Source organism: Streptomyces glomeratus (assembly GCF_021462825.1).
Classification (GTDB): domain Bacteria; phylum Actinomycetota; class Actinomycetes; order Streptomycetales; family Streptomycetaceae; genus Streptomyces; species Streptomyces glomeratus.
Map to the genome: position 1 here is coordinate 1 of NZ_JAKEEB010000041.1, position 50,069 is coordinate 50,069.

Sequence of the window (50,069 nt, forward strand, 5' to 3'; positions counted from 1 at the left end):
GGGGGGGCCGGTGACCCCGGGCGGGGGCCGGGGGGGGGGGGGGGGCCCCCCCCCGGGGGGGGGGGGGGCGGGGCCCCCCCGGGGGGGGGCCCCCCCCCGGGGGGGGGGGGGGGGGGGGCCCGTCCGCGGTGCGTACGCTCAGCCCACGGTCGTCACCGTGCCCGCGCCGACGGTGCGGCCGCCCTCGCGGATCGCGAAGCCGAGGCCGGGCTCCAGCGGGACCTCGCGGCCCAGTTCCACCGTCATGGTGACCGTGTCGCCGGGCCGGGCGACCGCCGTCTCGCCGAGGTCGATGTCGCCGACCACGTCCGCGGTGCGGATGTAGAACTGCGGCCGGTATCCGGTCGACACCGCGGTGGTGCGACCGCCCTCGCGTGCCGACAGGACGTACACCCGCGCCGAGAAACGACGGCTCGGCACGACACTTCCGGGTGCCGAGACGATGTGCCCACGCCGCACCGCGTCGCGCGGCACCCCGCGCAGCAGCAGCGCCACATTGTCCCCGGCCTGCGCCTCCTCCATGGGCTTGCCGAAGGTCTCCAGACCGGTGACCACCGTCTCCACACCGGCGCCGAGCACCTCGACCCGGTCGCCGACCCGCACCGTGCCGCGCTCGACCGCGCCGGTGACGACCGTGCCGCGCCCGGTGATGGTGAGCACGTTCTCCACCGGCAGCAGGAACGGTGCGTCCAGATACCGCTCGGGCATGGGCACATAGGTGTCCACCGCGTCGAGCAGCGCCTCGATCGCCGCGGTCCAACGCGGGTCGCCCTCCAGGGCCTTGAGCCCGGAGACCCGGACCACCGGGACGGAGTCGCCCGGATAGCCCTGTGCGCTCAGCAGCTCTCGGACCTCCAGCTCGACGAGGTCGGTGAGTTCCTCGTCGCCCGCGTCGGCCTTGTTGATCGCCACGACGATGTGGTCCACGCCCACCTGCCGGGCCAGCAGTACGTGTTCGGCGGTCTGCGGCATGATCCCGTCGAGCGCCGAGACCACGAGGATCGCCCCGTCGAGCTGGGCGGCCCCGGTGACCATGTTCTTGACGTAGTCGGCGTGGCCAGGCATGTCCACATGCGCGTAGTGCCGGGTATCCGTCTCGTACTCGACATGCGCGATGTTGATGGTGATGCCCCGCGCCGCCTCCTCCGGGGCCCGGTCGATCCGGTCGAACGGGACGAAGGTGCCGCTGCCGCGGTCGGCCAGGACCTTGGTGATCGCGGCGGTCAGGGTGGTCTTGCCGTGGTCGACGTGCCCCATCGTGCCGATGTTCAGATGCGGTTTGGTGCGCACGTATGCCGTCTTGGGCATGGCTGTTCCTCGAAGCCTCTTCGGTGGTGCTGAGCGACGGCCCCGGCGTCGGACGATCCGGCCGGGACGGGGACCCCAAGGACTTGCCGACCCTCCCCCTGCGGGGTCCGCCGGACGATCCGGGAAGGGTCAGCTTCGGGCGCCGTCGACGGCTGCCAGGAAGAGCGGGACGGCAGCCTTCGGCGCATCCGCGGCGGCGGATGCTGCGAGGACGAAGGCGTACCGGAACATGTGCTAGAGCATGGTCGACGCGTGCGGCCACGTCGAATGGTTTTTCCGGCAGGGCCCGTTCACGAGCCGGTCAGAGGTTCTTGAGTGCTTCCCGCACCGACAGCGGGGAGAGTCGTGCCCCCTCCCGGGCCACGAACTCCCGTACGGCCTCCGGATCCGTCTTGGCGTACTCCCTCAGGGCCCACCCGATCGCCTTTCCGATGAAGAAGTCGGGGTGGCCGGAGCGGCGTACGCAGTAGGAGAAGAGGCGGCTCGTGTCGGTCGCCTCCTTGTGGCGCAGCTGGTGGAGCAGGGCGGTCCGGGCGATCCACAGGTGGTCGTCCTCGATCCACGCGTCCATGGCGTCCCGCAGCCCGGGATCGGCGGTGACGAGTCCTCCCACGACATGGGAGGCGAGCGCGTCGACGGTGTCCCACCAGGGGACGGTGGAGACCAGATGGCGCGTCACGGGAAGGAAACCGGACGAGAGTTGCCTCACATGGCGGCGCAGGTAGTCGACGGCGAAATAGTGGTACTCGCGCTCCGGCAGCGCCCAGCAGCGCAGGGCGATCGCCGTGCAGTCGGCCTCGTCCGGGCGGGGCGTGCCGGCCAGGACGGTGCGGGACAGGGCCCGTCGGACGGGCGTGGTCAGGCCCAGGAAGGGCGCGACGTCCTTCATGTAGGCGCGCATCGCCACGGCACGCTCCGGATCGGCCGCGGCGGCGTACGCGAGGGTGAGCCGCTCCATCACGGCGTCCGCGAGGCCGCTGGGCGGCGGCACGAACGGCGCGGCTGTTGTTCCGGAGCCTGTGGCCTCCATGAGAGGAACCATACGGCGATCACACACATCGGTCGGTTAGTGTCGCCGGATGCCCGATGCCACCACCCGCTCTGGGGGCACCGCCACGGCCTCTCCCCGGGCCGCCGCCACGAAGCTCACCGCCACGGCCTCCCCCTGCGCCGGCAGGGAGTTCACCGCCGCGCCGGCCGCCGCCGTCGTCGTACCGCTCGGTTTCACCGCCCGCTGCACGCGGGCACTGATGTCGCCTTGGTCCCGTCTGTCCCTGCTCGTGCTGCTGCTCGCGGCCGCGGCGTCCTGCGTGCTCGCGTTCGAGCCGCAGAGGCTGCTGACGCGCGGCTGGCCGCCGCAGCTCGGGGGTGTCACGGCGGCCGTCGTCTTCGCGGTGGCGTACGGACTGTGCACGGTCGCGTTCGTGCCGCGCCCGCTGCTCAACCTCGCGGCAGGCGCGCTGTTCGGCTCGCAGCTGGGCACGGGCACGGCGCTCGCGGGCACGGTGCTCGGCGCCGGGGTCGCCTTCGGGCTCGGCCGGATGCTGGGGCAGGACGCGCTGCGTCCGCTGCTGCGGGGCCGCTGGCTGAAGGCGGCGGACGGGCAGCTCAGCAGGCACGGCTTCCGTTCCATGATGGCGGCCCGGCTGTTCCCCGGGGTGCCGTTCTGGGCGGCCAACTACTGCGCCGCGGTCTCCCGGATGCGCTGGGCCCCGTTCCTGATCGCGACGACGCTCGGTTCGGTCCCCAACACCGCCGCGTATGTGGTCGCCGGTGCCCGGGCCTCGCGGCCGACCTCACCGGCCTTCCTGATCGCGATGGCCTTCATCGCGGTGCCGGCACTGGCCGGCGCGGTGGTGGCCTGGCGCAAGCGCCACCACCTCAGGGACCACGGCCGGGCCGGCCGGGCCGCCGCGAGGACCGGGCGGGGCGGCTAGACCGCTTCGAGGATCATCGCGTTGGCGAGTCCGCCCGCCTCGCACATCGTCTGCAGTCCGTACCTGGCCCCACGCGCCCGCAGCGCGTGCACCAGGGTGGTCGTCAGCCGTGTGCCGCTCGCGCCCAGCGGGTGGCCGATGGCGATGGCCCCACCGTGGACGTTGACCTTGGCCAGGTCGGCGCCGGTCTCCTGCTGCCAGGCCAGGACGACGCTGGAGAAGGCCTCGTTCACCTCGAAGAGGTCGATGTCACTCAGCGTCAGACCCGCCTTGTGCAGCACCTTTTCCGTGGCGGGGATGACTCCTGTGAGCATGAGCAGGGGGTCGGAGCCCGTCACGGCGAAGCTGTGCAGCCGGGCGAGCGGGCGCAGACCCAGACGGGCGGCGGTCTCGCTGGTGGTGATGAGGACCGCCGAGGCGCCGTCGTTGATCGGGCTCGCGTTGCCGGCGGTGATGTTCCACTCGATCTGCGGGAACCGCTCGGCGAAGCCCGGGTCCTGATAGGCGGGCTTGAGCCCGCCGAGCACCTCGGCGGTGGTGGACGGACGCAGGGACTCGTCGCGCGCAAGGCCTTCCAGGGGCGCCGTCTCGGCGTCGAACAGGCCGGCGTCCCACGCGGCCGCGGCCTTCTGGTGGGAGGACACGGCGAAGGCGTCCATCCGCTCGCGGGTGATCGACCACTTCGCGGCGATCAGCTCGGCGCTGATGCCCTGGGGGACGAGGCCCTCCGGGTAGCGCGCGGCGACGCCCGGTCCGAAGGGGTCCTTTCCGGCGGGCACGTTCGACCACATCGGCACGCGGCTCATGGACTCCACGCCGCAGGCCACGACGATGTCGTACGCGCCCGACAGCACGCCCTGGGCGGCGAAGTGCACGGCCTGCTGGGAGGAGCCGCACTGGCGGTCCACGGTGGTCGCGGGCACCGTCTCCGGGAAGCCCGCGGACAGCACGGCGTACCGGGTGGTGTTCATGGCCTGCTCGCCGACCTGGTCGACGGTGCCGCCGATGACGTCGTCGATCAGCGCCGGGTCGATGCCGGAGCGTTCGACGAGGGTGCGCAGGGTGTGCGCGAGAAGTTCCACGGGGTGGACGTGGGCGAGGGCGCCGTTGGGCTTGCCCTTGCCCACCGGAGTTCGTACGGCTTCCACGATCACAGCGTCACGCATGGTGTGGGCCTCCTTGCCCAAGGCGCCGGTGCGGCGATTACCGGTGAGTAGGAAATCTGGACCCACCATAACGGGTAGAGTTTGGAAATCAAACCCTCGCCTAGACTGGGCGTATGTCCGCCACCAGAGATCCGCGCCCCTGCTCCATCGCCGACACCCTGGCCCTCGTCGGTGAGAAGTACTCCCTGCTCGTGCTGCGCGAGGTCTATCTCGGCAACGGGCGCTTCGATCAGCTCGTACGCAACATCGGCGCCCCGCGCGACGTCCTGGCCGCGCGTCTGAAGCGCCTGGTGGACGGCGGGATCCTGACCAAGGCGCGCTACAGCGAGCGCCCCCAGCGCTTCGAGTACCGGGCCACCACGGCGGGCCTGGAGCTGGAGGGCGCCCTGATGACCCTCATGGCGTGGGGCGACCGCCATCTCCGCGGAGACGACGATCGCCCCATGGTGATCGAGCACAACTGCGGCCACGAGCTGCTTGCGCTCGTCACCTGCTCCGCCTGCGGCCGAGAGGTCCGTCACGAGGACCTGACGGCACACCCCCAGGCACCGGGCTGGACAAGGTCGGGACCGGCCGCAGTCCAGGCCGACGCACACGGCCCCTCACGGGCAGGACACACTGCCTCGGGTGAGGGCTAGGGGCGCACGTAGGGGCGGGTCATGATCTCCATGTTGTGGCCGTCCGGGTCGTCGAAGTACGCACCCCGGCCGCCGAACAGGCGGTTCGTCCTGCCCGGCTCGGTGTGCCGGGGGTCGGCGTAGTACGTGACCCCCAGCGCCTCCAGCCGGGCCACCATGGTGGTGAACTGTTCGTCGGGCACGAGGAACGCATAGTGCTGCGACTGGATCGGCTCGTCGCGCTTCTCGTAGTAGTCGAGGGTCACACCGTTGCCGAGGTCGACGGGCAGGAAGGGCCCCACGGGGGCACCCACCTCCAGGCCCAGAACCGCAGCGATGAACTCGGCCGACCGGTGCGGGTCCCTGGCGTAGACGGCCGTGTGGTTCAACTGGACGGCGCCGGCCGGCGATTCGGGCGCGTTCCGGTCCTGCTGCTCGGATCCGTTCCGGTCCTGCTGCTCGGATCCTTTTCGGTGTTGCTGCTCGGATCCGTTTCGGTCCTGCTGCTCGGATCCTATTCGGTGTTGCTGCTCGGACGGCATGAGTGTGGTCTCTCCGGGTCGTGGGATGCGCTGGACGAGGGCGCCACGCGCGGGCGCCGGTAGCGAGGACACGGAGAAGGGGGGCGGGGCTCTGGCCCGCCTCGCGCTCACGCCGAGGCCGGGCGCCTCACTCGTGTATGGCCCACGGCCGACCCGGCAGTCACCCGGCCGACTGTAGCGTCCGCCGCAGACCGGAGCGACGCCGATTTCGGCCGCCTCCGGCGCACGCGTGCCGGCCATGCGAAGGGCCGGACCCCGAGGCGAGGTGCCCCTGCCTCCCCAAGCGCAGGTAAAGCCCCGGTGATGGGATCGTCATCCCGGAGCGCTACGCTGCCGTCCAGCACTTGATCACCGGCCGCCGCACGGCATGCCGCGGCTCGGTGTGCCCGTCGTCGCCTCCACGATCAGCTGTTGGACCCGATCACCCATGTCTTGGCTTGAATCCCTCATCCTCGGACTCGTCCAGGGGCTGACCGAATTCCTCCCCGTCTCCTCCAGTGCCCATCTGCGGCTCACCGCGGCCTTCGCGGGCTGGGCGGACCCGGGAGCGGCCTTCACCGCGATCACGCAGATCGGCACGGAGTCCGCGGTGCTGATCTATTTCCGCAAGGACATCGCCAACATCCTCTCGGCCTGGTTCCGTTCGCTGTTCGACAAGCAGATGCGGCAGGACCACGACGCGCGGATGGGCTGGCTGGTGATCGTCGGCTCCATACCCATCGGGGTGCTCGGTGTGACCCTGAAGGACCAGATCGAGGGCCCCTTCCGGGATCTGCGGGTCACGGCGACCATGCTGATCGTCATGGGTGTGATCCTCGGCGTCGCGGACCGGCTGGCGGCGCGTGACGAGGCCGGCGGCCGGCACCGGCTGCCGAAGCAGCGCAAGACCCTGAGGGATCTCGACGTCAGGGACGGCCTGGTCTTCGGCGCCTGCCAGGCGATGGCCCTGATCCCCGGCGTCTCCCGGTCCGGCGCGACGATCAGCGGCGGCCTGTTCCTCGGCTACCGGCGTGAGGCCGCTGCCCGCTACTCCTTCCTGCTCGCCATTCCGGCCGTCCTGGCGTCGGGTGCCTTCGAGCTCAAGGACGCAGCGGAGACGGGCCATGTGCGCTGGGGGCCCACACTGTTCGCAACGGTCGTCGCGTTCGCGTCCGGGTACGCCGTCATCGCATGGTTCATGAAGTTCATCTCGAGCAAAAGCTTCATGCCGTTCGTCTGGTACCGCATCGCGCTCGGCATCGCCATCGTCGCGCTGGTCGCGGCGGGCGTGCTCAGCCCGCACGCGGCCGAGTCGGCGGGCTGACCTGCCCGATCCTGACGGAACCTCCACCCGCCACGCACGGAACCGACCGTGACCAAACACATACGGTGTGCGCAGTGGCGCGGTGGCGCGCTGTCACCGCTTACCCCTAGGCTTGCCCGCATGTCCCCCGATTCCCAGAGCCCTGGTTCCGTGCGGTCTGCCGACGACTTAAACGAGCGGATCCGCGCGCTGTGGCTGCGCTCGGGCGGCTCTCTGTCGGCTCAGGAGCGCGCGGAGTACGAGCTGTTGGTCGTGGAGTGGGCCGCGGCGATGCGCGGCGAGGTCATCGAAGCGGCCTGAAGGCGGCCTGAAGGCGCACCGCCACGCCGCGGTGAGGACATCGGCGGCCGCCGCGTCCGGGATGCGGCCAAAGGCCGCCCGCCGGACACCCGTCGACACGCCACGCCGGACATACGTCCGATCGGCCCTGTGACATCACACCGGGAACATGTCCGATATGACAGGTATGAGCGGCTGTCAGTACTTTCATCGCAGTTCGGCTGCCCGGCCGGCGCCTCTGCGACAGAGAGAAGTGACATGCCCACGCGTACCTTCGCCGTGACCGCCGCCGTAGTGAGCACAGCGGTCCTCGCCACCACCGGCATCACCTACGCCTCGACCGTCGGATCCACCGAGGCGGCCCCGTCCGTGAAGCACGCGGCCCGCAAAGCCGCTCACGCCGCCGCGCACGCCGCCCCGCCTGCCAAGCCGGCCGCGCACGCCAAGCCCGCCGCCCCCACTCCTGCTGCACGCGAAGGCGCGGCACAGCCCAGGAGCGGCGAGCGCGAGGAGGGCGGCGGGCGGAGCCACGACCACGGCGGCGACCACAAGGGACCCGGGTGGATCCACTTCAACGAACGGACGTACTCCGCCGCCACGGAAGGCTGCATCACCGCGGCCAGCGGGCTGGGCTCCAGCAGCTTCAGCATCGACAACGACAGCAAGAAGATCGTTGAGGTCTATCGGGGCTTCACCTGCGACAACGGCTCCCCGGTCGCCACCGTCGGTCCCCACGGCAGCACCTTCGGCGTCGTCACCAGCACCCGCCAGGGAGACTCCTCCCGCGGAGAAGACCTTTTCCGGCTCGACTTGCGGGGTGACGACGGCATCGTGGGCAGCTTCCGGGTGCTCGACCACGAAGACGAGTGGTGACGCGGCACCACCCGGCAACTCGCCACCACCCGGTGCCACGGGCCGGCGCGCGAACCGGGTTCTCCCCTCCTGCGGCCCGACGGCGTCGCACCCAGGCCCCACCCGCGCCGGCCGCGCGTGCCCCGGGCATCTGCCCGGAACCCTCGAAACCCCGCGCACGCCCCTTGGCTGCGGCGGCCGCGTCCCCAACACTGAGCCGATGACCCAGCGCGTGGAGCTCGCGACGGTGATGGACCGTCTGGCCGTCGACGGACTCGTCACCGAGTACGCGGCGACCGTGGACGACGGTGACTGGGAGGCGTACCGAAAACTGTTCACCCGGGACGGGCGGGCCGACTACCGCTCGGCCGGCGGCATCGAGGGCGACGCCGGTCAGGTTGCCGGATGGCTGGAGAAGGCGATGCGGCTGTTCCCGGTGCGCCAGCACCTGATCGTCAACCGGCGCCTGCGCTTCGGCGCCCTGGCGCACGACGTCGGCGACACCGCCGGGGTCCGGGCCGACTACGTCAATCCGATGCGTCGCGCGGGAGCGGAGGACGGCCCGTCCGTACCGGACTTCGTCTGCGGCGGCCGCTACGCGTTCGCGTTCCTGCGGACGCAGGACGGGTGGCGGCTGCGCGAGGTGGTCGTCCAGGAGAAGTGGCGCACCGTTCCCGGGCAGGTGCAAGAGGACCCTGCCGGCTGAGTCGCCCCGCGCCGCCACGCGCCCTCATGCCCTCTGTCGGAGATCTTCCCCGGCGCGCACACTGGAGACATGCTCCGGGGAGGGATGCGCCGCATGAGATTGCCCGACGACTGGCTCGTCTCCCGCTGGTGGCGCGGTACCGCGGCCGTGCTCGCGGGTGCGCTGCCGGTGTTCGCCTTCCCCGCGCCGTCCTGGTGGTGGTTCGCCTACGTCGCACTGGTCCCGTGGATCCTGCTCGTCCGGTCCGCGCCGACCCCCAGGCGGGCCGCCTGTGACGGCTGGCTCGGCGGCTTCGGCTTCATGACCGCCGTGCACCACTGGCTGATACCGAGTCTCAACGTCTTCACATTCGTCATCGCGGCCCTGCTGGGCGCGCTGTGGGCGCCCTGGGGCCTGCTGGTGCGGCGGTTCCTGGGCGGGGTGCCCTCAGCGGGACGGCTCGGCGCCGCCCTCCTCGTTCTGCCCTCCGGCTGGCTGATGGTCGAACTCGTCCGCTCCTGGCAGGGGCTCGGCGGTCCCTGGGGGCTGCTCGGCTCAAGCCAGTGGCAGGTGGAGCCCGCGCTGCGGCTGGCCTCGATCGGCGGGGTATGGCTGCTGAGCTTCCTGGTCGTCGGTGTCAACATCGCCCTGGCGATGCTCGTGGCGGTGCGCGCCTCGCGCGTCCCGGCCGTGGCCGGGCTCGTGGTGACGGCCGCGGCGGCGTCGGCGGCATGGGCCTGGTCGCCGCGCCCGGACCCGGACGGGCGGGTGCGGATAGCCGTCGTCCAGCCGGGGGTCATAGACGGCACGGACAGCGGCACCAGACGGTTCGAGCGCGAGGAGCAGCTGACCCGGCGGCTCGCCGGGCGGAACGTGGACCTGGTCGTGTGGGGCGAGAGCAGCGTCGGTTTCGACCTCGCGCGGCGGCCCGATCTGGCGGACCGGATCGCAGCGCTGTCCCGGCTGGTGAAGGCCGACATCCTGGTCAACGTCGACGCCCGCCGCTCCGACCGCGCCGGCATCTACAAGAGCTCCGTGCTCGTCGGCCCGCACGGCCCGACGGGCGACCGCTACGACAAGATGCGGCTCGTCCCGTTCGGCGAGTACATACCGGCGCGGTCCGTCCTCGGCTGGGCCACCTCCGTCGGCAAGGCGGCCGGCGAGGACCGCGGGCGCGGCACCGAACAGGTGGTCATGAGCGCCGGTCACGGACTGCGCGTGGGGCCCATGGTCTGCTTCGAGTCCGCTTTCCCGGACATGAGCCGCCATCTCGCCGAGGACGGCGCCGAGCTGCTGCTCGCCCAGTCCTCCACGTCGACGTTCCAGTACAGCTGGGCGCCGGAGCAGCACGCCTCGCTGGCCGCGCTGCGCGCCGCGGAGACCGGCCGCCCGATGGTGCATGCCACCCTGACCGGCGTCTCCGCCGTCTACGGGCCGGGCGGCCAGAGCGTCGGCCCCTGGCTCGGAACGAGCAGGAGCGCGTCGGAGGTCTATGACGTGCCGCTCGCCCACGGCATCACGCCGTTCGTACGCTACGGCGACTGGCCGGTGCTCGGGGCCCTGCTGGTGATCGCCGCGCTGTGCGCCACGGAGAGCGTCCGGGCCCTCAGAGGACGGCGGGGCGTTCCTGCACCGCACCTACCACCCGCTCGCACAGTTCATGGGTCGCCAGTGCGTCACGGGCGCTAAGCACCTTGCCGGCCCGGACCGCGTCGAGGAAGGCGAGCGCAACCTGCTCGATCCCGCGCTGCCGGGCCACCGGCACCCAGTCCCCGCGCCGCCGCACGGTCGGCTGGCCCTTGTGGTCGATGATCTCGGCGAGGTTGACGACCTGGCGCTTGGTGTCCTGCCCGGAGACCTCCAGGATCTCCTCGGCGGAACCGCTGAGCCGGTTCATCACACCCAGCGCGGTGAACCCCTCGCCGGCCAGCTGGAGCACCACATGGTGCAGCAGACCGTCCTCGAGGCGGGCCCGAACCGTCACATCGTCCACCGGTCCCGGGACCAGGAACCGCAGCGTGTCGACGACGTGGATGAAGTCGTCGAGGATCATGGTGCGGGGCTCCTCGGGCAGTCCGATGCGGTTCTTCTGCATGAGGATCAGCTCGCGCGGGTGATCGGCGCACTGCGCGTACGCGGGTGCGTAACGCCGGTTGAAGCCCACCGCGAGGCTGACGTTCCGGTCCTCGGCGAGCGCCACCAGCCGTTCGGAGTCGGCGAGTTCGTAGGCGAGGGGCTTGTCGACGTAGGTGGGCACGCCCGCCTCCAGGAGCCGGGCGACGATCTCCGGGTGGGCGACGGTGGGCGCGTGGACGAACGCCGCGTCGAGGTTCTGGTCGAGGAGTGTGTCCAGATCGACGTGCCGCTGCTGCCGGGACAGATGCAGACCGTCGGCGACGCGGTGCAGGGTCGCGGGGGTCCGGGTCTGGAGGTGCAGTTCGATTCCCGGCTGCACCCCGAGCACCGGCAGGTACGCCTTCTGCGCGATGTCACCGAGTCCGATGCAGCCGACCTTCACGGGGCGTCTCCTGGGGTTGCCTACGGGTGCCTCGTGGGAAGCATACGGCCGCGTACGGGACGGGACGTCCAGCGCAGTTCGCCGGTGACGACGGATCGACGGGCCACCGGGGGCCGAGGTCACCCGTGCGGGGCATCCTGCGCCCGTCCACTCCCCAAAACCTCCCGGAGCCAGCAGAGTTGCGCGGGTGCATCGAACGACGACGACTGCAACGCTCCTGTTCACCGCGGCCGTGTCGGCGGTCACCGGCTGTGTGACCGTCCAGCGGCCGCCCGCTCCGCTTCCGCCGCGGGCGCCGTCCCAGTCCTCGGCACCGCAGGCGGACGGCAGCTCGGAGCCCCGCGTGGTGCAGGCCCCGGCGCGGGTGGCACTGGAGGTGGTGGGGCCCTCCCGTCCTCCGTCGGCACCGGACAGCGCCCGGCACGCCACCTCCCGGCCCGCCCCCGTGCGGACGGCCGTCCCACGGCGTCGGTCGGCGCCCGCACACCCGAGGCGTGACCTTCCCGGGCAGCGTGGCGAGGTGCCGCCCACGGTCCAGGAGGGGCTTGCCCGGAACCCGGATGTATGCGCGCTCGGTCGCAGCTACGGAGGGTGGCGGCCGGGCAGCCCGGAGGCGGACATCTGCGGGAGCACCTACGGCCGGTGAGCGGACGACGTGACGCCGCCCGCCCCGTCCGGCCGGTGATGCCCGGCGGTCACGACCGCCGTCTCGGCGGACCCAGGGTCTCTCCGCCCGGGCCCTCCGGGGGGCCCGGCTCGGGCGGGCTGTTCGTCGGTGCCTCCGTAGCGAGCCGCCGCTCCAGGCGTGCGATCGCCGCCCGGATGCCGTCGCCGTAGCCGTCGTCGCCGAGTGTCCCGGCCGCGCCGCGCGCCCGGTGCAGATGGGTACGGGCGGCGTCGCAGCGGCCCAGCTTCACATAGTCCGCGGCGAGGTTCAGGTGCAGGGACGGGTAGAAAGCGCGGACGGCGAGCGCGCCGTCGTGCCCGGCGAGGCGTTCGTCGCTCAGTTCCTCGGCGGCGGACAGTGCCCTGAGGTCCCAGGCCAGTTCGTCCGCCGGGTCGTCCTGCGTGTCCGCCATGTAGTGGGCCACCGTGCAGCGGTGCAGCGGGTCGCCGTTCTCGCCGATCTCGGCCCACAGCCCCAGGAAGCGGTCCCGGGCCTCCTCGCGGTCGCCGCCGTGGTGCAGCATGACGACCTGACCGATCCGGCCCATCACGGCGTCCGGCGCCGCCTGCCTCTGTCGCTCCGCCACCGCGTCCTCCACGCTCGTCGCCCGTCAGCACGACGCTAGCCGCCCCCGCCGACAATCACGCTCAGGCGGCTCCGCAGGGCGCTGGGCCAAGCCGGTGACGACGCGGGGCGACCGGTGGCCGGGCGGGGCGGACCGGTCCGGCCCGCCCCGCGCCGTCTCACCCCAGGTTCGGAATGGCCCAGTCGATCGGCTCGTGTCCCTGGCGGGCCACCGCCTCGTTGATCTGCGTGAACGGACGCGATCCGAAGAACTTCTTGGCGGACAGCGGCGAGGGGTGCGCACCCTTGACGACGACATGCCGCGTCTCGTCGATGAGGGGCAGCTTCTTCTGTGCGTAGTTGCCCCACAGTACGAACACCGCCGGATCCGGCCGGCCGGCCACGGCGCGGATCACCGCGTCGGTGAACTTCTCCCAGCCTCTGCCCTTGTGCGAGTTCGCCTCGCCGGCCCGCACCGTGAGCACCGCGTTCAGCAGCAGCACGCCCTGCTCGGCCCAGGGCATCAGATAGCCGTTGTCCGGGATCGGCGTGCCCAGCTCCTCGTGCATCTCCTTGTAGATGTTCCGCAGCGAGGGCGGGGTCTTCACACCGGGGCGGACGGAGAAGCACAGACCGTGTCCCTGGCCCTCACCGTGGTACGGGTCCTGGCCGAGGACGAGCACCTTCACCCTGTCGTAGGGAGTGGCGTCGAGGGCGGCGAAGACCTCCTCGCGCGGAGGGTAGACGGGACCCTTGGCGCGCTCCTCCTCGACGAACTCCGTCAGCTCCTTGAAGTAGGGCTGCTGTAGTTCGTCGCCCAGAACGCCCCGCCAGGACTCCGGCAGCATGGCGATGTCGGTCACGTCAACTTCCTCCGATGTGCGGTCACTTCCAGGTCGAGAACCTACAGGCGACCACTGACAACCGGCGCCCGGACCCTGCTCGGGACCCGGTCTACCAGCTGGTTTTGCGGGACAGCTGCCACATCGTCATGATCGTCGACGGGTCCAGTGCCTGCTCGCCGCCGGAGATGTCCTCGTTGGCCGCGATGAACTGCTTGCCCTGCCACAGCGGCAGCAGCCGGGCGTCGTCGACGAGGATCTGCTGGGCCTGCTCGAACTCCTTGACCACGTTCGCGCGGTCGCTCTCGCGCCGGGACTCCGGAAGCAGCACCCCGGTGATCCTCGGCGCCGGATAGGGCGTGCCGAGCGCGTTCTGGTCGCCGACGAAGGGGGCGATGAAGTTCTCCGCGTCCGGGAAGTCGGGGAACCAGCCACGCCCGAACACCGGGTACTCGCCCTGGCGGTAGCCCTCCTCGTAGGTCTTCCAGGGGCGGCTCTTGAGGGTGACGGTGAACAGGCCGGAGTTCTCCAGCTGCCGCTTGAGCTCCTGGAACTCCGGGGCGGTCTCGGAGCCGTAGCGGTCGGTGGTGTACCACAGGGTGAGTGGCACCCGTCCGGTGATGCCCGCCTCCTGGAGGATCTTGCGCGCCTTGGGGATGCTGGGGTCTCCGTAGTCGTCGAAGAACCCCGTGGTGTGTCCGGTGAGTCCCTTGGGCACCATCGAGTACAGCGGGTCCACGGTGTCCTTGTACACCTTGTGGGCGATCGCCGGGCGGTCGACGATCTGGGCGACGGCGCGGCGCACGGCGAGCTTGCCCGCCCAGGAGTCCTTCGGGTTGAAGACCAGGTAGCTGATCTCGGTGCCCGCGCCCTCGATGAGCTGGAGCGACTCCCTGGACGCGTTGTTCTGCAGGGAGACGATGTCGGGGGCGGCGAGACCGCGGTAGGTGACGTCGATCTGCTTCTTGCGCAGCGCGGCGACCATCGCGCCCGACTCCTGGAAGTAGCGGATGGTGACCGCGTTGTTGTGGAGGCCGGCGAACCCCTTGTAACGGGTGTTGCGGACGAGTTCGGCCTGCTTGCCCTCCTCGTACGACTTCAGGCTGTAGGGGCCGGAGCCGAAGACCTTGCCGTCCTTGCGCAGCCCGCTGGCCGGGTAGTCGTCGGGGTCGACGATCGACATGGCGGGGGTGGCCAGCACGAAGGGGAACGTGGCGTCGGGCTTGTTGAGGTGGAAGAGGATCTCCCGGTCGCCGCGCGTGGTGATGCGGTCGAGGCTGCCCAGCAGGCCCGCGGGACCGCCCGGCACGTTGATCGTGCGGATCCGGTCGATGGAGTACTTCACGGCGCGCGCGTCCAGCACCGCCCCGTCGGAGAAGGTCATGCCCTTGTGCAGCACACAGCGGTAGGTGCGGTTGGTTCCGTCGGTGAAGGCGCAGTAGTCGGCGGCGTCGGGCTGGGGCACCGACGCACCGGTCGGGTAGCTCAGCAGGGTCTGGTAGATGTTGCGGAACAGCTCCCAGGAGCCGTCCCAGGACGCGGCCGGGTCCAGTGTGCTGGGGGCGCTGGTGGTGCCCACGACGATCGGCCCTTGGTCGTCGGACGATCCGGAGGAGAGCGCACCGCAGCCGGCCACGAGAGACAGGGACGTGACCGCCGCCAGCCGACGCAGAGAACGGTTCCGGTTGAACACGCGCGTACTCCTCGATCCGCCATTCCAGTTTGGCGGCAGACCCTACCGCAGCCCCGGCCGACGCGACGGGGTTCGTGGAGGGCTTGTGATCAGCGCGTCCATGACGACGTTGTCATGTGTCTGTATGTCTCGCCACGGCGACACGGGCGCCCCTTCCGTCCATGGGCGCCCGTGCCGGTCGCTCAGCTCATCCGACCCCTGCGTTCAGGAATATCCCGCCGTCGACGACGAGCGTCTGGCCGGTGATCCAGTCGGACTGGCCCGATGTCAGGAACGCGGCGGCGCCGCCGATGTCCGAGGGCACACCGAGCCGGCCGAGCGGGTAGGCCGCGGCGGCCTCCGCCTCCCGGCCCTCGTACAGGGCCTGGGCGAACTTCGTCTTCACGACGGCGGGAGCGATCGCGTTGACCCGTACCTTGGGCGCGTACTCGTGCGCGAGCTGCACCGTCAGGTTGATCATGGCGGCCTTGCTGATGCCGTAGGCGCCGATGAACGGCGAGGCGGACAGGCCGGCCACCGAGGCGATGTTGACGATGGCGCCGCCGTTGTCCTTCTGCCAGGCGTGCCAGGTCCTCTGGGCGAAGCCGAGCGCCGAGACGACGTTGGTCTCGAACACCTTGCGCGCCACGTTCAGGTCGAGGTCGGCGATGGGGCCGAAGACCGGGTTCGTCCCGGCATTGTTGACCAGGTAGTCGACCCGGCCGAAGGCCTCCATCGTGCGCTCCACGGCGAGGGCCTGGTGGGCCTCGTCGTGGGCCTTGCCCGCGACACCGATGACGCGGTCGGCGCCGAGCTTCTCGACGGCCTCCTTGAGGGAGTCCTCGGTGCGTCCGGTGATGCAGACCCGGTCGCCGCGGGCGACGAGCGCCTCGGCGACGCCGTAGCCTATGCCGCGGCTGGCGCCCGTGACGAGGGCGACCTTGCCGGAAAGTTCGGGCAGTTCCGTCATGTCCGTGTTCTCCCGGGCCCTAGTCGAGCGGTCCGCCGGCCACGTACAGCACCTGGCCGGAGACGAATCCGGCCGCGTCGCCCGTGAAGAAGGCGATCGCGTTGGCGATGTCCTCGGGCTCGCCCACGCGGTGCACGGGGATCTGGGTGGCGGCCGCGGCCTTGAAGTCCTCGAAGCCCATCCCGACCCGCTCGGCCGTGGCCTTGGTCATCTCGGTGGCGATGAAGCCCGGGGCGACGGCGTTGGCGGTGACGCCGAACTTGCCGAGTTCCTTGGCCAGGGTCTTGGTGAAGCCCTGCAGACCGGCCTTGGCCGCGGAGTAGTTCACCTGGCCGCGGTTGCCGAGCGCCGAGGACGAGGAGAGGTTGACGATCCGGCCGAAGTTCGCGTCGACCATGTGCTTCTGCACCGCGCGCGACATCAGGAAGGCACCGCGCAGGTGCACGTTCATGACGGTGTCCCACTCGGAGACGCTCATCTTGAACAGCAGGTTGTCGCGGAGCACGCCCGCGTTGTTGACGAGGATCGTCGGCGCACCCAGCTCCTCGGCGATGCGCGCGACGGCCGACTCGACCTGCGCCTCGTCCGAGACGTCGCAGCCGACGGCGATCGCCTTGCCGCCCGCAGCGGTGATCTTCTCGACGGTGTCCTTGCACGCGGACTCGTCGAGGTCGATCACCGCGACGGCACGGCCCTCGGCGGCCAGTCGTACGGCGGTCGCGGCGCCGATGCCGCGCGCACCGCCGGTCACGATGGCGACCCGCTGCTCAGTGGTGGACATTGCTGGTTCTCCTCGCCCTTGAAAAGCCTGGAACACCTTTGGAACGGCTGCGGCTCCCGCGGTACGCCCCGACAGGTGAGCGACCGCTTAGTACCTTCAGTAGACGTGACGCTAGAAGCCCTGGCACCCGGTGTCAACGGCACACCGGGTGCCTGTGATCCATTACCTCACCAGGAGGTCGAGCAATCGCTCGGTCTCGGCCGCCGGGTCGGTGGTCAGTCCGGTGTGCACGGGCCCGGGCTGGACGACCGTCGAGCGGGGCGCGATCAGCCAGCGGAAGCGCCGTCCGGCGTCGTCGCGCGCCGCCTGCCCGGCCGCCGCGCCGCCCGCGCACACGCCCTCGACGGCGCGCAGCGCGGCCCGCACTCCCGCCACGTCCGCTTCGGGGTCGAGGGCCAGCAACCGGGCCTCGTCGAGGTGGGTGCGGGCGCCGACGTAGGCCTTGGCCCGGCAGTAGACGAGCACGCCCGCGTTGATGCACTCCCCGCGTTCCACCCGCGGCACGACCCGGAGCAGGGCGTACTCGAAGACCTCCCGGTCGCTCACCCGGCCACCCCTGATGATGTGGCGCTCGCTCACCGTGCCTCCTCGATTCCGTTGATGCGTTCATGGACGACGGCGGCGCGGGCGAGCAGGGGCCGGGCGTACGCGCGGCGCAGCGCGTCCGGTGTGTCGAAGCCGGGCTCACCGGCGAGCCACTGGTCCGGAATCTCGGCGGTCACCTCGGCCAGCAGCTCCTCGGTGACAAGGGGGGCCAGCGCGGCGGCCGCGCCCGCGACATCGGGCGCGAAGGGCGCCAGGGCGTGGTCGGAGGCGTCGTAGGGCCGCGCGGCGGAGGTGTCGGCGCCGGGCCAGTTGTGGTGCCAGATCATGGTGGCGCCGTGGTCGATGAGCCACAGGTCGCCGTGCCACATCAGCAGGTTGGGGTTGCGCCAGGAGCGGTCGACGTTGCCCACGAGCGCGTCGAACCAGACGATCCGCCCGGCCTCCTCGGGGCCGACCCCGAAGGCCAGCGGATCGTAGCCGATCGCGCCGCTGAGGAAGTCCATGCCGAGGTTGAGTCCGCCGCTCGACCTGAGCAGTTCCTGGACCTCCTGGTCGGGCTCTCCGAGTCCCAGCACGGGATCGAGGTCGACCGTCACCAGCCGGGGCACCCTGAAGCCCAGACGGCGGGCGAGTTCACCGCAGACGACCTCGGCGACGAGGGTCTTGCGGCCCTGCCCCGCGCCGGTGAACTTCATGACGTAGGTCCCGAGGTCGTCGGCCTCGACGAGCCCCGGCAGCGAGCCGCCCTCACGCAGCGGCGTGATGTAGCGGGTCGCGATGACTTCCTTGAGCATCGCCCCAGGTTACTGGCGGGTCGGCCGCGGTCGGCGGCGGCCTGTGGCACAGTCGCGTCCCCCTGACAGCGCAACCACAGCCGTGTCTTACGTCCGCCCGATCTCGAAGCAGTCAAGATCTCGAAAGCATCTGAACAGCGATTGTCCGCAGGCCGTACCACCGGACAGAGCAAGGGACATCCGTGGAAGGGAACGTCAGCATGACCAGCGAATCACTCCAGCCCGTCTCCGCACCGGCCCGCCGCACGGTCGTGGGTGCGGTCGGCGTGACGGGTCTCGCCGTCGCGCTGACCGCGTGCGGGGGCTCGAACGACAGCTCCTCGGGCTCCGTCGGCTCGCAGAACGACAGCACGGCGAGCAGTGGCAGCACAGCGAGCAGTGGCAGCACGGCGAGTGGCGGCACCGGCGAGGGCAGCGGCGCGGTGCTCGCGAAGACCGCCGACATCCCCGAGGGCGGCGGCAAGGTCTTCGCCGACCAGGGCGTCGTGGTCACCCAGCCGTCGGCGGGCACGTTCAAGGCGTTCTCGTCCAAGTGCACCCACCAGGGCTGTGCCGTGAAGGACATCGCCGACGGCGTGATCACCTGCCCGTGTCACAACAGCCAGTTCTCCGCGACCGACGGCAGTGTGAAGAAGGGCCCGGCGACCCAGCCCCTGCCGGCCACGAAGATCACCGTGTCCGGGGGCGAGATCAAGCTCGCCTGACCCGGTGCCCGCTCAGGCCCGTGGTGCCCCGCGCCGCGGGGCGAGATGAGCAAGCACCTCGTCCGTGGTCGCGACCGTGGCGACCAGTGCAAGGGTGTTGCGGATCATCGCAGGGGTGTATTCGGGGGGCACCCCCGCGATGGCGTCCGCGGGCACAACCACGGTGTAGCCGCGGTTGACGGCGTCGAAGACGGTGTTCGGGATCGCCACGTTGGCCGAGACTCCGGTGACGATCAGGGTCCGGCAGCCGAGGTTGCGCAGCAGTGCGTCCACCTCGGTGCCCGCGAGGGGTGACAGCCCGTGCAGTCGGCGTACGACGAGGTCTTCCTCCGTCACCTCGATGGGCGGCGCGACGGCGACCGCCGCGGTGCCGGACAGTTGCTGCACCGGGAGCCGCTCGGCCGCGCGGAAGAGGCGCGCGTTGCGGTTCGCGCCCCGGCCGTCGGGACGGCGCTCGGCGATCGCGTGGATCACCTGGACCCCGCCCCGGTGCGCGGCCGCGACCAGCCGGGCCACACGGCCCAGAGCGCCCGAGGAGCGTGCCTGCCGGGCGAGTTCGGGCAGCGCGCCCTCCGGGCCCACGACGCCCTGCTGGCACTCGACGGTGAGCAGCACCGTGGTCCGCGGGTCGAGGAGTTCGCTGAGCCGTTCGTACGACGACATGGCTCCCCTTGGCGTCGGCGGTCGGGCGGGCGAGGGTAGCGAGCCTCACGGGAGGACGGAAGGAGCACGCCGCGGACGGGACGCGAACGGCGGCCGATGACGGGCGCAGTGCGGGCGGTGACGGGCGGGGGTGCTGCCGATGACGGGTGGAGTGCGGCCCGGTCGGTGAAGGCCGTTGCGGGTGGGCTCGGGAGGCCCCATTCTTTTCTGACGTGATGTCAGAGGATCTCTCTGGCACGACGTGGGAGAAGAAGAGGGGGACCGTATGGCCGACACTCAGCGCCGAGGCCGGAAGATCATGATGACGCCCGGCGAGCTGGACGAATTCCTCGTCAGCCAGCGCACCTGCCGGGTGGCGACGGTGTCGGCCGACGGCACCCCGCACGTCAGCGCTCTGTGGTTCGCCTGGGACGGCATCTCGCTGTGGCTGTACTCCGTGGTGCGCAGCAAGCGCTGGGCCGATCTGCGCCGCGATCCGCGCGTGGCGATCATCGTGGACACGGGCGAGGAGTACGAGCAGCTGAGGGGCGTCGAGCTGTCCGGCACGATCGAGTTCGTGGGCGAGAGTCCCCGCACCGGGGAGCTGTGCGCCGAACTCGACATACCGGAGACCCTGTTCGCGCGCAAGAACTTCGGGCTGGACGAGATGCCGTACGACGGCCGCCACGCCTGGCTGCGGCTGACCCCGGCCAAGATCGTCTCCTGGGACTTCCGCAAGCTGGGCTCGCGGTAGCCCGCCGGGCGGCGGCTCCCGTGACCGGTCACCCGGCCGACACGGCCTGCCCCGCCCCCCGGAGCGCCTCCACGGCCGCCCGGATCGACGGACGGCGGTCGGCGTCGGCGCGCCAGACCACGTAGACATGTCTGCGCACCCGTTGGCGCAGGGGAACGGTGACCACGCCGGCCGGCATCGGATCCCGCCCCAGCAGCGGGGCGATGCACACGCCGAGTCCGGCCGCCACCAGTCCGAGCTGGGTGTGGGTCTCGGCGGCACGGTGGCCGATGCGGGGTTCGACGCCCTTGGAGCGCAGGGTGAAGATGAGCCACTCATGGCAGAACTCACCCTCGCCCCAGGTGATCCACTCGTCGTCGGCGAACTCTCCGAGGTCGGCCTCGGGACGGTCGGCGAGCCGATGACCCACGGGCACCGCCACATCCGCCGGATCGTCCAGGATCGCCGCCTTCACGAGTCCGTCGGGCAGCGGCATGGGCTTGTTGTACCAGTCCAGGACGACCGCGAGGTCGAGGTCGCCGCGCACCACTCCGGCGACCCCGGCCTCCGGCTCCAGCTCGCACGACCGCAGGCGCAGGGCGGGATGGTCGGACCGCAGTGCGGCAAGCGCCCTCGGGAACAGCCCACGCGCCGCGGTGGGGAAGGCCGACAGGCGCAGCTCCCCCGCCACCTGTCCGCGCTGCGCCTCCAGATCGGCCTGGGCGAGCTCCACCTGCGACAGGATGCGTGCCGCATGATCGGCGAGGAGCCGGCCCGCGTCCGTGAGCCGCACGCCCCGGCCGTTCCTGGCCAGGAGCTGCTGGCCCACCTCCCGCTCCAGCTTGGCCATCTGCTGGGAGACGGCCGAAGTCGTCACGTGCAGCCCCTCGGCCGCCCCGCTGACCGAGCCGTGCCGGGCGAGGGCGTCGAGGGTGCGCAGGCGCTCCAAATTCAACATGTAAGCGATGCTACGAGATATCGCGTGCAAAATCTCGATTGTGCTACGAGGTTGATTCCGTCATCGTTACGGCCATGAGCACCGTCGCCACCACACGAGCCGTCGCAGACACCCCCGTCACGCCCCGCCGCCGGACCGCCCTCGACTGGCGGATCCGCTTCGGTGTCCTCTCGCTGATCTGGGGCTTCAGCTTCCTCTTCATCAAGGTCGGCACGCAGGCGTACGCCCCGTTCCAGGTCACCCTCGGCCGCCTGGTGTTCGGGACGGCGGTGCTCGCCGCCGCGATGGCCGTCAAGCGCGACCGCCTGCCCCGCGGCGCCCGTACCTGGGGCCACCTCGCCGTCGCGGCGTTCCTGCTCAACGCACTGCCGTTCTCGCTCTTCGCCTACTCCGAGCTGACGATCCCGTCGACGCTCGCGGGGATCTGCAATGCCACCTCGCCCCTGTGGGGCATGGCCCTGTCGCTGGTCGCACTCTCCGAGGACCGGCCGACACGGCGCCGGGTCGCGGGGCTCGGCATCGGCTTCCTGGGCGTGCTGACGGTGCTCGGCGCCTGGCAGGGCTTCCACGGCCTGGACGTGACGGGCACGGCGATGGCCCTGCTCGCCTCGCTCAGTTACCCCGTCGGCTGGATCTACGTGCGCCGCACCCTGGCCGGCACCGGCCACTCGCATCTGTCCCTGACCGGTGCCCAGCTGTTCCTCGCCACCGTCCAACTGGCCGTGGTGACCCCCCTGTTCACCACCCTGCCGAGCCGCTTCCCGCTGCTGCCGCTGCTCGCGGTCGCGGCCCTCGGCGCGCTCGGCACCGGGCTGGCCGTGCTCCTCCAGTACGGCCTGGTCGCGGAGGTCGGGCCCACGACGGCCCAGATGGTCACGTACTTCATCCCCGTCATCGCCACCGCGGCCGGGGTCGCGATCCTCGGTGAGTCGCTGACCTGGTCCACCCCGGTCGGAGCGGTCATCGTGCTGGCGGGCGCGGCACTGACCCAGGCCCGGACCAGGCCCGGCGGGCGGACCGGGCACGAGGAGCGGGACCGGGACCGGGATCGGGATCGGGATCGGGATCGGGACTAGACGTAGCTGCGGGCGGGGCCTGGGCCGAGGGCGGAGGCGACCGCGTCCGCCAGCGGCCCGTTCTCGTCCTCCATCAGCGTCGAGACGGTGATCCGGATGCCGGGCGGGGCGCTCATCCGGTAGCGGGCGCCGGGCGCGACGGCCCAGCCCGCATGCAGCAGCCGCGCGACCACCGCGGTCTCGTCGGGCACCGGGACCCACACGTTCATCCCGCTGACCCCGTGGGCCGCGACACCACGGGCCGCCAGCGCGGCGATCAGCCCGCCGCGACGCCTGCCGTACGCCGCCGCCACCGCCGGTGCGTCCACCGCGCCGTCGGCCCACAGCCGGACCAGGGCCCGCTGAGTCACCCGGCTCACCCAACCGGGGCCCAGCCGCTGTCGTCCCCGGACCCGGTCGACCGTGACCCTGTCGCCGGTGAGCACGGCGATCCGCAGGTCGGGGCCGTAGGCCTTGGCCGCCGAGCGCACGAAGGCCCAGTGCCGGGTCGCGCCGGCGAGCGGATGGAGGGGCACGTCGACGATGCCGTGACCGTGGTCGTCCTCGATCAGCAGAGTGCCGGAGTGCGCCCGGAGCACCGACCGCAGGGCACGCGCGCGTGCGGCGCTCACCGCCGCGCCGGTCGGGTTCTGCGCCCGGTCGGTGACGATCAGGGCCCGTGCCCCGGCCTCCAGGGCGTTGCGCAGACCGTCCGGAAGCGGTCCTTCGTCGTCGACGCGGACCGAAACCGTGCGCAGACCGAGCGCCGGCACGAGATCAAGGGTCCTGCCCCAGCCGGGGTCCTCGACGGCGACCGTGTCTCCCGGCCTCAGATGGGCCTCGAGGACCCGTTCGACGGCGTCCAGCGATCCGGAGACGACGGCGAGCGGCCCGTCCGGAACCCCGTCGGCGTCGAGGCCGGCCCGCGCCAGTCGGGCCAGCTCCGGCTCCACGGCGACATCTCCGTACAGCACCGGTGCGCCGTCGCCCTGGGCCGCCGCGGCCGCGAAGGCCCCCGCCAGCGGCGGCAGCAGCGCGGGGTCCGGATTCCCGCTCGACACATCGCGCACCCCCTCGGGCACCTCCACATGGATGTGGTCCCGGCCCGTCGTGGCCGGTGCGGACCGCACCCGGCTGCCCCGCCGTCCGGCGGTCTCGATGACCCCGCGGTCCCGCAGGACGCGATAGGCGGCGCCGACGGTATTGGGATTCACGCCCAACTCGACCGCCAAGTCCCTTACAGGTGGCAGCGGTTGGCCCGGTTCCAGCTCTCCGGCACCCACCGCACGCTCGACGCTCGCAGCGATCTCCGCTGCGCGTCGCCCTTCGATCCGATACCCTCCTAGCACAAAGAAGATTATGCACTAGTCCAATCAGGAGCGCCCATGCCGGGGACCTCGCAGCCGACGTCGTCGCCCACCGCCTACACGCCGACCGACCGCACCGTCCCCACGCGTTCCGCGGACCGGGCGTCGTACGACAAGGAGCTGGTGCACGCGATACTCGACGAGGGCTATGTCTGCCACCTCGGCTTCGTCCGCGACGGCGCACCGGTCGTCCTGCCCACGCTCTACGGCCGGGTCGGCGAGCGGCTCTACGTCCACGGTTCGACCGGTTCGCGTCCGCTGCGGATGTCGGGCGAGGCGGACCCCGGGCTCGCGGTCTGTCTGACGGTGACGCATGTCGACGGGCTGGTCCTGGCCCGCTCGGCCTTCCACCATTCGATCAACTACCGGTCGGTGCTGGTGCACGGCATCGCCCACCAGGTCACCGACCCCGAGGAGCGGCGGATCGCCCTCGACGCACTGGTGGACCATGTCGTCCCGGGCCGCTCCCGCGACTCGCGCCCCGCCAACAAGAAGGAGCTCGCGGCCACGGCCGTGATCCGGCTCGACCTGGACGAGGTCTCCGCCAAGGTGCGCACCGGCGGCGTGAACGACGAGCCCGAGGACCTCTCCCTTCCGTACTGGGCGGGCGTGGTCCCGGTCCGCAGGGAGTACGGCGCCCCGCAGGCCGACGCCGGCCTGCCGTCCGGTGTGGCGCTGCCGGACTACCTGACGGTCCTGTGATGCTGATCCACCCCTGGGACGCGCCCCACGACGACGCCGAGTGGCAGCGCTGGCTGGCCGTCCACGACTTCGGGCAGCTCGCCGTCAACGGACTGCCGGGCGAGCCGCCGTACGTCCAGCCGCTGCACTTCGCGTACGACGGGGAGCGGGGCGAGGCGGTGGGCCACCTGGCGCGGCCGAATCCGCTCTGGGCCGCCCTGGAGGCGAACCCGGACGTGCTGCTCAGCGTGGTCGACGACTATGTGTACGTGCCGGGCCCCTGGCAGGCGGCGCCCGGTATCCCGTCCGAACACGGCGTGCCGACAAGCTTCTACGCGGCGGTCCAACTCCGTTGCACCGCCCGCATCGTGGACGATCCGGCCGAGAAGGCGGGTCTGCTCAACCGGCAGATCGGCCACTTCCAGCCGGAGGGAGGCTCGGCCCGCGCGGCGGCGGGCGAGGCCCCGTACGGCCGCATGCTGTCGGGCATCCGCGGTCTGCGGCTCGAAGTGACCGGCGTACGGGCGAAGTTCAAGTACGCGGGCAACAAGACGGAACGGGTGCAGGACCGCATCGCGGCCGGACTGGCGGGGCGGGGCGGACCGGGCGACGCGGCGGCCCGAGAACATCTGCGGCGCCGACGCGGAGCGTGACGGGCCGGGGTGCGGGTCCGGCCGGCCCCGCACCCGCACGCCCGCCGGTTCGGTCAGCCCGACGGCGGCCTCGCCGCACCGTCCGGTGACCGGTTCCGTGGCGGTCCGTCACACGAGGACCGGCTCCTTTTCCGGTACCCGTACACCGCGCGCCTCCGCCAGGGCCAGCCCCGCGACCGAGCCCAGCATCAGCGCGGTGCCTCCGGCGGTCGCCGCGGTGAGCCGCTCACCGAGCAGGGCCACGGCGAGCACCGCCGCGCTGACCGGCTCGAGCAGCATCACCACGGACACCGTGGCGGACCGTACGACGGACGCGCCCGCGAAATAGAGGGCATAGGCCAGGGCCGTGGGGACCGCCGCGATGTACGCCACCATCCCCCCGAGGAGCACCGGTTCGGCGGTGTGCGGCACCAGCCCCTCGGCCAGGGCGAACGGCAGCAGGATCAGGGTGGTGACCGCGAACGCCGACACGGTGGTGCCGGACACGTCGGCCGCGCCGTCTCGGCCCCACCATCGGGTGAGCAGGGTCATGACCGAGTAGCCGGCCGCCGAGGCGACGGCCAGCAGCACGCCCCAGGGGCGCACGGTCGCTTCCCCGCTGCCGAGGACGAGCACCCCGAGCCCGGCGAGCGCTCCGACGACGGCGGTCACTCCGCTCCGGCCGAGCCGCTCCCCCATCGTGAGCCGGGCGCCGAGCGCGATGAGCACCGGGCCGGCGCCCAGGGTGACGACGGTCGCCACGGCCAGTCCGGTGGCCGAGACCGCCGCGAAGTAGGCGGTCTGGAAGACGGCGAGCCCGAGGCCGGTCGCCCCCGCCCGCAGCGCCCTGCGCGCGCGTGGTTCCGGTACGGCGGTGCGGGCGCGCGGGCGCAGCGGGCGAGCGGCGAGCAGCAGGACGAGCCCGGCCGCGCAGCGCCAGAAGGAGAGGGCGACGGGCCCCATGTCACTGGCCCGGTAGACCAGGGAGGCGGCCGCGCCCGCGGTACCCCAGGCGACACCGGCGACGATCAGATACAGCAGGCCTCGCCCGACGGGCAGGCCGGATGCGGCATTCGACATGTTGTGGTCTCCGCAGATACGCAGAAGTTCGGGAAGGGCCCCGAGCGTCGGGGGCCGTGGACTTCTTCTGCGGGCAGCACCGTTCCGCCCGGCGGCGTGCCGGGCGTGGATTCCGGAGGGCCCGCCCTCAGGCGGCCGGGGGCGGAAGAACGAGTGCGTCGGAATGCATGATCGACACCTTAGGCGGCCGTGCCCCGGGGCGACAACTTCCTTTCGGCGCCCCCGCTCGCGACCGGTTCCGGCGACCCCTGTGCGGGTGCGGAGGACTGGGCGATGAAGGCGCCCACCAGGACGACCGCACCACCGGCCAGTTGCGGCGCCGAGAGGTGCTCGCCGAGCAGCACCCAGGCGAGGACGGTGGCGATGACCGCTTCCAGGCACGCCACTACGCCGGCCACTTGGGGTGAGAGGCGGCGCACGGACAGCACTCCGGTGATGTAGGCGAGGACCGTGGCGACCAGCACGATCCAGGCCAGCAGCAGGACGGCCGGGACCGGGGTGCCGTTCATCTTCGCGGTGCCCACGAGGACGGACCAGTCCATGGTCCAGGGGCGGGCGACGACGGTGAGCACTGCGGCCCCGAGGAGCAGTCCGTAGGCGATGACGCCGAGCGGGTCCGGGGCTTCGGCGCCCGCCTCACTGCCCTGGTCCGACAGGACGAAGTAGCCGACCTGACAGCAGGCGGCGCCGAGCGCGAGCAGCACCCCGAGGGGGTCGAAGCCCAGACCGGACCACACCTCCACGACACAGGCGAGACCGCCGACCGCGAGGACCACGCCGATCGCCGCGGCGCGTGTGACGGGCCGCCGCTGCACCAGGCGCACCCAGCCGAGCACAAGCGCGGGCGCGAGGTACTCGATCAGCAGGGCGACTCCGACCGGGATACGGGAGAGGGCGGCGAAGTAGCAGGCCTGCACGCCGGCCACGGCGAGCAGGCCGAAGCCGGTGAGGAGCGCGGGGCGTTCGCGCAGCAGCGCGCGATGGCGCACGGCGAGCGGGAGCGCCACGAGCGCGGCGCCCGCGACCCGCAGCCACACCACGTGGAGCGGGTCCAGACCCGCCTGGATCAGCGGCTTGGCCGCGACACCGGACCCGCCGAAGGCGAGCGCGGACGCAAGGGCGAGCCCCAGGCCGAAGCCCCGGCCACGGGTCCCCTGAGTCCCCTGAGACATGTGCATCGGCACATGATGACAGGCGACGACATGAGCGTCATCACCGATGGCACCTGTCTCATGGGCTGGACGTCTGCGCGTCCGGCCGGGGTGCTCGGCAGGGCGGGATCCGCGGCGGGAGTGCCGTCGGTGTCCCGTCCCCGCTCCGGACATCCCCTGCTTCCGGGGTCCCGGCGGCGTACTCCTCCGCCGCTGTCCCCGCCTCGATCCGGGCCTGAAGCGCCCCTACGTCGACGCCCGCGCGGCCGAGGACCTCGACGGCCCGCGACTCCGGGTCCGCCAGGATGGCGGCGAGCAGATCGAGCCCCCGCGCGCGTGCGGCGCCTCGCCGGGCCGCGCGCCCGTAGGCCGAGTTCAGGGCGCTCGCCGCCGCCGGCGACCAGCGCTCCGGTTCGCCGAGCACCGGCAGGGCGCCGGAGTCCTCGACCGTGCTCTGCCAGCGCAGGCCGTAGCCGATGGCCCGCTGGACCAGGTAGCCGAGCAGCCGTGCGATCTGCGGGCCGTCGAAGGCGGACCGCACCTCGGCGTCGGACTCCAGGAGAGTGTGCAGCAGATGCGCCGTGTCGGTCTGCCGGTCACCGTCCCGCACCGCCCTTCTGCGGGCACCCGCGACCACCGCTGCCAACTCGGCGGTGAGCCTGGCATCGAGGTGGGTGCGGTGCGCGCCGGGCGCGGCGGCCGGCCGCTGGGAATGACGGGGTGGCACATCCCCTACCCCACCAGTCCCGGCGGCCCGGGTCATCCCCGGCGGGCAGCATCTTCGCATCCGACACAGGTTGGGGATGGCCGACCTGCTTCTCCTCCCTACGGATGAGATCGCGCGGTTTTCCCTGACCAACCGCGCGCCGCCTTGCCCGGGGCCACCGCCGTAACCGCCCCCGATTCCTGACGGCCCATCAGTATTGAATGTTCGGGTTCCCGGGGCTACCTTCCGCGACACCGTAGCTGCGCCCGCCGCAGCAGCCGACGCCAAGGGGTGGTCGTATGGCCGAAGTCAGCGCGGAAGCACGTGTGGCGGCGCCCGCCGAGAAGGTGTGGGCCCAGCTCACGGACTGGTCGGCGTACGGCGAGTGGAACGCGACCCACACCGGCTTTCCGAAGGGCGGCCCGCAGGTCCTGGAAGTGGGCGGGACCTTCGAGGAGAACATGAAGCTCATGGGTTTCCCGGCCGAGGTCGCCTGGACCATCGAGGAACTGGTGCCCGGGCGCGTCCTGGCCATCCGCGGAACGGGTCCGATGGCCGTGAACCTCGCCACGCGCTACACGCTGACACCGCAGGGCGAGGGCACCTCGGTACGTATCGAGGGCGAGTTCACCGGCGCGGCGGTCTCCCTCATGGCGGGCAGGCTGAAGGACTCGGCGACGACCGCGCTCCAGGAGTCGCTGCGCCGGCTCGGGGCGCTGGTGTCCTGAACCGGCAGACGTGCAGGCGCCCCGCGGTCGTGTACCGCGGGGCGCCCGCACGGGCCGTGACCCGTCGTACCGTCAGCTCTCGTCGGCGAGGATCAGATACAGCCTCTTTCGGGCCTCGTTGATGACCGCGAGGGCCTTGTCGCGCTGCTCCTTGCTGCCGGTCTTCCAGACCTGGCCGAACGCCTCCATCAGACCGAAGCCGGCCTGCCGGATCTCGTGCAGAGCCTCCCAGTCGACGCCTCGCGAGGCCTCTTCCCACGGGGCCTCCGGGCCCTCGTCGGCCACGGCACGACCCGCCTCGGTGAGCGAGAAGAGCTTCTTGCCTCCCTCGCTCTCACTGGCGATCAGCCCCTCGTCCTCCAGCAGCTGGAGGGTGGGGTAGACCGAGCCGGGGCTGGGCTTCCACGCCCCGCCGCTGCGCTCGGCGATCTCCTGGATCATCTCGTAGCCGTGCATCGGCCGGTCCTTGAGGAGGGCCAGGATCGACGCCCGTACGTCACCCCGCCGCGCCCTGCCGCGCGGTCCGCCGCGGCCACGGCCGCCCCAGGGTCCACCCGGCCCGAAGAATCCTGGGCCGCCGAATCCGGGGCCGCCGGGACCTTGGGAGCCACCCGGCCCGAAGGGCCCGAAGGCCGCGCGCCGCATCTCGAAGCCACCCCGCGCACGATGAGCGGGGCCGCCGTGGTGGTGTCCGTGCCGTTCGAATCCGAAGTCCTGTCCACGGGAACGCATCGCCATCACTCCATCCATCGTTGATCTGTCGCGATGCGTCAACGATATATCGGAAACCTCGGCATGACAAGACTCGTCGTCTCAGGCAGCACGCGCCGATACGGTGGGTCGATGACATCGATCAAGAAGTTCCAGGTCACCTTCGACTGCGCAGAACCTGAGCGCCTCGCTCGTTTCTGGTGCCAGGTGCTGGGGTATGTCGTACCGCCGCCACCGGAGGGGTTTGCCACGTGGGACGATTTCAAGCGCTCGCAGCCACCTGAGCAGCGGGATTCCTGGTTCGCCTGCATTGATCCCTCAGGTGTGGGCCCGCGACTGTTCTTCCAGCGCGTCCCCGAAGGGAAGGCCGCCAAGAACCGCGTGCATCTCGATGTGCGGGTCGGCACCGGACTCGTGGGTGAAGAGCGCCTCGCCGCACTCGAGGCCGAATGCGCGCGACTGGTCCCGCTCGGCGCGGTACACGTGCGGACGCTGTATGACGGCAATGATGCGTGCATCCCGATGCAGGACATCGAGGGCAACGAGTTCTGTATCGACTGAGGGGCCGCGAACGTGTCCTCGTTCCCTCCCCATGGGCCAAGACGAGGAACCGCCCCCGACCTGTCGAGGTGTTCTGCCGGAGCCCGAGCGCCTGATCCGGCGATCCATGCCACAGCGCCGTCCGGTCGTGGCGTTGTCACTGGTGACTGCGATGATCACCGTGGCTGGCGTCAGCGCGCCGGCATCACGACCCGGGGTGGCTCGAATGGATACATGGCAGGAGCTCTCGGCCCTGGTGGAGAAGCGGCTGAAGGCGGTGTCGTCCGGCGAGCGCGGCGCCTTCGCGTGTGGGAAGGCGTTCTTGGCGACCCCACGGCCTTCTCGGAAGAAGGAGACGAACACCTTCCCGACCCGGACGAGGCACTGGCTGCTGCACTGCAGCGGCAGCTGGCCTCGCTACTCCCGTATGGGACTGGCCATCGACACGTCGATCCGACTCCGCGTCGAGCTACGCGCTCCCCTTTCCAGCCAGTCGACGGAGTGAGGGGTGGCCGGCCACCCAGGCGGCACTCGGGTCCAGCCACTGCGAATTGGCCTTGGCCCGGCCCGTGCGCCGGGGTCTAGCGTCGGCCCATGCGGATCCGAATCGTCGACGCCTTCACCGACCGCCCCTTCACCGGCAACCCGGCCGGTGTCCTCCTCCTCGACGCGTTCCCGGAGGACGACTGGCTGCAGCACGTGGCCCGCGAGGTCAACCACGCCGAGACCGCGTTCGCCCGCCGTCTGCCCGAGGGCGGCGAGGCCGACTGGGCGCTGCGCTGGTTCACGCCCGCCACCGAGGTCGCCCTGTGCGGCCACGCGACCCTCGCCACCGCCCATGTGCTGCACACCACGGGCGCCCACGAGGGCACCGTACGCTTCGCCACCCGCAGCGGGGTGCTGAGCGCGGCGCCGCACGAGGACGGCTCGATCACCCTGGACTTCCCCGCCGCCCCCCTGTCCCGGGCCGAGATCCCCGAAGGACTCTCCGATGCCCTCGGTGCCGCACCCCTCACCGCCGTCGACACCGGCCCCGACGTCGGCGACCTGATCCTCGAACTCACCGACGAGAAGACGGTGCTCGGCCTCGCCCCCGACCACCGGGCGCTGGGCCGCCTCTCCCGGCGGGGTGTCATCGCGACCGCCCGCGCCGAAGACCCTTCACGGGGATACGACTTCGTCTCGCGTTGTTTCTTCCCGAACATCGGCATCGACGAGGACCCGGTCACCGGCAGCGCCCACACCGCCCTGGCGCCCTACTGGGCCGAACGCCTCGGCCGCTCGGACCTCACCGGTCTGCAGGCCTCGCCGCGCTCGGGCCGCGTCCGCACCGCACTCCGCGGCGACCGCACCCTGCTCACCGGCCATGCGGTCACCGTCATCGAGGGCGAACTGCTCGGCTGACGCGGCGGCGGGTCACGAGGAAGGGGCGTACGGCAGTGCCGTACGCCCCTTCCGTCGTGGCCCCTCACGCCGTGGGCAACCAGCCCACCTTCCCCGCCAGCAGCGCGTACCCGACGAAAGCCCCGATGTCCAGCAGCGAGTGGGCCACCACCAGGGGGCCGACCCGGCCCCAGCGCCGGTAGAGGTAGACGAAGACCACCCCCATCGCCATGTTGCCCAGGAAGCCGCCGATGCCCTGATAGAGGTGGTAGGAGCCGCGCAGCACCGAGCCGGCCACCAGGGCCGTGCCGGGGGTCCATCCCAACTGGTCGAGCCTGCGCAGCAGATAGCCGACGACGATGACCTCCTCCAGCACCGCGTTCTGCACCGCCGACAGGACGAGCACCGGGAACTTCCACCACACATCGGGCAGCGCCTCCGGCACCACCGTCAGGTTGGCGCCGAAGCCCCGGGCGGCCAGGTAGAACGCGATGCCGGTGGAACCGATCACCGCGGCGATCGCCGCACCGCGCCCGAGATCCGGCCACGGCCGCGTGCGGTCGAAGCCGAGCGTGCGCAGCGACGCGCCCTCCCGCAGCAGGAAATGGGCGACCAGCGCCACCGGCACCAGCGCGGTCGCGATCCCGAAGAGCTGCCAGGCCAGATCCAGCCAGGGGCGGCCGGGTGCGGCCGACGCGTTGAGGGTGGCCGCCTGCTCCTTGAGCCCCCCGGGCTTGGTGACCGAACCGACAAAGCTGATCAGCGCCGACACGCCGCTCGCACCGAGCGACAGCGCCAGCACCAGCAGCGTCTCGTTACGGAGAATCCGTCGCGTCGGCCGCTCCGCCGCAAAAGAGTCGGCCACCGCCCCTTCGTCCACCTGCACTCCCGCCTCCTGTTGCGCCATGAGCCATCCCGCCTCGTCCCATCTTCGCCTGCCGCGGCCCTCGGCAGAAACGCCGAAGATCGCTCGCGAGGCCGTGGGGGAACGGACGCCGATCGGGGCGCACCCGCTGGTCCCTTGCTCTGCCATACGGGTGCTTCACGGCACGGACTCAACAGGGAGGGCCGGTCCGGAGCGCTCGAGGTCCCCGGCCGGGCGGGCGGCCGGGGCCGGGAGTCGCCGCTCAGCCCAGCAGCACCGGTTCCGGTAACCCGACCGGCCAGGTGTGCACCGGCTCACCGGCGTGCATCAGCTCGCCGTACCGCCGGGTCGTCGCGGCCAGCGCGGCGTTCCGGTCGAGCCCCCGCTCCAGGGCCCGGTGGAAGGTGGCGGCCTGCCAGGTCGCGCCGTTGGCCCTGAGCCTGCACCGTTCCTCGATCACACCGAGGTAGAAGTCCCGGTCGGCCGGCTCGACCCCCCATGCGTCGAGCCCCGCCGCGGCGAGTGGCAGCAGTTCGTCGCGCACCAGGTCCACGGCCTCCACCTCGGTGGTGCCGCCGTACCGCCCGCGCCTCGGCCATCGCAGTCGTGCCTCGATGCCGTAACGGCAGGCGTCGTCGAAGTTGGCGGCGGCGGCCTCGAACGGCAGTCGTGTCCACACCGGCCGCGCGTCCTCGGCGAGGGCGCGCACGACGCCGTAGTAGAAGGCCGCGTTGGCGATCACATCGGTGACCGTGGGGCCGGCGGGCAGCACCCGGTTCTCCACCCGCAGATGCGGCACACCGTCGGCGACGCCGTACACCGGCCGGTTCCAGCGGTACACCGTGCCGTTGTGCAGGACGAGTTCGGCGAGCTTGGGTGTGCCGCCCTGGTCGAGTACGCCCAGGGGGTCCTCGTCGTCGCAGATCGGCAGCAGCGCCGGGAAGTAGCGCAGGTTCTCCTCGAAGAGTTCGTAGGCCGACGTGATCCAGCGCTCACCGAACCAGGTGCGCGGGCGCACCCCCTGCGCCTGGAGTTCGGGCGGCCTGGTGTCGGTGGACTGCTGGAACAGCGGCGGCCGGGACTCGCGCCACAGTTCACGTCCGAACAGGAAGGGGGAATTGGCGCCTACGGCGATCTGCGCCGCCGCGACCGCCTGCGCCGCGTTCCAGACGTCGGCGAAGCGCCCCGGGGTCACCTGGAGGTGCAATTGGACGGACGTACAGGCGGCTTCGGGCGCGATCGAACGGGAGGTGCACACAAGCCGCTCCACCCCGTCGATGTCGAGGGTGAAGTCCTCACCGCGGGCGGCCAGGATCTGGTCGTTGAGCAGGGTGTACCGGTCGACGGCGGAGAGGTTGGAGGAGACCAGGTCATCGCGGTCGAGCGTCGGCAGAATGCCGATCATCACGATGCCGGCGTCGACCTCGTTCGCTTTCCGGTGGGCATAGGCCAGCGAGGTGCGCAACTCCTCGGCAAGCCGGTCGAATACCCTGCCGCCGAGCCGATGTGGAGCGATGTTGACTTCGAGGTTGAACATGGCGAGTTCTGTTTGGAAATCTCGACTGGCAATCCTTTCCAGCACTTGCGCATTCATCATTCTCGGCATGCCGTCGGGCCCGGCGAGATTCAATTCGATCTCCAGACCCACGAGGTTCTTCGGGCGATCGAACCGCTTCTCCTCCAGCAGTCGCGCAAGTCCCGTCAGGCACTGCCTGAGCTTGTCGCGGTAGCGCTGACGATCGGACAGGTCGAACATCCCTGCCACGACCTTCTCTCCCATCGGGTACGTCCCTCCTAGGATGGGCAGGCCCACGTTCCGGCCGCTGCTGACCGGGTCACGGTGGATGATGCCCCGGCAACGCGATCGATAACGTCCCCGCGTGCGGCCGCCACCCGCTAGGCTGGGCGGGCAGTATCACCGGGCACATTCAGAGGGCATGCCGCAGTAGGCAGTTTCACGGCGCAACCATGTCGTGAAAAACGCCGACGAGAACCGGCCGACCGTTACGGGCGAGTAATCCGAGGTCGCGACCGTTGGGCCCGCCAGGTATCGGGACGAATACCGCTTATCGGCGACCGGATATCCCCTTGTTCGTCATACGCGGGACGACTAGACGAAACATTGCATGAACATGTGTCGTATAAACTTTTCGCACGGGGCAGAGAGAGTTGGCGCGCGGTCCTGAGCCCTGCCGTCGAGACGCCTCCATTCGTCCGGGCACAGTTCCCCTGCTCCTCTGACCCCGAGAGCTGACAGCGCTGTCCGCCCGCCCTTCTCCGCCCCGCCCCCCGCGCCACCGTGCCTGTCGAATGAGAGGCGACCCACCATGCTGCTGCATGTCCCCCCGGCACCCGCGCCCGCTCTCCGCTCCGTCCTCACGGCACTCGGTTCCCCCACCGCTGTCCAGGAGGCTCGTACCCCGTCCCTGCGAGCCGCCCAGGGCCCCACGACACCCGAACTCCCGCTGCCCGTGCACGTTCTGGACCGGATCACCCCCGAGGGCGCCTGGGCCACCCGGCTCACGGGGTGGCGTTTCCTCATCCGCTGCGGAGACCGAGCCGTCGCCGCCGCCGAGACCATGCTGACCCCTGACGGCTGGGCCTTCTCGCACTTCTTCGAGGGCCCCTACATCGCCGCCACCGAACACGCCCTGCGCCAGGCGGAGGCGGTGACCCAGCCGTACCAGGCCCGGCTGCTGTCCGTGCCGACGCTGTACATGCTCACCCTGTGGCTGCACGGCGACTGCTCGGGCGACGGCGCGACAGGCTCCCCGGCCGCGGCCGATCTCCTGGTTCCGCTCGCCCCGGCCCCGCCCGGCATAGCGGCCCACCGTCCGCGCCGCGTCGCCGACCTCCTGCCGGTGCTCACCCTGCGGATGACTCCGGCCCCGCTGCTCGGCTCACCCGCATAGGCACAGACCCGCCCGGCCCGTGCCCCGCCGCCGGAAACGGCCGCGGGGCACATGGCGTGGATACGCCGGCGCACCCACACGCCGACTGCGGCTCGCGGGCTCCCCTTGCGGCTTCCCGAGCGGCGTCCCCGGGTCGCCGGACCCCTCTTCCCCGCGCGGCGACGGCAGGGCGGCCGGCGCGCGGCCGGCGCGCGCAGGCTCCCGGCCGCGTGGTGAGCAGCACGGATACGGCTGTCACCGGGCGCCGGTGCCGGCCGGCCAAGCGGCGGAGTAGCCGAGTGCGGTGCCCGGCTCCACCACGGTGGCAGCACACGTACCTCGGAGAGACCCTTCTGGCCGTCAAACCGCCCTGAAACGACCAGGGCGGGACGAAGCGCCGGGCGGGCCACTCGGACTAGCCCCTTACGGCCATCGGAAACCACCCGAAGGAACGGGGAGTTGGACTGAACCGCCCGCCCGGGTGACGCGTCATGAACCTGTGAGAACCGGTACAGCGAAATGCCTGCGGATGGACGGCCGTGAGGCAACACTGGGTTCCGGTACGTATCGCCAACGGGGGGGCGGCCATGAACGACGCGACGAGCCGCAGGACAGACACGACAGCCATCTCATCCATCACGCCAGAGCGAGAGATCCCATCCACCATGTGCCAGCACCAGCCACCGTGCCCGACCGCCGAATCCGCCGACCGGGAGTCCGCCCGTCTTGTGGCGCACCACCCGGAGCAGGGATGGAGCCTGCTGTGTAACGGCGTTCTGCTCTTCGAGGACACCGGTGAGCTTCTGCCCGACGGCCAGATCATCGCCCCGCACCGCCCGCTGGGCACGGACCAGGTGATGACGGCCGCCTGAGCGGCGCACGACGGGGCCGAGAACCGCCCCGTGACACGAGGGGCGGACGCTGCCCCGACATACGAGGGGCCGGCCGGAGACGAACGCTCCGCACCGGCCCCGACGCATATCCGGTGCCGATTACTCTTCGTAAGCGTCCAGCGGCGGGCAGGAGCAGACCAGGTTGCGGTCGCCGAAGGCCTGGTCGATGCGGCGCACCGGCGGCCAGTACTTGTCCGCGGAGGACACGCCGGCCGGGAAGACGGCCTCGTCGCGCGTGTAGGCGTGCTCCCACGTGCCGCCGAGCGCCGCGGCGGTGTGCGGGGCGCCCCGCAACGGGTTGTCCTCGGCGGGCCACTGGCCCGAGCCGACCTTCTCGATCTCGGCGCGGATGGCGATCATCGCGTCGCAGAACCGGTCCAGTTCGGCGAGGTCCTCGGACTCGGTCGGCTCGATCATCAGAGTGCCGGCGACCGGGAACGACATGGTCGGCGCGTGGAAGCCGTAGTCGATCAGCCGCTTGGCGACGTCGTCGACGCTCACGCCCGTCGCCTTGGTCAGCGGGCGCAGGTCGATGATGCACTCGTGGGCGACCAGCCCGCCCGGTCCGGTGTACAGCACGGGGTAGTGCGGCTCGAGGCGCTTGGCGACGTAGTTGGCGGAGAGCACCGCCACCTGGGTGGCTCGCTTGAGGCCCTCGCCGCCCATGAGCCGGACGTACGCCCACGAGATCGGCAGGATGCCCGCCGAGCCCCACGGGGCGGCCGAGATCGGGCCGATGCCCGTCTCCGGACCGGCCGCGGGCTGCAGCGGGTGGTTCGGCAGGTACGGCGCCAGATGCGCGCGCACGGCGACCGGGCCGACGCCGGGACCGCCGCCGCCGTGCGGGATGCAGAACGTCTTGTGCAGATTGAGGTGCGAGACGTCGCCGCCGAAGTGGCCGGGCTTGGCGAGGCCGACCAGGGCGTTGAGGTTGGCGCCGTCGACGTACACCTGTCCGCCGGCCTCGTGCACCGCGGCACAGATGTCGGCGACGTGCTCCTCGAACACGCCGTGCGTGGACGGATAGGTGATCATCAGCACCGCCAGTTCGTCGCGGTACTGCTCGATCTTGGCGCGCAGGTCCTCGACGTCGATCTCGCCGTCCTCCGCGGTCTTCACGACGACGACCTTCATACCGGCCATGACGGCGCTGGCGGCGTTGGTGCCGTGCGCGGAGGACGGGATGAGGCACACGGTGCGCTGATCGTCGCCGTTGGCACGGTGGTAACCACGCACCGCGAGGAGACCGGCCAGCTCGCCTTGTGAACCGGCGTTGGGCTGGAGGGACACCTTGTCGTAGCCGGTGACCTCGGCGAGCCGCTGCTCCAGCTCGCCGATCAGCGTGAGATAGCCCTGCGCCTGCTCGGCGGGCGCGAAGGGGTGCAGCTGCCCGAACTCGGACCAGGTGACCGGCTCCATCTCGGTGGTCGCGTTGAGCTTCATGGTGCAGGAGCCCAGCGGGATCATGCCGCGGTCGAGCGCGTAGTCGCGGTCGGCCAGCCTGCGCAGATAGCGCAGCATCGCGGTCTCGGAGCGGTGCTGGTGGAAGACCGGGTGCATGAGGTAGTCGTCGGTGCGCAGCAGCGCCTGCGGCAGCGCGTCCTCGGTGGTCGCGTCCAGCGCCGCGACATCGCCCTCGACGCCGAACGCGGTCCAGACGGCACCCAGCTGGGCCCGCCCGGTCGTCTCGTCACAGGCGATGGACACATGGTCGGCGTCGACCGGGTGCAGGTTCACGCCCCGCTCGCGGGCGGCGGCGACCACCGCGCCTGCCCGGCCCGGCACCCGCACGGTCAGTGTGTCGAAGTAGGAGCCGTGGACGACCTCGACCCCGCCGGCGGTGAGGCCGGCGGCCAGGACCGCGGCGTACCGGTGCGTGCGTCGCGCGATGGTCCGCAGGCCCTCGGGCCCGTGGTAGACGGCGTACATCCCGGCCATCACGGCGAGCAGCACCTGGGCGGTGCAGATGTTGCTGGTCGCCTTCTCACGGCGGATGTGCTGCTCCCGCGTCTGCAGCGCGAGCCGGTAGGCCTTGTGCCCGTCCGCGTCCACGGAGACGCCCACGAGCCGGCCGGGCAGGCTCCGGGCGAACTTCTCGCCCACCGCCATGTAGCCGGCGTGCGGGCCGCCGAAGCCCATCGGCACGCCGAAACGCTGGGTGGTGCCGACGGCGATGTCTGCGCCCAGCTCACCGGGGGAGGTCAGCAGGGTGAGCGCGAGCAGATCGGCGGCGACGGTGACGAGCGCGCCCAGCCCGTGTGCCTGCTCGATGACCGGCTTGATGTCGCGTACGGCACCGGAGGCGCCCGGGTACTGGATCAGTACGCCGTTGATCTCCCGCTCGGCGATCTCGGCCGGGATGCCGTCGCTGAGGTCGGCTACGACGACCTCGACGCCGGTGGGCTCGGCACGGGTCTGGATCACGGCGATGGTCTGCGGCAGCGCGTCCGCGTCGACCAGGAAGAGGCCCTTCTTGTTCTTGCCCATGCGCCGGGACAGCGCCATGGCCTCGGCTGCGGCCGTGCCCTCGTCGAGCAGGGAGGCACCGGAGGTCGGCAGGCCGGTGAGTTCGGCGACCATGGTCTGGAAGTTGAGCAGCGCCTCGAGCCGGCCCTGCGAGATCTCCGGCTGGTACGGGGTGTAGGCGGTGTACCAGGCCGGGTTCTCCATCACGTTCCGGAGGATCACCGGGGGCGTGAAGGTGCCGTAGTAGCCCAAACCGATCATGGAGTCGAGGACCTGGTTGCGGTCGGCGAGCGAGCGCAGCTCTGCCAGCACCTCTGCCTCGGTGCGCGCGCCCGGCAGGTCCAGGGCGTCGGCGTTCTTGATCACATCCGGGACCGCTGCGGCCGTGAGCTCGTCGAGCGAGCCGTAGCCGACGTGCGCGAGCATCTTGGCCCGCGCCTCCTGGTCGGGCCCGATGTGGCGCTGCTCGAACGGTGTTCCCTGCTCGAGCTCGGAGAGCGGAATGCGATGGGGGGTCATTGCGGAGGCCTCCTGGTCTGACGCGACCTTCGAGGGGCACCCCGGCGCGGGTACCCCGACGGCCTCCCCCTCTGTCATCTCGACCTGAGAGCTTCACCGGTCCGCCCTATAGCGTTCCGGTTTTCACCGTCGGTGAGAGCGGGAGCCGTCGGCACCCGCCCTGCTTTCCAGAGTGACCTCGTCCATGCGGTACGTGTGCCTGAGAGTTTCCGGGGAGGGTTTGCTCCTTCGGCGCCTCCGGATCCTTCCGGAGGGCTCTCCCGCACGGGGTCAGCAGCCGCTTGCCAGACTACCAGCGGGCACAACCTGAGGGCCGTCGAGTGGCCGCCGTGCTGAATGTGCTCTTTTGTAGAGCTTACGGATGGGTTGCGACCAGTTGGAGGGACCGTGCAGACCGACATCGATCCGCGGAATCTTATCGGCCGCAAGGCGTTCGACCGGAACGGCGTGAAGATCGGCACGATCGACGAGGTCTATCTCGACGACGCGACCGGAGTGCCGGAGTGGGCGGCCATACGGACGGGACTGTTCAGCAGGGACGCGTTCGTGCCGCTGGAGCCCAGTCGGCTGGTCGAGGGCGCACTCTACGTGCCCTTCGAACGTTCGCTGATCAAGGAGGCGCCCGACTTCGGCGTCGGGCGGCACCTCTCCCCCGAACAGGAGCTGCAGCTCTACCACCACTACGGCCTCGATGTGGCCCCGCCGCCGGCACCGCCCGACCGCGACTTCGGGCGGCTCGCGGAGTCCGACGGCAGCTGAGCGCGGGAGTCCTCCGGCCCGGGCACGCCGCAGCGGGGCGGAGTCGTCACGCCCCGCGGTCCCCCGGTGCCGAACGGGTCTCGGCGGCCTCGGGTCTTCGTGGCACCAGAGGCAACGGATCCGTCGGCTCCAGCCCGGGATCGTCGGTAGGGAACGTACGCACGCGCCCGGGCTCCGAGTCGGGAGTCTCGAACCGTATGGTCACCTTGCCCAGACCGCTGCCCTGCACCCAGCCGTGCCCGTAGTCGGTGTGCCGCACATCCTGCCCGGCGCGCCAGACCGGCTCGGCCGGTACCGCCGGCTCCTCCGCGGCGGGCACGGCGGTGGCCTCCGCCTCCGGCTGCTCCTCGGCCGCCGCCTCATCCGCCGCCAGATGCGCCTGGGCGAACAGGTCCTCCTGGGTGTAGTCGGCGAGCCCGCTGACGCCGACGCCGAGCAGCCGGACCCCGCCGGTGGTGTCCACGGACTCCAGCAGGCGCGCGGCCGCCTCGCGCACCACCGTGGGGTCGTCCGTCGGTCCGCGCAGGGTCTCGGAGCGGGTCAGGGTCGAGAAGTCGTATCTGCGCACCTTCAGCACGATGGTCCTTCCCGAAAGCCCGGCGTCCCGCAGCCGCCGCACACATCGGTCCGCAAGCCGCTGCACCTCCAGGCCGACCCGGATCCGGTCGTGGATGTCGACGTCGTATGTGTCCTCGACCGATACCGACTTGGCCTCCCGCTCCGCCACGACGGGCCGCTCGTCCCTGGCCAGGGCCATCGCGTAGAGCCCCTGCCCATGGGCCTTGCCCAGCAGCCTGACGAGTTCGTCCTCCCCCGCCTCGGCGATCTCGTCGACCGTCGTGATCCCGGCCCGCCGCAGATGATCCCCGGTGGCGGGCCCGACCCCCGGCAGGGTGCGCACCGGCAACGGCCCGAGCAGCGCCCGCTCCGTGCCGGGCCGGATCACCACCAGGCCGTCCGGTTTGGCCTGCTCGGAGGCGATCTTCGCGAGCATCTTGGAGGCGGCCAGCCCCACGGAGCCCGTCAGCCCCGTGACCGACCGGATGTCGGCGCGCAGTCCGACCCCCACGAGGCGCGCCGACTCCTCGTCCCAGGCCGTTCCTCCGGCCTCCAGGTCCACGAACGCCTCGTCGAGACTCAATGGCTCCACCAGCGGCGACAAGGCCCGCAGCAGTCCCATGACCTGCTCGCTGATCTGCCGGTAGAACCCGAAGCGCGGCACCAGATACGCGGCGTTCGGCGCGAGCCTGCGTGCCTGGGCCATCGGCATCGCGGAGTGCACGCCGAAGACACGAGCCTCGTACGACGCCGTCGCCACCACCCCGCGCGGCCCGAGCCCGCCCACGACGACCGCCTTCCCGCGCAGGCTCGGCTTGGATGCCTGCTCCGCCGAGGCGTAGAAGGCATCCATGTCGAGATGCAGGATCGTGGGCGCGGTTCTCACATCTCCGATGCTGCCCTACGCCACTGACAATGCGGCCGGGCGACCGCGGCGCGTCTCAGACGGCGCGATTGCGGCGCCGCGCCAGCTCGTCCGCCGGGTTGTGGCCGACGATCGTCTCGCCGGTGTCGACCCGCTCCCCGTGCAGCTGCGACAGCGCGTTCTCCACGTCCCGCCACACGACGCCCACGGCGATGCCGAAGATGCCCTGTCCGCCCTGGAGCAGCTGGTGGACCTCGTCCGGCGAGGTGCACTCGTACACCGTCGCGCCGTCGCTCATGAGCGTCAGCCGCTCCAGGTCACGGAAGCCGCGCTCCCGGAGGTGCTGGACGGCGGTGCGGATGTTCTGCAGGGACACACCGGTGTCGAGGAACCGCTTGACGATCTTGAGGACGACGACGTCCCGGAAGCTGTACAGACGCTGAGTCCCCGAACCGTAGGCGGGTCGCACGCTCGGTTCGACGAGACCCGTTCTGGCCCAGTAGTCCAGCTGCCGGTAGGTGATGCCCGCGGCGGCGCACGCCGTGGGGCCGCGATAGCCGATGTCGATGTGCTCGGAAGCCGCCCCGGCGTCGCCCGGCACGGCCGTGGGCAGCTGGGCGGCGGAGCCGGACGCCTGACCTTGAGGGGGGTAGCTCCCGCTGGAACGGAGCCGAGAGGTTGAGGGAGGGTACGGGCCGCTCTCCCCCAGACCGCGTCCGGGGGCACCCCCTGCCGTGCCGCCGCCGCTGCTTCTCACGCCGACCTCCGTCCTTGACCTGCCTTCTCGACGGTAGGCAGTCACCAGGGGTGCGTCAACGATCGCCACACTCGGCACGCCGAGTGATAATCACCCTAGGAGTGGTTTCCCGTGCCCTTCCGCGGGGAAAGGCTAGCCGAATGCTCTGGCCACGGATCATGAGACGGCGCAGGTGCCTACGGCCGGGGCGGCGCACAATCGCCGTTCCTCAGGTGGCCCTGGGGTGCCCGGGCCTCGTCTCCACGGCTCAGCGCGGAGCGTCCCGCGCACTGCACGGCGCTCTGCTTCCCGACCCACGCTCGCCGCGCACACGTGCAACCACACCTCGCGGTCCGCACGCCCCGTCCGACAGGCCCCACTGGGGCCCGTCACTGGTTGCTCGTACCGAAGTCCTCCGGAGAGATCTGGTCGAGGAACTCGCGGAACTTCTCGACCTCGTCCTCCTGCTCGTCCGGGATCGCGATGCCCGCGTCGTCCAGCACCCCGTCACTGCCGTAGATCGGCGTCCCGGTGCGCAGGGCAAGCGCTATGGCGTCGGACGGGCGGGCGCTCACCTCGACACCGCTGGCGAAGACCAGCTCCGCGTAGAAGACGCCTTCACGCAGGTCGGTGATGCGTACTTCCGTGAGCTCCTGGCCGACGGCCTCCAGCACATCCTTGAACAGGTCGTGCGTCAGTGGTCTGGCGGGGGCCATGCCCTGCTGGGCGAACGCGATCGCCGTCGCCTCCCCGGGGCCGATCCAGATGGGGAGGTAGCGGTCGCCTCCCACTTCACGCAGGAGCACGATCGGCTGGTTGGAGGGCATCTCGACCCGGACACCTACGACATCGAGCTCGTTCACACAGCAACCCTAGGCCGTGGTCGGGACGTTTGGGTAGTCGGGCACGGAACGGCGGGGTGATCCGCCGTCGGCGAACCCGCCGGTTCAGGACAGCCGCACACCCAGGGCGGACTGCACCAGCGCCGCGTGCAGCTTCACCGCGAGCCCGGCCAGCTCCTTCGTGCGGGCCTCGGCGTGCGCCCTGGTCTGCGGATTGCGGTGCCGCCTCAGCGGTGCCACAACCTGGTCCACCAGGCCCGCCTCGCGGTCCGCGGCGGCCTTCATCACCCGAAGATGGCGCGGCTCGATACCGTGCCGGCCGAGTTCGGCCAGCAGAGTGGCCACGGTGACGGCGTCGGCGTCGTACAGCCCCTCCACATACGGCGTGACCAGGCCATACGACTCCCACTCGGCGAGCTGCTCGGCGCTGATCCCGGCGGCCGCCATCAGCTCGTCGCGGGCGATCCGGGCGGCCGGGGCGGCCTCGGGCTCACCCAGGAGGTCGCCGAGCAGCTCTCCGTCGCCGGTGTCACGCGGACGGCCCAGGGACGGCAACCGCACCTCCTCTCCCCGCTCCAGGGCCTCGAGGTGCTCACGGATGACCTTCAGCGGCAGATAGTGGTCCCGCTGCATCCTCAGCACCCGACCGAGGCGCTCGACGTCCCGTGCGCTGAACTTGCGATACCCCGACGGGGTGCGCTGCGGCTCGATGAGACCCTCCGACTCCAGGAAACGAATCTTGGAGACGGTGACTTCGGGAAATTCCTCGCGCAGCACGTTCAGCACGGTGCCGATGCTCATCAGCCCGCTGTCCGGGGCGGCGGTGCCGCTGTCGGCACCGCCGCTCGGTGTGTGAAGCATGGGACCTTCCCTGGGAGTCCCCCCGGACGGAGTCTGGGGGAGGGTCAGATGCCCCGCTGGTTGGCGTAGAAGACCAGCCTGTACTTGCCGATCTGCACCTCGTCGCCGTTGTGGAGCAGGACCTGGTCGATGCGCTCACGGTTGACGTACGTGCCGTTGAGGCTGCCGACGTCGGCGACCGTGAACGAACCGTCGGGGCCACGGCGGAACTCAACATGGCGACGCGACACCGTCACATCGTCCAGGAAGATGTCGCTCTGCGGATGACGCCCCGCCGTGGTCAGATCGCTGTCCAGCAGGAAACGGCTGCCCGAGTTCGGGCCGCGGCGCACCACCAGCAGCGCCGAGCCGAACGGCAGCGCGTCGACCGCGGCCTGCGCCTCCGGGGAGAGCGTGGGCACGGGCGTCTGGCCGGTCGCCTCCGCGTCGTACGCCTCCAGACCGGAAATGGAGATCGTGGACGTCGTCTCCGACGCACGCTCCGGAACCGCCCCGGGCCGAAGCGGCGCGCCGCAGTTGGAGCAGAAGCGGCTGTTCTCCGCGTTGCGGTGGCCGCACCTCGTACACACCAGGGCCGACATGCCCCCGAAACCTATGGTGCCGGACGTACCAGGGTCAACAGACGGCGCGCCCTGGCCTCCGGAAATGTCACCAGCCGGACCAGTGACCTGGTCCCGGAACAGCGGGCGCTGGCCCTCCGCGTCTTGCGGCTGTGCGCGATGCCGGGCAGCCGTGCTGGCGCTGCCCTCTCGCGCGCTCTTGCCGAACAACTTCGCAAACAACTTCACGGGCGATTCCCCTTGACCGAAACAGACCCGCCCGTGGGGCAGGACGAACCCTGATTGCATACACCGGCCGATCCGGACATCCTCACAACGTCCGTATCCACCAGACAGTTTCCACCACGCACCACCCATTCGGTGCGCCGACCCCCCGCAACCTGATGCCCTCGTCGGATGGGCTCCATGCACCCCCGGTTCACTGGGAGGACGACCGAGCGTAGTCAGGCTGCTTCGCCGCTCGCAAGGCGTCCACAACGATCTTCGTCGAACGTTCCACAGTGACGGTGGCCTGCTCTTTCTCCAGGGTCTGCACCACACCTCCCGGGATGTTGAGCGCCGGCTCGAGGTCCTGCGGCTTGCCGATGACCTTGAAACGATAGGGCTGGGTGATCTTGTTCCCGTCGACGCTGACGCTCTTCCCGGAATCCGACAGATAGGTGCCGGCGACGATCCTGACGCCGTTCACCTCTATGGCTTCGGCACCGGCCGCGCGCAGCTCCTGGATCGCGTCGAGCAGCATGTCCGCCCGGACCGCTCCCTTCGTGTCCCCGATGGTGATCGTGATGCCGGGTCCCTGCGCCGCCACCGTGCCCGCAAGGATGCCGAGTTGCTTCTCCTTCTCGGCGGTCTGCTTGCGGGCCTCCTCGGCACGGTCCGAGCTGTTCTCCAGCTCGGACCGCTGATCTTGGAGGCCCTGCTTCTCGTCCTGAAGACGCTGGGTGCGGTCGTCCAGTTCATCGAGGATGCGCACAAGATCCTCCTGGCGCGCGCCGCGCAGGGCACTGCTTCCGTCGCTGTTGGAGGCGACCTGGACAGCCAGGCCGAAGCCCAGGCCGAACAGCAGAACGGCGACGATGAGTTGGGCCCGGGTGACCCTCGGCGGCCACAGCCCCTTCACCAGACGCTGACGACCGGTCAGCCCGGCCCGGGGGTCCTCGGCCCCCTCGGGAGCCTGGTGAGTCCCGGGAGCCGGAGCGGGGACCTCCTGCGGAAGTTCCCTGCGCAGCCGGTGCTCGGCGCTCTGCCCGTCCTCGGCCCTGGGCTCCCTTTCCTGCCCGGGCTCCTGCTCGCGCCCGGGATCACGGTCCTGCCCGGGCTCCTGCTCGGGCCCGGAGTGCTGCTCCCGCCCGGGGGTCGCGTCCTCGTTGCTCATCGGTCTCACGCCCGGAACACGTGACGGCGGATCGCCGCGGCGTTGGAGAAGATCCGGATGCCGAGGACGACCACGACACCGGTCGACAGCTGCGCACCGACCCCCAGCTTGTCGCCGAGGAACACGATCAGCGCCGCCACCACCACGTTCGACAGGAACGACACGACGAAGACCTTGTCGTCGAAGATGCCGTCGAGCATGGCCCGCAGGCCGCCGAAGACGGCGTCCAGCGCCGCCACGACGGCGATCGGGAGATAAGGCTCGACGACCGCCGGAACCTCGGGCCGGACCAGCAGGCCGACCACGACTCCGACGACGAGGCCCAGTACGGCGATCACGATGTGCCCTTCCCTGTGCTCTGCTGTGCTGTACGTACGATCACACTTGGTGCTGCGGGCAGCCGGACGTCGGCCTCGGTGGCGATGCCTGTCCGGATCCCGTAGTTCTGCTGGAGCGCATGAAGGTACAGCCCGTCGGCGCTGTTCTGGAACCGGGTACTCAGCCGCTGACCGTCCCCCACCGCGAGCACCGTGTACGGCGGCACCAGCGGCCTGTTGTCGACCAGTATCGCGTCGCCCGCGGCCCTGATCGCCGACAGGGCCGTCAGCCGCTGTCCGTTGATCGCGATCGCTTCGGCCCCCGACTCCCACAGCCCGTTGACGACGCGCTGCATGTCACGGTCGCGCACGCGACCGGTGTCGGAGAAGCCGGAGGTCTCGCGGGGGTTGCCGTCACCGCCCGTGGTGGCTTCCTTGGCGTCGTTCACGACGAGCTTCACTCCGGGACCGTGCACGGCGACGGCGCCCGAGAGGATGCCCACCAGGTCGTCATCGCCGCCGTCGCTCTTCAGAGCCGCGCGCTGGCGTGCGCTCACGTCGTCGCGCAGCTTGTCGACCGTGGCCTCGAGCTTGTCCGCGGCCGCGGTCTCCCGCTGGATGCGGCCGATGAGTTCCTGACGCTCCTTGGCCACCGTCGGGGCCGCTATGCGGGCCTGTGCGGCGCCCACGGTCACCACGAGGGCGGCGAGCACAAGCCCGGCCGCGAGACCGAGCCTGGCCCGCACCGTCCGCGGCATACCGCCGGGGCCGTCGGCCTTCCGGGCTGCGGCCTCGGCGTATCCGTCGTCGAGGCTGTGATCCATGACATTGGTGAGCAACGACATGGAGGCGTCCGGACGCGACGGTCGCGTGGTTGTGCTCCGAACGGGGGGCGGCTGCGGCATGCCGCACATCGTCGCACGTCGTGCGCGATACCTCCGAACGGCCCCACCGGCGTGCCGGACAGGCCCCCTTGGAGACACTTGTCCGGCACGCGCGCGTGGTGGGTTTTTTACCGGCCGGCGCTGTCCACGACCGCCGACCACTCGTCCAGCAGTGCCTGCGCGGAAGCGTCGTCGGGGCCCTCGGCCCACAGGTGCGTGACGGCCTCGGCCGGGTCGGGCAGCACCAGCACCCACCGCCCGTCGGTCTCCACGACCCGCACGCCGTCGGTCGTGTCGACGAAGCGGTCCCCTGCGGCCTCCACGACCCGGCGCATCACCAGGCCCTTCACGGCCCAGGGAGTCGCGAGATCACGCTTGAGGACATGCGCCCGCGGAATCCGTGCGTCGATCTGGCTGAGCGTGAGCTGTGTGCGGGCCACCAGTCCGATGAGCCGCACGAAGGCGGCCGTCCCGTCGAAGACGCTGCTGAACTCGGGCACGATGAAACCGCCCCGCCCGTCTCCGCCGAAGATGGTCGACTCGTCCCTGCCCACGCGTGTGAGGTCGTCGGGCGAGGTGGTCGTCCACTCGACCTGCGTACCGTGGTACGCCGCCACCTGCTCGGCGATCCTCGTGGTGGTCACCGGCAGCGCCACCCGCCCGCTGCGCCGCTCGGCGGCCACCAGGTCGAGCATCACCAGCAGCGCCCGGTCGTCCTCGACGATCTTCCCCTTCTCGTCCACGAGCGACAGGCGCTCGCCGACAGGGTCGAACCGCACACCGAAGGCGGCACGCGAGGACGCCACGATCTCACCGAGTCGCACGAGCCCCGAGCGCCGCGCCTCGGCGGACTCCGTGGGCCGGGACTCGTCGAGACCCGGGTTGATCGTCAGTGAGTCCACACCGAGCTTGCCGAGCAGGCTCGGCAGGACGAGTCCGGCGCTCCCGTTCGAGGCGTCCACGACGACCTTGAGGCCCGACTCCGCGATCCCCGAGGTGTCGACACTCCGCAGCAGAGAACCGGTGTACGAGTCGAAGACGCTGGACGGGAAGTACAGGTCGCCGATCTCACCGGGGAAGGCACGCCGGTACTCCTGACGCGCGAACACCCGGTCCAGCTTTCGCTGCCCGGCCTGCGACAGGTCGGCGCCCTGTCCGTCGAAGAACATGATGTCGACGGAATCCGGCACACCGGGAGACGTCCGGATCATGATCCCGCCGGCGCTGCCTCGCGCGGTCTGCTGCCGGGCGACGGGCAGCGGCACGTTCTCCAGATCGCGTACGTCGATGGCGCTGGCCTGGAGCGCGGAGATGACCGCACGCTTCAGCGCACGCGCGCCGCGGGAGTGGTCGCGGGCCGTGGTGACCGTGGACCCCTTCTTCAGCGTCGTGGCATAGGCTCCGGCCAGCCGGACCGCCAGTTCCGGCGTGATCTCCACGTTCAGGATCCCGGACACGCCACGGGCGCCGAAGAGATGCGCCTGGCTCCGCGACTCCCAGATGACCGAGGTGTTGACGAACGCGCCGGCCTCGATGGTCTTGAACGGATAGACCCGGACATTGCCCTGCACGATCGATTCTTCACCGATGAGGCATTCATCGCCGATGACGGCACCGTCCTCGATCCGGGCCGCCCGCATGATGTCGGTGTTCTTTCCCACCACACAGCCACGCAAATTGCTGTGCTGGCCGATGTACACGTTGTCGTGGACGACGGCCTTGTGCAGAAACGCCCCGCTCTTGACGACGACGTTCGAGCCGACGACGGTGTGCTCACGGATTTCGGCGCCGGCCTCGACCTTGGCGTAGTCACCGATGTAGAGCGGACCGCGCAGTACGGCGTCGGGGTGTACCTCCGCACCTTCCGCAACCCATACGCCGGGAGAGATCTCGAAGCCGTCGATCTCGACGTCGACCTTGCCTTCCAGGACGTCTGCCTGCGCCTTCACATAGCTCTCGTGGGTGCCGACGTCCTCCCAGTAGCCCTCGGCGACATAGCCGTAGATCGGCTTGCCCTCCTTCATCAGCTGCGGAAAGACGTCGCCGGACCAGTCGACGGGCACATCCGGCTCGACGTAGTCGAAGACCTCGGGCTCCATGACGTAGATACCCGTGTTCACGGTGTCCGAGAAGACCTGGCCCCAGGTCGGCTTCTCGAGGAATCGCTCGACCTTTCCCTCTTCGTCGACGATCGTGATGCCGAATTCCAGCGGATTGGGCACCCGGGTCAGACAGACGGTGACCAGGGATCCCTTTTCCTTGTGGAAATTGATCAGATCGGTGAGGTCGAAGTCGGTCAGCGCATCACCGGAGATGACGAGGAAGGTGTCGTCCTTCAGTGCTTCCTCGGCGTTCTTGACACTCCCGGCGGTACCGAGTGGCTTCTCCTCATTGGCATAGGTGAGCTCCATCCCGAGCTCCTCGCCGTCACCGAAGTAGTTCTTGACCAGCGAGGCCAGAAATTGAACCGTGACGACGGTTTCGTTGAGCCCATGCCTTTTGAGCAGCCTCAGCACATGCTCCATGATCGGGCGGTTGGCCACGGGCAGGAGCGGTTTGGGCATGCTCGAGGTCATGGGGCGAAGGCGCGTGCCCTCGCCTCCGGCCATTACGACGGCCTTCATGTCGGAAGCGTCCTCCTCTAAAAGACGACGGTCCAGCCGACTTCACCCGTCTAGATTGTCCCGCAGTTTCCCTGCGCGGGCCATCGAGCCACTGCGGCCGCCGATCGGCGAGCTCAACCGGCCTTGGCTTCCGCTCGGACAAGACGGCGGACCTGGACCACGTAGAGAACTCCTGCCCACCAGTACAGGGTTGTACCCCACCCGGCGAACGCCCATCCGAAAATAGCAGCGAGTGACGCGATCCATCCGCTTCCGTCACTGAGAAGCAGCAGCGGGAAGGCGTACATCAAGTTGAAGGTGGCAGCCTTCCCCAGGAAGTTCACCTGGGGCGGCGGGTACCCGTGTCGCCTGAGGATGCCCACCATCACCAACAGGACCAGCTCGCGGGCCACGAGAACGCCGGTCAGCCACAGAGGCAGGATCCCGCGCCAGGTGAGGCCGACCAGCGTGGATGCGATGTAGAGCCGGTCGGCCGCGGGGTCGAGGAGCCGGCCGAGGCTGCTGATCTGGTTCCAGCGCCGGGCCAGCTTGCCGTCCAGATAGTCGCTGACTCCGCTCAGTACGAGCACGAGCAGCGCCCAGCCGTCGCTCTTCGGCCCGCCGAACTCGGGCCTGAGGATCAGCCACAGGAAGACGGGCACGCCGACGAGACGTGCCATGCTGAGGATGTTCGGGATGGTGAGGACCCGGTCTGTCTGGACACGGGTCTCTTGGACCTCCACCCGGGGGCCTCCTGCGGAAAACGAGCCAACGATGCCCCCTGACCCTACCCGCATGGTTCGCGCCGCGGTGCAGAGGGGGTCGAAACTTCGCGCTGAACGCAGAAAGCCCCCGTGCCGACTGGCACGGGGGCTTTCTCAAGAATTGTTCGGCGGTGTCCTACTCTCCCACAGGGTCCCCCCTGCAGTACCATCGGCGCTGTAAGGCTTAGCTTCCGGGT

At 70.8% G+C, this 50,069-nt stretch carries 51 protein-coding genes, 1 rRNA gene and 1 riboswitch; of the genes, 19 read left to right on the plus strand and 33 right to left on the minus strand.

The annotated features are described in order from the left end of the window. Nucleotides 1–138 precede the first annotated feature (138 nt). Both tuf and LZ604_RS31040 read right to left on the minus strand, forming a co-directional pair. Nucleotides 139–1,308, minus strand: a complete 1,170-nt coding sequence (gene tuf, locus LZ604_RS31035; RefSeq protein WP_234519223.1) for an elongation factor Tu — start codon at nt 1,306–1,308, stop codon at nt 139–141. Between the two features lie 301 nt (nt 1,309–1,609). Beyond that, entirely contained in the window at nt 1,610–2,338 is a 729-nt protein-coding gene (locus LZ604_RS31040) for a DNA alkylation repair protein (protein WP_234519225.1), read from the minus strand. Between the two features lie 49 nt (nt 2,339–2,387). Between LZ604_RS31040 and LZ604_RS31045 the strand changes: the two genes are divergently transcribed. Continuing rightward, on the plus strand, nt 2,388–3,245 hold the full coding sequence (locus LZ604_RS31045) for a TVP38/TMEM64 family protein (RefSeq protein ID WP_234519227.1): 858 nt from the start codon (nt 2,388–2,390) through the stop codon (nt 3,243–3,245). Here LZ604_RS31045 and LZ604_RS31050 read toward each other — a convergent pair. Beyond that, the gene (locus tag LZ604_RS31050) at nt 3,242–4,411 is read right to left on the minus strand and encodes a thiolase family protein (protein ID WP_234519228.1); all 1,170 of its coding nucleotides are present in this window, start codon (nt 4,409–4,411) and stop codon (nt 3,242–3,244) included. The two genes, LZ604_RS31045 and LZ604_RS31050, sit on opposite strands and share 4 nt — an antisense overlap. Nucleotides 4,412–4,524: 113 nt before the next feature. Between LZ604_RS31050 and LZ604_RS31055 the strand changes: the two genes are divergently transcribed. After that, complete coding sequence (locus LZ604_RS31055) at nt 4,525–5,049, plus strand: winged helix-turn-helix transcriptional regulator (protein ID WP_234519229.1); 525 nt, start codon at nt 4,525–4,527, stop codon at nt 5,047–5,049. On the opposite strand, the gene LZ604_RS31060 is transcribed toward LZ604_RS31055, so the two are convergent. Then, entirely contained in the window at nt 5,046–5,570 is a 525-nt protein-coding gene (locus tag LZ604_RS31060) for a VOC family protein (protein WP_234519230.1), read from the minus strand. The genes LZ604_RS31055 and LZ604_RS31060 overlap by 4 nt on opposite strands. Nucleotides 5,571–5,997: 427 nt before the next feature. Between LZ604_RS31060 and LZ604_RS31065 the strand changes: the two genes are divergently transcribed. The 5 genes from LZ604_RS31065 to lnt all read left to right on the plus strand — a co-directional run bounded on the left by LZ604_RS31065 (nt 5,998) and on the right by lnt (nt 10,378). Further along, nucleotides 5,998–6,873, plus strand: coding sequence for an undecaprenyl-diphosphate phosphatase (locus tag LZ604_RS31065; RefSeq protein ID WP_234519231.1), 876 nt, complete (start codon nt 5,998–6,000; stop codon nt 6,871–6,873). Nucleotides 6,874–6,993: 120 nt separating this feature from the next. After that, nucleotides 6,994–7,173, plus strand: a complete 180-nt coding sequence (locus tag LZ604_RS31070) for a hypothetical protein (RefSeq protein WP_234519232.1) — start codon at nt 6,994–6,996, stop codon at nt 7,171–7,173. A 237-nt stretch (nt 7,174–7,410) separates the two neighbouring features. Further along, nucleotides 7,411–8,025, plus strand: coding sequence for a hypothetical protein (locus tag LZ604_RS31075; RefSeq protein WP_234519233.1), 615 nt, complete (start codon nt 7,411–7,413; stop codon nt 8,023–8,025). A gap of 199 nt (nt 8,026–8,224) precedes the next feature. Next, nucleotides 8,225–8,710, plus strand: coding sequence for a nuclear transport factor 2 family protein (locus LZ604_RS31080; RefSeq protein ID WP_234519234.1), 486 nt, complete (start codon nt 8,225–8,227; stop codon nt 8,708–8,710). A 93-nt stretch (nt 8,711–8,803) separates the two neighbouring features. Further along, complete coding sequence (lnt, locus tag LZ604_RS31085; protein ID WP_234519235.1) at nt 8,804–10,378, plus strand: apolipoprotein N-acyltransferase; 1,575 nt, start codon at nt 8,804–8,806, stop codon at nt 10,376–10,378. On the opposite strand, the gene LZ604_RS31090 is transcribed toward lnt, so the two are convergent. The 8 genes from LZ604_RS31090 to LZ604_RS31130 form a co-directional block, all read right to left on the minus strand. Next, complete coding sequence (locus LZ604_RS31090) at nt 10,296–11,207, minus strand: Gfo/Idh/MocA family protein (protein WP_234519236.1); 912 nt, start codon at nt 11,205–11,207, stop codon at nt 10,296–10,298. The genes lnt and LZ604_RS31090 overlap by 83 nt on opposite strands. A 695-nt stretch (nt 11,208–11,902) precedes the next feature. Further along, nucleotides 11,903–12,460 (minus strand): hypothetical protein, encoded by a 558-nt coding sequence (locus LZ604_RS31100; protein ID WP_234519239.1) that lies wholly within the window; start codon nt 12,458–12,460, stop codon nt 11,903–11,905. Nucleotides 12,461–12,617: 157 nt separating this feature from the next. After that, nucleotides 12,618–13,301, minus strand: a complete 684-nt coding sequence (gene ung / locus LZ604_RS31105; protein ID WP_234519241.1) for a uracil-DNA glycosylase — start codon at nt 13,299–13,301, stop codon at nt 12,618–12,620. Nucleotides 13,302–13,392: 91 nt separating this feature from the next. Continuing rightward, on the minus strand, nt 13,393–14,973 hold the full coding sequence (locus LZ604_RS31110) for an ABC transporter substrate-binding protein (protein WP_234519242.1): 1,581 nt from the start codon (nt 14,971–14,973) through the stop codon (nt 13,393–13,395). A gap of 187 nt (nt 14,974–15,160) precedes the next feature. Next, the gene (locus tag LZ604_RS31115) at nt 15,161–15,922 is read right to left on the minus strand and encodes an SDR family oxidoreductase (protein ID WP_234519243.1); all 762 of its coding nucleotides are present in this window, start codon (nt 15,920–15,922) and stop codon (nt 15,161–15,163) included. A 19-nt stretch (nt 15,923–15,941) separates the two neighbouring features. Beyond that, nucleotides 15,942–16,703, minus strand: a complete 762-nt coding sequence (gene fabG / locus LZ604_RS31120; RefSeq protein WP_234519244.1) for a 3-oxoacyl-ACP reductase FabG — start codon at nt 16,701–16,703, stop codon at nt 15,942–15,944. A gap of 162 nt (nt 16,704–16,865) precedes the next feature. Continuing rightward, nucleotides 16,866–17,282, minus strand: a complete 417-nt coding sequence (locus tag LZ604_RS31125; protein WP_234519245.1) for a DUF3037 domain-containing protein — start codon at nt 17,280–17,282, stop codon at nt 16,866–16,868. Beyond that, nucleotides 17,279–18,043 (minus strand): HipA family kinase, encoded by a 765-nt coding sequence (locus LZ604_RS31130; protein WP_234519246.1) that lies wholly within the window; start codon nt 18,041–18,043, stop codon nt 17,279–17,281. The genes LZ604_RS31125 and LZ604_RS31130 overlap by 4 nt, the downstream gene beginning before the upstream one ends. Nucleotides 18,044–18,243: 200 nt before the next feature. Between LZ604_RS31130 and LZ604_RS31135 the strand changes: the two genes are divergently transcribed. Beyond that, nucleotides 18,244–18,747, plus strand: coding sequence for a Rieske (2Fe-2S) protein (locus LZ604_RS31135; RefSeq protein ID WP_234519247.1), 504 nt, complete (start codon nt 18,244–18,246; stop codon nt 18,745–18,747). A gap of 12 nt (nt 18,748–18,759) precedes the next feature. Here the strand turns inward: LZ604_RS31135 and LZ604_RS31140 are convergent, their stop codons facing one another. Next, nucleotides 18,760–19,410: a cysteine hydrolase family protein gene (locus tag LZ604_RS31140; protein ID WP_234519248.1), complete on the minus strand. Its 651-nt coding sequence runs from the start codon at nt 19,408–19,410 to the stop codon at nt 18,760–18,762. Between the two features lie 265 nt (nt 19,411–19,675). Here LZ604_RS31140 and LZ604_RS31145 point away from each other — a divergent pair, with 265 nt between their 5' ends. After that, nucleotides 19,676–20,143 carry a pyridoxamine 5'-phosphate oxidase family protein gene (locus tag LZ604_RS31145; RefSeq protein WP_234519249.1) on the plus strand — a complete coding sequence of 156 codons (468 nt, stop codon included), beginning with the start codon at nt 19,676–19,678 and terminating at the stop codon, nt 20,141–20,143. Nucleotides 20,144–20,171: 28 nt separating this feature from the next. Here the strand turns inward: LZ604_RS31145 and LZ604_RS31150 are convergent, their stop codons facing one another. Further along, nucleotides 20,172–21,080, minus strand: a complete 909-nt coding sequence (locus LZ604_RS31150; RefSeq protein ID WP_234519250.1) for a LysR family transcriptional regulator — start codon at nt 21,078–21,080, stop codon at nt 20,172–20,174. 74 nt (nt 21,081–21,154) lie between these two features. On the opposite strand from LZ604_RS31150, the gene LZ604_RS31155 reads away from it, so the two are divergent. Then, nucleotides 21,155–22,156: a DMT family transporter gene (locus LZ604_RS31155; RefSeq protein ID WP_234519251.1), complete on the plus strand. Its 1,002-nt coding sequence runs from the start codon at nt 21,155–21,157 to the stop codon at nt 22,154–22,156. Here LZ604_RS31155 and LZ604_RS31160 read toward each other — a convergent pair. Continuing rightward, on the minus strand, nt 22,153–23,484 hold the full coding sequence (locus LZ604_RS31160) for an aminotransferase class I/II-fold pyridoxal phosphate-dependent enzyme (RefSeq protein WP_234519254.1): 1,332 nt from the start codon (nt 23,482–23,484) through the stop codon (nt 22,153–22,155). The genes LZ604_RS31155 and LZ604_RS31160 overlap by 4 nt on opposite strands. Before the next feature lie 36 nt (nt 23,485–23,520). Between LZ604_RS31160 and LZ604_RS31165 the strand changes: the two genes are divergently transcribed. Then, nucleotides 23,521–24,204, plus strand: a complete 684-nt coding sequence (locus tag LZ604_RS31165; RefSeq protein WP_234519256.1) for a pyridoxamine 5'-phosphate oxidase family protein — start codon at nt 23,521–23,523, stop codon at nt 24,202–24,204. Continuing rightward, complete coding sequence (locus LZ604_RS31170) at nt 24,204–24,836, plus strand: FMN-binding negative transcriptional regulator (RefSeq protein ID WP_234519257.1); 633 nt, start codon at nt 24,204–24,206, stop codon at nt 24,834–24,836. Before LZ604_RS31165 ends, LZ604_RS31170 begins: the two co-directional genes overlap by 1 nt. 108 nt (nt 24,837–24,944) lie before the next feature. Here LZ604_RS31170 and LZ604_RS31175 read toward each other — a convergent pair whose 3' ends face one another. From LZ604_RS31175 to LZ604_RS31185, 3 genes are all read right to left on the minus strand, one after another. Further along, nucleotides 24,945–25,895, minus strand: coding sequence for a DMT family transporter (locus LZ604_RS31175; RefSeq protein WP_234519258.1), 951 nt, complete (start codon nt 25,893–25,895; stop codon nt 24,945–24,947). A gap of 179 nt (nt 25,896–26,074) precedes the next feature. After that, nucleotides 26,075–27,073 (minus strand): EamA family transporter, encoded by a 999-nt coding sequence (locus LZ604_RS31180; protein ID WP_234519259.1) that lies wholly within the window; start codon nt 27,071–27,073, stop codon nt 26,075–26,077. Between the two features lie 52 nt (nt 27,074–27,125). After that, nucleotides 27,126–27,809: a Clp protease N-terminal domain-containing protein gene (locus LZ604_RS31185; protein ID WP_234519260.1), complete on the minus strand. Its 684-nt coding sequence runs from the start codon at nt 27,807–27,809 to the stop codon at nt 27,126–27,128. A gap of 242 nt (nt 27,810–28,051) precedes the next feature. Here LZ604_RS31185 and LZ604_RS31190 point away from each other — a divergent pair, with 242 nt between their 5' ends. Next, the gene (locus tag LZ604_RS31190; RefSeq protein ID WP_234519261.1) at nt 28,052–28,480 is read left to right on the plus strand and encodes a type II toxin-antitoxin system Rv0910 family toxin; all 429 of its coding nucleotides are present in this window, start codon (nt 28,052–28,054) and stop codon (nt 28,478–28,480) included. A gap of 72 nt (nt 28,481–28,552) precedes the next feature. On the opposite strand, the gene LZ604_RS31195 is transcribed toward LZ604_RS31190, so the two are convergent. Then, complete coding sequence (locus tag LZ604_RS31195) at nt 28,553–29,212, minus strand: PadR family transcriptional regulator (protein ID WP_234519262.1); 660 nt, start codon at nt 29,210–29,212, stop codon at nt 28,553–28,555. Between the two features lie 111 nt (nt 29,213–29,323). On the opposite strand from LZ604_RS31195, the gene LZ604_RS31200 reads away from it, so the two are divergent. From LZ604_RS31200 to LZ604_RS31210, 3 genes are all read left to right on the plus strand, one after another. Beyond that, entirely contained in the window at nt 29,324–29,752 is a 429-nt protein-coding gene (locus LZ604_RS31200) for a VOC family protein (RefSeq protein ID WP_234519263.1), read from the plus strand. A 205-nt stretch (nt 29,753–29,957) separates the two neighbouring features. Further along, on the plus strand, nt 29,958–30,236 hold the full coding sequence (locus LZ604_RS31205) for a hypothetical protein (RefSeq protein ID WP_234519265.1): 279 nt from the start codon (nt 29,958–29,960) through the stop codon (nt 30,234–30,236). Nucleotides 30,237–30,325: 89 nt separating this feature from the next. Continuing rightward, complete coding sequence (locus LZ604_RS31210; RefSeq protein WP_234519267.1) at nt 30,326–31,135, plus strand: PhzF family phenazine biosynthesis protein; 810 nt, start codon at nt 30,326–30,328, stop codon at nt 31,133–31,135. Nucleotides 31,136–31,199: 64 nt separating this feature from the next. On the opposite strand, the gene LZ604_RS31215 is transcribed toward LZ604_RS31210, so the two are convergent. Together LZ604_RS31215 and LZ604_RS31220 are read right to left on the minus strand one after the other, a co-directional pair. Continuing rightward, nucleotides 31,200–32,021: a CPBP family intramembrane glutamic endopeptidase gene (locus LZ604_RS31215; RefSeq protein ID WP_267972062.1), complete on the minus strand. Its 822-nt coding sequence runs from the start codon at nt 32,019–32,021 to the stop codon at nt 31,200–31,202. A gap of 220 nt (nt 32,022–32,241) precedes the next feature. Beyond that, nucleotides 32,242–33,759 carry a glutamate-cysteine ligase family protein gene (locus LZ604_RS31220; protein ID WP_234519269.1) on the minus strand — a complete coding sequence of 506 codons (1,518 nt, stop codon included), beginning with the start codon at nt 33,757–33,759 and terminating at the stop codon, nt 32,242–32,244. A 547-nt stretch (nt 33,760–34,306) separates the two neighbouring features. Between LZ604_RS31220 and LZ604_RS31225 the strand changes: the two genes are divergently transcribed. Next, nucleotides 34,307–34,891 carry a hypothetical protein gene (locus LZ604_RS31225; RefSeq protein ID WP_234519271.1) on the plus strand — a complete coding sequence of 195 codons (585 nt, stop codon included), beginning with the start codon at nt 34,307–34,309 and terminating at the stop codon, nt 34,889–34,891. A gap of 644 nt (nt 34,892–35,535) precedes the next feature. Further along, a complete protein-coding gene (locus LZ604_RS31230; RefSeq protein ID WP_103840200.1) occupies nt 35,536–35,742 on the plus strand; it encodes a DUF5999 family protein in 207 nt (68 codons plus the stop codon). A gap of 120 nt (nt 35,743–35,862) precedes the next feature. On the opposite strand, the gene gcvP is transcribed toward LZ604_RS31230, so the two are convergent. Next, nucleotides 35,863–38,748: an aminomethyl-transferring glycine dehydrogenase gene (gcvP, locus tag LZ604_RS31235; protein WP_234519275.1), complete on the minus strand. Its 2,886-nt coding sequence runs from the start codon at nt 38,746–38,748 to the stop codon at nt 35,863–35,865. Nucleotides 38,749–38,925: 177 nt separating this feature from the next. After that, nucleotides 38,926–39,021, minus strand: a riboswitch (glycine riboswitch). A gap of 114 nt (nt 39,022–39,135) precedes the next feature. Here gcvP and LZ604_RS31240 point away from each other — a divergent pair. Further along, on the plus strand, nt 39,136–39,507 hold the full coding sequence (locus LZ604_RS31240; RefSeq protein ID WP_234519278.1) for a PRC-barrel domain-containing protein: 372 nt from the start codon (nt 39,136–39,138) through the stop codon (nt 39,505–39,507). Between the two features lie 46 nt (nt 39,508–39,553). Here LZ604_RS31240 and LZ604_RS31245 read toward each other — a convergent pair whose 3' ends face one another. The 11 genes from LZ604_RS31245 to rrf all read right to left on the minus strand — a co-directional run. Then, the gene (locus LZ604_RS31245) at nt 39,554–40,951 is read right to left on the minus strand and encodes a DNA polymerase IV (protein WP_234519279.1); all 1,398 of its coding nucleotides are present in this window, start codon (nt 40,949–40,951) and stop codon (nt 39,554–39,556) included. A 55-nt stretch (nt 40,952–41,006) separates the two neighbouring features. Beyond that, entirely contained in the window at nt 41,007–41,687 is a 681-nt protein-coding gene (locus LZ604_RS31250) for a MerR family transcriptional regulator (protein ID WP_234519281.1), read from the minus strand. A 368-nt stretch (nt 41,688–42,055) separates the two neighbouring features. Next, nucleotides 42,056–42,529: a bifunctional nuclease family protein gene (locus LZ604_RS31255; RefSeq protein ID WP_067026588.1), complete on the minus strand. Its 474-nt coding sequence runs from the start codon at nt 42,527–42,529 to the stop codon at nt 42,056–42,058. Nucleotides 42,530–42,613: 84 nt separating this feature from the next. Further along, a complete protein-coding gene (gene ftsR, locus LZ604_RS31260) occupies nt 42,614–43,369 on the minus strand; it encodes a transcriptional regulator FtsR (protein ID WP_234519282.1) in 756 nt (251 codons plus the stop codon). A 44-nt stretch (nt 43,370–43,413) separates the two neighbouring features. Beyond that, complete coding sequence (locus LZ604_RS31265) at nt 43,414–44,286, minus strand: double zinc ribbon and FHA domain-containing protein (protein ID WP_234519283.1); 873 nt, start codon at nt 44,284–44,286, stop codon at nt 43,414–43,416. A 61-nt stretch (nt 44,287–44,347) separates the two neighbouring features. Further along, the gene (locus tag LZ604_RS31270) at nt 44,348–45,304 is read right to left on the minus strand and encodes a DUF881 domain-containing protein (protein WP_234519284.1); all 957 of its coding nucleotides are present in this window, start codon (nt 45,302–45,304) and stop codon (nt 44,348–44,350) included. Between the two features lie 5 nt (nt 45,305–45,309). Next, complete coding sequence (locus tag LZ604_RS31275; RefSeq protein WP_019708255.1) at nt 45,310–45,642, minus strand: small basic family protein; 333 nt, start codon at nt 45,640–45,642, stop codon at nt 45,310–45,312. Further along, nucleotides 45,639–46,466, minus strand: coding sequence for a DUF881 domain-containing protein (locus tag LZ604_RS31280; protein WP_234519285.1), 828 nt, complete (start codon nt 46,464–46,466; stop codon nt 45,639–45,641). The genes LZ604_RS31275 and LZ604_RS31280 overlap by 4 nt, the downstream gene beginning before the upstream one ends. A gap of 167 nt (nt 46,467–46,633) precedes the next feature. Next, nucleotides 46,634–49,129 (minus strand): mannose-1-phosphate guanyltransferase, encoded by a 2,496-nt coding sequence (locus LZ604_RS31285; RefSeq protein WP_234519286.1) that lies wholly within the window; start codon nt 49,127–49,129, stop codon nt 46,634–46,636. 113 nt (nt 49,130–49,242) lie between these two features. Beyond that, a complete protein-coding gene (gene clsA, locus LZ604_RS31290; RefSeq protein WP_234519287.1) occupies nt 49,243–49,851 on the minus strand; it encodes a cardiolipin synthase ClsA in 609 nt (202 codons plus the stop codon). Between the two features lie 144 nt (nt 49,852–49,995). Continuing rightward, nucleotides 49,996–50,069, minus strand: a 5S ribosomal RNA gene (rrf, locus tag LZ604_RS36600); the annotation flags it as partial.

Coding starts and splice junctions, on each gene's coding strand:
- LZ604_RS31280 (WP_234519285.1), bottom strand. CDS start 46,466: ATGTCGTTGCTCACCAATGTCATGGATCACAGCCTCGACGACGGATAC.
- LZ604_RS31205 (WP_234519265.1), top strand. CDS start 29,958: ATGGATACATGGCAGGAGCTCTCGGCCCTGGTGGAGAAGCGGCTGAAG.
- LZ604_RS31200 (WP_234519263.1), top strand. CDS start 29,324: ATGACATCGATCAAGAAGTTCCAGGTCACCTTCGACTGCGCAGAACCT.
- LZ604_RS31210 (WP_234519267.1), top strand. CDS start 30,326: ATGCGGATCCGAATCGTCGACGCCTTCACCGACCGCCCCTTCACCGGC.
- LZ604_RS31115 (WP_234519243.1), bottom strand. CDS start 15,922: ATGACGGAACTGCCCGAACTTTCCGGCAAGGTCGCCCTCGTCACGGGC.
- fabG (WP_234519244.1), bottom strand. CDS start 16,703: ATGTCCACCACTGAGCAGCGGGTCGCCATCGTGACCGGCGGTGCGCGC.
- LZ604_RS31180 (WP_234519259.1), bottom strand. CDS start 27,073: ATGCACATGTCTCAGGGGACTCAGGGGACCCGTGGCCGGGGCTTCGGC.
- LZ604_RS31230 (WP_103840200.1), top strand. CDS start 35,536: ATGTGCCAGCACCAGCCACCGTGCCCGACCGCCGAATCCGCCGACCGG.
- LZ604_RS31060 (WP_234519230.1), bottom strand. CDS start 5,570: ATGCCGTCCGAGCAGCAACACCGAATAGGATCCGAGCAGCAGGACCGA.
- LZ604_RS31075 (WP_234519233.1), top strand. CDS start 7,411: ATGCCCACGCGTACCTTCGCCGTGACCGCCGCCGTAGTGAGCACAGCG.
- LZ604_RS31045 (WP_234519227.1), top strand. CDS start 2,388: ATGCCCGATGCCACCACCCGCTCTGGGGGCACCGCCACGGCCTCTCCC.
- LZ604_RS31165 (WP_234519256.1), top strand. CDS start 23,521: ATGCCGGGGACCTCGCAGCCGACGTCGTCGCCCACCGCCTACACGCCG.
- LZ604_RS31225 (WP_234519271.1), top strand. CDS start 34,307: ATGCTGCTGCATGTCCCCCCGGCACCCGCGCCCGCTCTCCGCTCCGTC.
- LZ604_RS31150 (WP_234519250.1), bottom strand. CDS start 21,080: ATGTTGAATTTGGAGCGCCTGCGCACCCTCGACGCCCTCGCCCGGCAC.
- LZ604_RS31190 (WP_234519261.1), top strand. CDS start 28,052: ATGGCCGAAGTCAGCGCGGAAGCACGTGTGGCGGCGCCCGCCGAGAAG.
- LZ604_RS31080 (WP_234519234.1), top strand. CDS start 8,225: ATGACCCAGCGCGTGGAGCTCGCGACGGTGATGGACCGTCTGGCCGTC.
- LZ604_RS31185 (WP_234519260.1), bottom strand. CDS start 27,809: ATGACCCGGGCCGCCGGGACTGGTGGGGTAGGGGATGTGCCACCCCGT.
- LZ604_RS31040 (WP_234519225.1), bottom strand. CDS start 2,338: ATGGAGGCCACAGGCTCCGGAACAACAGCCGCGCCGTTCGTGCCGCCG.
- LZ604_RS31145 (WP_234519249.1), top strand. CDS start 19,676: ATGGCCGACACTCAGCGCCGAGGCCGGAAGATCATGATGACGCCCGGC.
- LZ604_RS31070 (WP_234519232.1), top strand. CDS start 6,994: ATGTCCCCCGATTCCCAGAGCCCTGGTTCCGTGCGGTCTGCCGACGAC.
- LZ604_RS31195 (WP_234519262.1), bottom strand. CDS start 29,212: ATGCGTTCCCGTGGACAGGACTTCGGATTCGAACGGCACGGACACCAC.
- LZ604_RS31170 (WP_234519257.1), top strand. CDS start 24,204: ATGCTGATCCACCCCTGGGACGCGCCCCACGACGACGCCGAGTGGCAG.
- gcvP (WP_234519275.1), bottom strand. CDS start 38,748: ATGACCCCCCATCGCATTCCGCTCTCCGAGCTCGAGCAGGGAACACCG.
- LZ604_RS31175 (WP_234519258.1), bottom strand. CDS start 25,895: ATGTCGAATGCCGCATCCGGCCTGCCCGTCGGGCGAGGCCTGCTGTAT.
- tuf (WP_234519223.1), bottom strand. CDS start 1,308: ATGCCCAAGACGGCATACGTGCGCACCAAACCGCATCTGAACATCGGC.
- LZ604_RS31265 (WP_234519283.1), bottom strand. CDS start 44,286: ATGGGTGGTGCGTGGTGGAAACTGTCTGGTGGATACGGACGTTGTGAG.
- lnt (WP_234519235.1), top strand. CDS start 8,804: ATGAGATTGCCCGACGACTGGCTCGTCTCCCGCTGGTGGCGCGGTACC.
- ftsR (WP_234519282.1), bottom strand. CDS start 43,369: ATGCTTCACACACCGAGCGGCGGTGCCGACAGCGGCACCGCCGCCCCG.
- LZ604_RS31050 (WP_234519228.1), bottom strand. CDS start 4,411: ATGCGTGACGCTGTGATCGTGGAAGCCGTACGAACTCCGGTGGGCAAG.
- LZ604_RS31285 (WP_234519286.1), bottom strand. CDS start 49,129: ATGAAGGCCGTCGTAATGGCCGGAGGCGAGGGCACGCGCCTTCGCCCC.
- LZ604_RS31220 (WP_234519269.1), bottom strand. CDS start 33,759: ATGGGAGAGAAGGTCGTGGCAGGGATGTTCGACCTGTCCGATCGTCAG.
- LZ604_RS31155 (WP_234519251.1), top strand. CDS start 21,155: ATGAGCACCGTCGCCACCACACGAGCCGTCGCAGACACCCCCGTCACG.
- LZ604_RS31130 (WP_234519246.1), bottom strand. CDS start 18,043: ATGCTCAAGGAAGTCATCGCGACCCGCTACATCACGCCGCTGCGTGAG.
- LZ604_RS31215 (WP_267972062.1), bottom strand. CDS start 32,021: ATGGCGCAACAGGAGGCGGGAGTGCAGGTGGACGAAGGGGCGGTGGCC.
- LZ604_RS31270 (WP_234519284.1), bottom strand. CDS start 45,304: ATGAGCAACGAGGACGCGACCCCCGGGCGGGAGCAGCACTCCGGGCCC.
- LZ604_RS31140 (WP_234519248.1), bottom strand. CDS start 19,410: ATGTCGTCGTACGAACGGCTCAGCGAACTCCTCGACCCGCGGACCACG.
- LZ604_RS31055 (WP_234519229.1), top strand. CDS start 4,525: ATGTCCGCCACCAGAGATCCGCGCCCCTGCTCCATCGCCGACACCCTG.
- LZ604_RS31135 (WP_234519247.1), top strand. CDS start 18,244: ATGACCAGCGAATCACTCCAGCCCGTCTCCGCACCGGCCCGCCGCACG.
- LZ604_RS31065 (WP_234519231.1), top strand. CDS start 5,998: ATGTCTTGGCTTGAATCCCTCATCCTCGGACTCGTCCAGGGGCTGACC.